Source organism: Mesorhizobium sp. 113-3-3 (assembly GCF_016756495.1).
Taxonomy (GTDB): domain Bacteria; phylum Pseudomonadota; class Alphaproteobacteria; order Rhizobiales; family Rhizobiaceae; genus Mesorhizobium.
Map to the genome: position 1 here is coordinate 169743 of NZ_AP023243.1, position 57671 is coordinate 227413.

The 57671-nt window shown below is 64.1% G+C and carries 49 protein-coding genes (1 of these 49 only partly in view); 25 read left to right on the plus strand and 24 right to left on the minus strand.

The window, feature by feature from the left end:
• The first annotated feature begins 251 nt into the window (after positions 1-251).
• Both JG746_RS00800 and JG746_RS00805 read left to right on the plus strand, forming a co-directional pair.
• Positions 252-1139 carry a phosphotransferase family protein gene (locus JG746_RS00800; RefSeq protein WP_202356453.1) on the plus strand — a complete coding sequence of 296 codons (888 nt, stop codon included), beginning with the start codon at positions 252-254 and terminating at the stop codon, positions 1137-1139.
• Positions 1136-3589 (plus strand): GcvT family protein, encoded by a 2454-nt coding sequence (locus tag JG746_RS00805; protein WP_202356454.1) that lies wholly within the window; start codon positions 1136-1138, stop codon positions 3587-3589. Before JG746_RS00800 ends, JG746_RS00805 begins: the two co-directional genes overlap by 4 nt.
• Here JG746_RS00805 and JG746_RS00810 read toward each other — a convergent pair.
• Positions 3586-4218 (minus strand): class I SAM-dependent DNA methyltransferase, encoded by a 633-nt coding sequence (locus tag JG746_RS00810; RefSeq protein ID WP_202356455.1) that lies wholly within the window; start codon positions 4216-4218, stop codon positions 3586-3588. The two genes, JG746_RS00805 and JG746_RS00810, sit on opposite strands and share 4 nt — an antisense overlap.
• A 102-nt stretch (positions 4219-4320) precedes the next feature.
• Between JG746_RS00810 and JG746_RS00815 the strand changes: the two genes are divergently transcribed.
• Entirely contained in the window at positions 4321-5217 is an 897-nt protein-coding gene (locus JG746_RS00815; RefSeq protein WP_202356456.1) for a phosphotransferase family protein, read from the plus strand.
• Positions 5218-5243: 26 nt separating this feature from the next.
• On the opposite strand, the gene JG746_RS00820 is transcribed toward JG746_RS00815, so the two are convergent.
• The 3 genes from JG746_RS00820 to JG746_RS00830 form a co-directional block, all read right to left on the minus strand.
• A complete protein-coding gene (locus tag JG746_RS00820) occupies positions 5244-5717 on the minus strand; it encodes a DUF805 domain-containing protein (RefSeq protein WP_202359220.1) in 474 nt (157 codons plus the stop codon).
• A 266-nt stretch (positions 5718-5983) separates the two neighbouring features.
• Positions 5984-6907, minus strand: coding sequence for a DMT family transporter (locus tag JG746_RS00825; RefSeq protein WP_202356457.1), 924 nt, complete (start codon positions 6905-6907; stop codon positions 5984-5986).
• A gap of 107 nt (positions 6908-7014) precedes the next feature.
• On the minus strand, positions 7015-8295 hold the full coding sequence (locus tag JG746_RS00830; RefSeq protein ID WP_202356458.1) for an amidohydrolase family protein: 1281 nt from the start codon (positions 8293-8295) through the stop codon (positions 7015-7017).
• A gap of 149 nt (positions 8296-8444) precedes the next feature.
• Between JG746_RS00830 and JG746_RS00835 the strand changes: the two genes are divergently transcribed.
• On the plus strand, positions 8445-10199 hold the full coding sequence (locus tag JG746_RS00835) for an ABC transporter ATP-binding protein (protein WP_202356459.1): 1755 nt from the start codon (positions 8445-8447) through the stop codon (positions 10197-10199).
• Positions 10200-10325: 126 nt separating this feature from the next.
• On the opposite strand, the gene ilvD is transcribed toward JG746_RS00835, so the two are convergent.
• The gene (ilvD, locus tag JG746_RS00840) at positions 10326-12170 is read right to left on the minus strand and encodes a dihydroxy-acid dehydratase (protein ID WP_202356460.1); all 1845 of its coding nucleotides are present in this window, start codon (positions 12168-12170) and stop codon (positions 10326-10328) included.
• A gap of 195 nt (positions 12171-12365) precedes the next feature.
• Between ilvD and JG746_RS00845 the strand changes: the two genes are divergently transcribed.
• The 3 genes from JG746_RS00845 (at position 12366) to JG746_RS00855 (ending at position 13828) form a co-directional block, all read left to right on the plus strand.
• Positions 12366-12710, plus strand: coding sequence for an ArsR/SmtB family transcription factor (locus tag JG746_RS00845; protein ID WP_202356461.1), 345 nt, complete (start codon positions 12366-12368; stop codon positions 12708-12710).
• Between the two features lie 74 nt (positions 12711-12784).
• Positions 12785-13312 carry an SRPBCC family protein gene (locus JG746_RS00850; RefSeq protein ID WP_051726897.1) on the plus strand — a complete coding sequence of 176 codons (528 nt, stop codon included), beginning with the start codon at positions 12785-12787 and terminating at the stop codon, positions 13310-13312.
• Between the two features lie 45 nt (positions 13313-13357).
• Complete coding sequence (locus JG746_RS00855) at positions 13358-13828, plus strand: VOC family protein (protein WP_202356463.1); 471 nt, start codon at positions 13358-13360, stop codon at positions 13826-13828.
• 166 nt (positions 13829-13994) lie between these two features.
• On the opposite strand, the gene JG746_RS00860 is transcribed toward JG746_RS00855, so the two are convergent.
• The 3 genes from JG746_RS00860 to JG746_RS00870 form a co-directional block, all read right to left on the minus strand.
• A complete protein-coding gene (locus tag JG746_RS00860) occupies positions 13995-15587 on the minus strand; it encodes a peptide chain release factor 3 (protein WP_202356464.1) in 1593 nt (530 codons plus the stop codon).
• A gap of 100 nt (positions 15588-15687) precedes the next feature.
• Positions 15688-16617: a haloalkane dehalogenase gene (locus tag JG746_RS00865; RefSeq protein ID WP_202356465.1), complete on the minus strand. Its 930-nt coding sequence runs from the start codon at positions 16615-16617 to the stop codon at positions 15688-15690.
• Positions 16614-17210: a TetR/AcrR family transcriptional regulator gene (locus JG746_RS00870; RefSeq protein ID WP_202356466.1), complete on the minus strand. Its 597-nt coding sequence runs from the start codon at positions 17208-17210 to the stop codon at positions 16614-16616. The genes JG746_RS00865 and JG746_RS00870 overlap by 4 nt, the downstream gene beginning before the upstream one ends.
• A 127-nt stretch (positions 17211-17337) precedes the next feature.
• Between JG746_RS00870 and JG746_RS00875 the strand changes: the two genes are divergently transcribed.
• A complete protein-coding gene (locus JG746_RS00875; RefSeq protein WP_202356467.1) occupies positions 17338-18411 on the plus strand; it encodes an NAD(P)/FAD-dependent oxidoreductase in 1074 nt (357 codons plus the stop codon).
• Here the strand turns inward: JG746_RS00875 and JG746_RS37045 are convergent.
• From JG746_RS37045 to JG746_RS00890, 4 genes are all read right to left on the minus strand, one after another.
• Positions 18405-18815, minus strand: a complete 411-nt coding sequence (locus JG746_RS37045; RefSeq protein ID WP_244730626.1) for an amidase family protein — start codon at positions 18813-18815, stop codon at positions 18405-18407. The genes JG746_RS00875 and JG746_RS37045 overlap by 7 nt on opposite strands.
• Positions 18816-18836: 21 nt before the next feature.
• Positions 18837-19778: an amidase gene (locus JG746_RS00880; RefSeq protein ID WP_244730627.1), complete on the minus strand. Its 942-nt coding sequence runs from the start codon at positions 19776-19778 to the stop codon at positions 18837-18839.
• Positions 19779-20104: 326 nt separating this feature from the next.
• Positions 20105-20905, minus strand: a complete 801-nt coding sequence (locus tag JG746_RS00885; protein WP_202356468.1) for a class II glutamine amidotransferase — start codon at positions 20903-20905, stop codon at positions 20105-20107.
• Positions 20906-20920: 15 nt separating this feature from the next.
• On the minus strand, positions 20921-21169 hold the full coding sequence (locus JG746_RS00890) for a DUF6356 family protein (RefSeq protein ID WP_202356469.1): 249 nt from the start codon (positions 21167-21169) through the stop codon (positions 20921-20923).
• A 114-nt stretch (positions 21170-21283) separates the two neighbouring features.
• Between JG746_RS00890 and JG746_RS00895 the strand changes: the two genes are divergently transcribed.
• The 5 genes from JG746_RS00895 to JG746_RS00915 all read left to right on the plus strand — a co-directional run bounded on the left by JG746_RS00895 (position 21284) and on the right by JG746_RS00915 (position 24799).
• Positions 21284-21754 carry an Lrp/AsnC family transcriptional regulator gene (locus JG746_RS00895; protein ID WP_202356470.1) on the plus strand — a complete coding sequence of 157 codons (471 nt, stop codon included), beginning with the start codon at positions 21284-21286 and terminating at the stop codon, positions 21752-21754.
• 96 nt (positions 21755-21850) lie between these two features.
• Entirely contained in the window at positions 21851-22336 is a 486-nt protein-coding gene (dut, locus tag JG746_RS00900) for a dUTP diphosphatase (protein WP_202356471.1), read from the plus strand.
• Positions 22336-22995, plus strand: a complete 660-nt coding sequence (locus JG746_RS00905) for an HAD family hydrolase (RefSeq protein WP_202356472.1) — start codon at positions 22336-22338, stop codon at positions 22993-22995. Before dut ends, JG746_RS00905 begins: the two co-directional genes overlap by 1 nt.
• 71 nt (positions 22996-23066) lie before the next feature.
• Positions 23067-23921: a hypothetical protein gene (locus JG746_RS00910; protein ID WP_202356473.1), complete on the plus strand. Its 855-nt coding sequence runs from the start codon at positions 23067-23069 to the stop codon at positions 23919-23921.
• 74 nt (positions 23922-23995) lie between these two features.
• A complete protein-coding gene (locus JG746_RS00915; protein WP_202356474.1) occupies positions 23996-24799 on the plus strand; it encodes an isocitrate lyase/PEP mutase family protein in 804 nt (267 codons plus the stop codon).
• Positions 24800-24824: 25 nt separating this feature from the next.
• On the opposite strand, the gene JG746_RS00920 is transcribed toward JG746_RS00915, so the two are convergent.
• Together JG746_RS00920 and JG746_RS00925 are read right to left on the minus strand one after the other, a co-directional pair.
• A complete protein-coding gene (locus JG746_RS00920; RefSeq protein WP_202356475.1) occupies positions 24825-25523 on the minus strand; it encodes a sulfate transporter family protein in 699 nt (232 codons plus the stop codon).
• A gap of 193 nt (positions 25524-25716) precedes the next feature.
• A complete protein-coding gene (locus JG746_RS00925) occupies positions 25717-26619 on the minus strand; it encodes a DMT family transporter (protein ID WP_202356476.1) in 903 nt (300 codons plus the stop codon).
• Positions 26620-26924: 305 nt separating this feature from the next.
• Between JG746_RS00925 and JG746_RS00930 the strand changes: the two genes are divergently transcribed.
• Positions 26925-27917, plus strand: a complete 993-nt coding sequence (locus JG746_RS00930) for an adenosine kinase (RefSeq protein ID WP_202356477.1) — start codon at positions 26925-26927, stop codon at positions 27915-27917.
• Between the two features lie 389 nt (positions 27918-28306).
• Positions 28307-28999 carry an antitoxin Xre/MbcA/ParS-like domain-containing protein gene (locus JG746_RS00935; protein ID WP_202356478.1) on the plus strand — a complete coding sequence of 231 codons (693 nt, stop codon included), beginning with the start codon at positions 28307-28309 and terminating at the stop codon, positions 28997-28999.
• Between the two features lie 39 nt (positions 29000-29038).
• On the opposite strand, the gene JG746_RS00940 is transcribed toward JG746_RS00935, so the two are convergent.
• Positions 29039-30124 (minus strand): GGDEF domain-containing protein, encoded by a 1086-nt coding sequence (locus JG746_RS00940; protein ID WP_202356479.1) that lies wholly within the window; start codon positions 30122-30124, stop codon positions 29039-29041.
• A 166-nt stretch (positions 30125-30290) separates the two neighbouring features.
• Positions 30291-32570 carry an NADP-dependent malic enzyme gene (locus JG746_RS00945; protein WP_202356480.1) on the minus strand — a complete coding sequence of 760 codons (2280 nt, stop codon included), beginning with the start codon at positions 32568-32570 and terminating at the stop codon, positions 30291-30293.
• A 214-nt stretch (positions 32571-32784) separates the two neighbouring features.
• Here JG746_RS00945 and mutS point away from each other — a divergent pair, with 214 nt between their 5' ends.
• Positions 32785-35514 carry a DNA mismatch repair protein MutS gene (mutS, locus tag JG746_RS00950; protein ID WP_202356481.1) on the plus strand — a complete coding sequence of 910 codons (2730 nt, stop codon included), beginning with the start codon at positions 32785-32787 and terminating at the stop codon, positions 35512-35514.
• Between the two features lie 543 nt (positions 35515-36057).
• On the opposite strand, the gene JG746_RS00955 is transcribed toward mutS, so the two are convergent.
• The 3 genes from JG746_RS00955 to JG746_RS00965 all read right to left on the minus strand — a co-directional run bounded on the left by JG746_RS00955 (position 36058) and on the right by JG746_RS00965 (position 39936).
• Positions 36058-36903, minus strand: a complete 846-nt coding sequence (locus JG746_RS00955) for an aldo/keto reductase (RefSeq protein WP_202356482.1) — start codon at positions 36901-36903, stop codon at positions 36058-36060.
• 77 nt (positions 36904-36980) lie between these two features.
• Positions 36981-37373, minus strand: a complete 393-nt coding sequence (copM, locus tag JG746_RS00960) for a CopM family metallochaperone (protein ID WP_202356483.1) — start codon at positions 37371-37373, stop codon at positions 36981-36983.
• Positions 37374-37416: 43 nt separating this feature from the next.
• Positions 37417-39936, minus strand: coding sequence for a heavy metal translocating P-type ATPase (locus JG746_RS00965; RefSeq protein WP_202356484.1), 2520 nt, complete (start codon positions 39934-39936; stop codon positions 37417-37419).
• A gap of 332 nt (positions 39937-40268) precedes the next feature.
• Here JG746_RS00965 and JG746_RS00970 point away from each other — a divergent pair, with 332 nt between their 5' ends.
• The 6 genes from JG746_RS00970 to JG746_RS00995 all read left to right on the plus strand — a co-directional run bounded on the left by JG746_RS00970 (position 40269) and on the right by JG746_RS00995 (position 48451).
• On the plus strand, positions 40269-41066 hold the full coding sequence (locus tag JG746_RS00970; protein ID WP_202356485.1) for a glycosyltransferase family 25 protein: 798 nt from the start codon (positions 40269-40271) through the stop codon (positions 41064-41066).
• A 90-nt stretch (positions 41067-41156) separates the two neighbouring features.
• Positions 41157-43958: a [protein-PII] uridylyltransferase gene (locus JG746_RS00975; protein WP_202356486.1), complete on the plus strand. Its 2802-nt coding sequence runs from the start codon at positions 41157-41159 to the stop codon at positions 43956-43958.
• Between the two features lie 46 nt (positions 43959-44004).
• Positions 44005-45612 carry a murein biosynthesis integral membrane protein MurJ gene (murJ, locus tag JG746_RS00980; protein ID WP_202356487.1) on the plus strand — a complete coding sequence of 536 codons (1608 nt, stop codon included), beginning with the start codon at positions 44005-44007 and terminating at the stop codon, positions 45610-45612.
• A gap of 117 nt (positions 45613-45729) precedes the next feature.
• On the plus strand, positions 45730-46797 hold the full coding sequence (gene trpS / locus JG746_RS00985) for a tryptophan--tRNA ligase (RefSeq protein ID WP_202356488.1): 1068 nt from the start codon (positions 45730-45732) through the stop codon (positions 46795-46797).
• A gap of 315 nt (positions 46798-47112) precedes the next feature.
• Positions 47113-47604: a universal stress protein gene (locus JG746_RS00990; RefSeq protein ID WP_140744643.1), complete on the plus strand. Its 492-nt coding sequence runs from the start codon at positions 47113-47115 to the stop codon at positions 47602-47604.
• A gap of 277 nt (positions 47605-47881) precedes the next feature.
• Positions 47882-48451: a NifU family protein gene (locus tag JG746_RS00995; protein WP_202356489.1), complete on the plus strand. Its 570-nt coding sequence runs from the start codon at positions 47882-47884 to the stop codon at positions 48449-48451.
• A gap of 154 nt (positions 48452-48605) precedes the next feature.
• On the opposite strand, the gene JG746_RS01000 is transcribed toward JG746_RS00995, so the two are convergent.
• Positions 48606-49223, minus strand: a complete 618-nt coding sequence (locus JG746_RS01000) for a L,D-transpeptidase (protein ID WP_202356490.1) — start codon at positions 49221-49223, stop codon at positions 48606-48608.
• A 227-nt stretch (positions 49224-49450) separates the two neighbouring features.
• Here JG746_RS01000 and cueR point away from each other — a divergent pair, with 227 nt between their 5' ends.
• From cueR to JG746_RS01015, 3 genes are all read left to right on the plus strand, one after another.
• On the plus strand, positions 49451-49873 hold the full coding sequence (gene cueR, locus JG746_RS01005; RefSeq protein ID WP_202356491.1) for a Cu(I)-responsive transcriptional regulator: 423 nt from the start codon (positions 49451-49453) through the stop codon (positions 49871-49873).
• 92 nt (positions 49874-49965) lie between these two features.
• A complete protein-coding gene (locus tag JG746_RS01010) occupies positions 49966-50298 on the plus strand; it encodes an SMR family transporter (RefSeq protein WP_202356492.1) in 333 nt (110 codons plus the stop codon).
• 1581 nt (positions 50299-51879) lie between these two features.
• Positions 51880-52380, plus strand: a complete 501-nt coding sequence (locus JG746_RS01015; RefSeq protein ID WP_167514825.1) for an MmcB family DNA repair protein — start codon at positions 51880-51882, stop codon at positions 52378-52380.
• 29 nt (positions 52381-52409) lie between these two features.
• On the opposite strand, the gene nhaA is transcribed toward JG746_RS01015, so the two are convergent.
• The 4 genes from nhaA to hrpB all read right to left on the minus strand — a co-directional run.
• Positions 52410-53606, minus strand: a complete 1197-nt coding sequence (nhaA, locus tag JG746_RS01020) for a Na+/H+ antiporter NhaA (RefSeq protein ID WP_202356493.1) — start codon at positions 53604-53606, stop codon at positions 52410-52412.
• 304 nt (positions 53607-53910) lie between these two features.
• Positions 53911-54474 carry an ActR/PrrA/RegA family redox response regulator transcription factor gene (locus JG746_RS01025; protein WP_010913121.1) on the minus strand — a complete coding sequence of 188 codons (564 nt, stop codon included), beginning with the start codon at positions 54472-54474 and terminating at the stop codon, positions 53911-53913.
• Between the two features lie 64 nt (positions 54475-54538).
• Complete coding sequence (locus JG746_RS01030; RefSeq protein WP_202359221.1) at positions 54539-55864, minus strand: ActS/PrrB/RegB family redox-sensitive histidine kinase; 1326 nt, start codon at positions 55862-55864, stop codon at positions 54539-54541.
• 32 nt (positions 55865-55896) lie between these two features.
• Positions 55897-57671, minus strand: partial view of an ATP-dependent helicase HrpB gene (gene hrpB / locus JG746_RS01035; RefSeq protein WP_202356494.1) — the 3' portion only. It continues 820 nt past the right edge of the window; only the last 1775 of its 2595 coding nucleotides appear in the window; its start codon lies off the right edge, out of view; it ends in the stop codon at positions 55897-55899.

A 57671-nucleotide genomic window follows, 5' to 3' on the forward strand; every position in this document is an offset into this window, starting at 1 on the left:
GGATCAAAATCCTGGCCAAGGGGCTCGTCGGTGCGGTGCGGGATACCGATCCTGGCGTCCCGCACCGACGAGATTATTTGCGTTTCTCCCCGCTCTCGTCGCGCTGTCCATGGCGCCTGGTGCATGTCGCCCAAAAGTGACCTCGGTTTGAGAGAACGACATGCATAAAAACAAGGACCTAAAGCGCGTCGCATGGATCCGTTTCAACGCGACGCGCTTTAGTCGAAGCCCAGCAAACCAGGGATGATTCCGTGATTGCCGAAGATCGCATCCGCGCCCTGCCCTGCTGGACCGGCGCCATCGAGATCGCCCCCCTGCCCGGCGGCCTGAGCAACGCCAACTATGTGGTCAGCGACGGTGCCGGACGGCATGTTGTGCGCTTCGGCCAGGACTACCCCTTCCACCATGTCTTCCGCGAGCGCGAGGTGATGACCGCGCGGGCGGCCCATGCCGCCGGCTTTGCGCCTGCCGTGCACTATTCCGAACCCGGCATACTGGTGACGCAGTTTCTCGGCGCCAGGACCTTCCTCGCCGAAGACGTGCGCGCCAATCTCGGCCGGGTCGCAGCCCTTATGCGCGGCTTCCACCGGGAGATGCCCAACCATATCTCCGGTGCCGGCTTTATGTTCTGGGTGTTCCACGTCATTCGCGACTATGCGCGTACGCTCGAGGAAGGCAACAGCCGCAAGCGCAGCGACCTGCCGCGCCTGCTGACGCTGGCCGACGAACTGGAGCGGGCACAGAAATTGCTGCCGATCGTCTTCGGCCACAACGATCTTTTGCCGGCCAACATTCTCGACGACGGCAGCAGGCTGTGGCTGATCGATTTCGAATATGCCGGCTTCAACACGGCGATGTTCGATCTTGCCGGCGTCGCCTCGAACGCCGGCATGAGCGACGAGGAATCCTTCGCCTTCCTGACCGCCTATTTCATGAAGGAGCCGGACGCGGCAATCCGCCGCTCGCACGCCGCCATGCAATGCGCCTCGCTGCTGCGCGAGGCGATGTGGAGCATGGTGTCGGAACTCTATCTCGACGCGCCCGGCATCGATTACGTCGCCTACACCGAGGAAAATCTCGTGCGGCTCGACGCGGCGCTGGAAAACTACCGGACAAAATACGGGATCCTGAAATCATGACCTTGCCTGGCCATGCCGCGATCGTCGTCATCGGCGGCGGCATCATCGGCTGCTCGACGGCCTATCATCTGGCGCGCGACCACAAGGCCGACGTCGTGCTGCTCGAACAGGGCAAGCTGACCTCGGGCTCGACCTGGCATGCCGCCGGCCTGGTCGGCCAATTGCGCTCGTCCGCCTCGATCACCCGCGTGCTCAAATATTCGGTCGACCTCTACAGGGGGCTGGAGGCCGAAACTGGCCTTGCCACCGGCTGGAAGATGACCGGCTGCCTGCGGCTCGCCACCAATGCCGACCGCTGGACCGAGTACAAAAGGCTGGCGACCACGGCGAAGAGTTTCGGCATGGACATGCACCTTTTATCCCCGGCCGAAGTCAAGGCGATGTGGCCTTTGATGGAAACCGGCGATCTCGTCGGCGCCTCCTGGCTGCCGACCGACGGCCAGGCCAGCCCCTCCGACATCACGCAGTCGCTGGCCAAGGGCGCGCGGATGCACGGCGCCAAGCTCTATGAGAATGTCCGCGTCACCGGCTTCGAGATGAAGGGCGGCCGCATCACGGCGGTGAAGACCGATCAAGGCGATATCGCCTGCGACAAGGTGGTGAACTGCGCCGGACAATGGGCGCGGCAGGTCGGCGCCATGGCCGGCATCAACGTGCCGCTGCAGCCGGTGAAGCACCAGTACATCATCACCGAGAAGATCGATGGCCTGGCGACCGACGCGCCGACGCTGCGCGACCCTGACCGGCGCACCTACTTCAAGGAAGAGGTCGGCGGGCTGGTGATGGGCGGCTATGAGCCGAACCCGCAGGCATGGACGACCGACCTGCCCGGGGGCGACGTGCCCAACGATTGGGAATTCCGGCTGTTCGACGACGACTACGACCATTTCGAGCAGCATATGACACAGGCGATCGCGCGTGTGCCGGCGCTGGAAACCGTCGGCGTCAAGCAGATGATCAACGGGCCGGAAAGCTTCACGCCGGACGGCAATTTTATTCTCGGCACGGCACCCGAATGCGCCAACATGTTCGTCGGCGCCGGCTTCAACGCCTTCGGCATCGCCTCTGGCGGCGGCGCCGGCTGGGTGCTGGCGCAGTGGGTGGTCGATGGCGAAGCGCCGCTCGACCTGTGGGTGGTCGACATCAGGCGCTTTTCCAACCTGCACCGCGACCGGCAGTGGGTGTGCGAGCGCACGCTGGAGGCCTATGGCAAGCACTACACGATCGGCTTCCCGCACGAGGAATATGCCAGCGGCCGGCCGCGCATCGTCTCGCCGCTATACGACAGGCTGAAGCTGCAGCGCGCCGTGTTCGGCTCCAAGCTCGGCTGGGAGCGGCCGAACTGGTTCGCGCCGCAAGGCGTCGAGCCGCAGGACATCTATTCCATGGGCCGGCAGAACTGGTTTTCGGCGGTCGGCGACGAGCACCGGCATGTGCGCGAGCATGTCGGCATCTTCGACCAGTCGTCCTTCGCCAAATACGAATTTAGCGGCCCTGACGCAGCCAAGGCGCTGGACTGGATCTGCGCCAACGACGTCAGCAAGCCGGTCGGCCGGCTGACCTACACGCAGCTCCTCAACACGCGCGGCGGCATCGAGGCCGACCTGACCGTGGCGAGGCTGGCGGAGGAGAAATTCTACATCGTCATCGGCACCGGTTTCCGCACGCATGATGCCTCGTGGATCAGCGACCATATAGGCGGGGGCCTCGATGCCGGGTTGACCGATGTCACCGAGGATTTCGGCACGCTGTCGCTGATGGGCCCCCGGGCCCGCGACGTGCTCAGCGCGGTGACCGATGCCGATGTGTCGAATGCCGGCTTCCCATTCGGACATGTGCGCGAGATCGCCATCGCCGGCCACCCGGTTCGGGCGCTGCGTGTCACCTATGTCGGCGAGCTCGGCTGGGAACTGCATGTGCCGATCGCGGCGACAGGCGAAGTCTTCGACGCGCTGATGGCCGCCGGCAAGACGCACGGCATCCGCCCGGTCGGCTACCGGGCGCTGGAATCGCTGCGGCTGGAAAAGGGCTACCGCGCCTGGGGTTCCGACATCACACCCAACGACACGCCGCAGGAAGCCGGGCTCGGCTGGGCGGTCAAGCTCCGGAAGAACACCGATTTCGTCGGACGGCGCGCGCTGGAGAAGCTTGCCGGCGCGCCGTTGAAGAAGCGCTTTGCCGGCTTCACGGTCGACAGTCCCGAAATCGTGCTGCTCGGCCGCGAGACCATCCTGCGCAATGGCGAGCCGGTCGGCTATCTGACCAGCGGCGGCTACGGCTACACGATCGGCAGGAACATCGGCTACGGCTACGTGCGCAACGCCGAGGGGGTGAGCGACGATTTCCTCGCCTCGGGCGACTACGAGCTGGTCGTCGCAATGGAGCGGACGCCGGCCCAAATCCATCTCGAGCCGATGTACGATCCGGCAGCGGAGAAGGTAAAGGCCTAGCTCACACGCAATGCAAGGCCGCGGCTGGGCACGGTATCAGCCTCGCCCGGCATCGAGACATAGGGGCGCGTTTCTTCGGCACGGGTGACGACGCCTTGCGCTTCGAGCTCGGCGATGCGTGCGGCAAAACCCTGATCCCACAGCGTGTTCTTGACCGTCAGCACGATCACCCCGCCGGGCCGGCAGATGCGGATCAACTCGTCCAGCCCTTCGACGCCGACATGGCCTGAGGTGAAGACCCCGGCCGAGACGATCCCGGCATAGGCATTGTCGGCAAAGGGCAGCGTGCCGCCGAGCGCGAGACAATGCAGCGCGGAATAGACGCCCTTGCGGGCGGCCTGGTCGAGCATGCCCTGCGAGATGTCCAGCGCCTCGACTTGCGGATAGCCTGATATATCGAGCCATTCGCCGATGAGCCCGGTGCCCGCGCCGGCATCGAGCAACGGCGCCGCGCCACGCGGCAAATGGCGGGCGATCAGAGCAAGGCAGATCGTCGGATGACGATAACCGGCGGCCGACATGTCGGCATCATAGGTCTGCGACCAGCGGTCATACAGCGCCGCCACTTCCTCTGGCCGCGTCGCCGCATAGGCCGCGCTGAGCGCACCCAAATGTTTACCGTCCGTCATTGCTGCTCTGTCGCCTGATCGAGTTACGTTCGATCCAATGATAGCCAAACGGTGAAAATTGTGGAACCGTCGCGGTGAGAAATAACAGCGTGGGGGCGCGACATGGCGACGGACGAGGCGCGGGCGAAACTGGCTGCCATTCCGGTGCTGGCCGGCTATACCGGGCCGCTGGAGCGTCTTGGCGGCCTCACCAACCTCGTCTTCAGGGCCGGCGATCTCTGCCTGCGCATTCCAGGCAAAGGCACCGAGGAGTACATCAACCGCGCCAACGAAGCGGTGGCCGCGCGTGAAGCGGCAAAGGCGGGAGTCAGTCCCGAAGTGCTGCATGCCGATGCCGGCGTGATGGTGACACGCTTCATCGCCGGCGCCGTGACGATGTCGCCGGAGAAATTCCGGGAGCGGCCGGGCAGTCCGGCCCGGGCTGGCGAAGCCTTCCGCAAGCTGCACGCGTCGGGTGCGGTGTTCCCCTTCCGCTTCGAACTGTTTTCGATGATCGACGATTATCTCAAGGTGCTTTCGACCAAGGACGTCGCCCTGCCCGCCGGATACCATGAGGTGGTGCGCGAGGCCGGCAGCGTGCGCTCGGCGCTGGCCGCCCATCCGCTCCCCCTCGTCGCCTGCCATTGCGATCCACTCTGCGAGAATTTTCTCGATACGGGCGAGCGGATGTGGATCGTCGACTGGGAATATTCGGGGATGAACGACCCGCTCTGGGACCTTGGCGACCTCAGTGTCGAAGGTAAATTCGACGCCGCGCAGGACGAAGAGCTGATGCGCGCCTATTTCGGCGGCGAGGCGAGGCCGGCGGAGCGCGGCCGCGTCGTCATCTACAAGGCCATGTGCGATCTGCTCTGGACACTGTGGGGGCTGATCCAGCTGGCCAATAACAATCCCGTCGACGATTTCCGCGCCTATGCCGACGGCCGTTTCGCCCGCTGCACGGCGCTGATGGAGACGCCGGAGTTTTCACGGCATCTGGCGGCCGTGCGTATGGGTTAAAGCAATTCCATATGACGGGCTCCGGTCTACCTGAAAACCCGCTCTATCTCACCCAACGTCACTGTATCGTCAGACTTTTTGCAATACCAAATGATCAGCGCGATGGTGCCGATGGGGAACAATGCCGCAAGGAGTTGATGCCAACCGCTTCTGTTGATGTCATGCAGCCGGCGAGCGGTCATGGCGAGTGTCGGAAGAAGGACGGCAAGATTCCAAATCGATGAGACAATTTCATTGTTCAGGACGGCGTCAACTATCACCAGAATGACGGAGACAATGAAAATGAAGAAATAAGAATACCAGAATTCCGAGCGGCTCGCCCTGCCTGAGAAACCCACATAGTTTCGAAAAAAGCTGGAAACAGCTTCGCCAAAATTCATCGAAGGCGGCATTTCTCCGAACCGATTGGCGCCAGCTGGCGCTGCTCTTAGAACAAATACCAGCGGCAAGCCGATCAGGATCAAAACGATCAGCCAATGCCATATAGAGAAACTACCCATTGCCGCCCCCTCTATCGCAGTTTTGTTGAGATATTGACCTTGCCCCTTCCGGGCAAGAATCAATCCCGTATTGCGCCCGGAAGGCAACGTACACAGCAAAATATCGATGTAAATACCGGACTTTCCGACCTGAAACTCCAACAACTCCGGATGATAGCCTTCAGTCGCCAAACACGTCGCTTCGAAACGACGCCGTGTGACGCGCTCTATGCTTCGTCTCGATGCAATTGCGGACGGAAAGCCGGCTCACACTTCCTGGAGTCGCTTTAATTCACGCCTTTCGGCACGTTTTCGGGCGGCACCGTGGTGTCGACCACCTTCTGGCGGTGGAAGATGAACAGGCCGGCCAGAACGACGATGCCGGAGCCGATCAGGATGCGTGTACTGGGAACGTCGCCAAAGAACACCAGCCCGAACACCACGGCCCATAGCAGCAGCGTGTAGTGCAGCGGCGCCAGCGTCGAGGCCGGCGCCAGCTTGAGCGCCCGCGTGATCATCAGATGCGCGCCGCAGGAAACAATACCGAGCAGCAGCATGGCGCCGAAATCGAGCGCCGAGGGCGTCTGCCAGGCGCCGATGGTCAGCACGCCACCGACCAGCAGCGTGCCGATCGTCTGCCATGTCACCAGATTGGTGTCGCTGGTGCCGCGCAGCCGCCGATTGAGGATGATGGCGAAGGCGAAGGCAACGCTGCCGGCGAGCGCGAAGCTCGATGACAGCGAGAACGCCGCCGAGGAAGGCTTCAGCATGATCACCACGCCGCAGAAGCCGAGCAGGATCGCCACCCAGCGGCGCCAGCCGACCTTTTCGCCAAGCAGCAGATGCGACAGCGCCGCGACATAGATCGGCCCCGCCATGTAGAAACTCATGACGTCGGCAAGCGGCAGATAGACGACCGCGGCATAGAAGAGCGCGGTGTCGAGCGTGGTCATGACGACACGCAAGATCTGCAGCTCGAGCCTTTCCATGCGAAACAGCTTGGCGGTGCCTTGATGCGCGATCATCGGCCCGAGCACGAAGAAGGCGCCGATGGAGCGGATCAGCACCACCTGGCCGACGGAGAAGCTGGCGACCAGCCATTTGCCCATCGCATCGTTCAGCGCAAACAGGAAGTCGCCGGCCAGCATCAGCAGAATGCCGGCCAGAAGCACGTTCCTGATGGTGGAATTCTGCGCCACGGGCTGCGTCATGCCGATCCCGATTCCTCCCTCACTTAAGTCGCGTCGTAGACGGAAGCCGCGGCTTTGACGAGAAGAATCCGGAGAATCGCAAGACCAGGACCGGGAATCGGCTGGGCCTACATGGCTTTGTGCCTGCGGTTGACCAATGCCGGCCTGCCCGGGATGGAAAGCCTTGTATCCTGCCTCGTCCGTTCCGCCACCACCTTGCCCCTGGCGATGACGCAGATGCGCTCGGCGCGCAGGCGCAGGGCCTCGATCGGATTGCCGGCGTCGAGGACCACGAGGCTGGCGCGCTTGCCGACCGCCAGGCCGAGATGGTCGAGACCCATGATGGCGGCGTTGACGTTGGTGACCATGTCGAAGCAGCGCGCCATGTCGGCCGGGCTCGACATTTGCGCGACATGCAGGCCCATGAAGGCGACGTCCAGCATGTCGGCGGTGCCCAGCGAATACCAGGGATCGAGCACGCAATCCTGACCCCAGCCGACACGGATGCCGAGCGCCTGCATCTCCTTGACCCGGGTCAGGCCGCGCCGCTTCGGGAAGGTATCGTGACGGCCCTGAAGCATGATGTTGATCAGCGGGTTGGGGATGGCGGAAACGCCGGCCTCGGCAATCAACGGCAGCAGCTTCGAGACATAGTAATTGTCCATCGAATGCATGGAGGTGAGGTGCGAGCCGGCCACCTTGCCCTGCAGGCCGAGGCGCTGCGTTTCATAGGCCAGCTGCTCGATATGGCGCGACAGCGGGTCGTCGGTCTCGTCGCAATGCAGGTCGACCATCAGGCCGCGTTTGGCCGCGATCTCGCAGAGCTCGGTCACCGAGCGCGTGCCATCGGCCATGGTGCGCTCGAAATGCGGAATGCCGCCGACGATGTCGACGCCCATGTCCAGCGCACGAAGGGTGTTTTCACGTGCCTTCGGCGAGCGGTAAAAGCCGTCCTGCGGGAAAGCCACCAGTTGCAGGTCGATATAGGGCGCGATCGCTTTCTTGACGTCGAGCAGGGCCTCGACCGCCAGCAGCCTGTCGTCGCAGACGTCGACATGGGTGCGGATGGCGAGCAGGCCCATCGACACCGCCCAGTCGCAATAGGCGAGCGCCCGGTCGCGCACCGCCTCATGCGTCAAAAGCGGCTTCAACTCACCCCATAGCGCAATGCCTTCCAACAGCGTGCCCGAGGCGTTGATGCGCGGAATGCCATAGGACAGCGTTGCATCCATATGGAAATGCGGGTCGACAAAAGGCGGCGAGACCAGATTGCCGCTGGCATCGACCTCGGCCCGGGCGGAACCCTGCAATTTGAGCTCGATCGCGGCGATCGTCTCGCCGCTGATGCCGATATCGGCAATCCTGCCATCCGGCAGCGTGCCGCCACGAACGATAAGGTCGAAATCCATCTGTCGTCTCGCTTGAAGAATCACTTTGCCATCGTGTCCCAAAAGACAGCATGACGCAGCGGTTTCTTTCCAGAAGCCGCCAACGGTTCCATCCGGCCACAACTCCCTCTATAAGCCGCCTTCGTCATTCCGCTATCAAGGATCAGCCTTTGTTTCGTTTCTTCCGCTCGACGGAAAACCAGCGCCTCGTCGCAAGGCTGGTCAGGGAATCGTTCCGGGAGCATATGTTCGGATATGGCGCGGCCATTCTATCGATGCTGGTGGTGGCCGGCATGACCGCGGCCAGCGCCTGGATCCTGCGCGAAATCACCAATGAATTCGTGATCGACAAGCGGGTCGACCGCGTCAACATGATTGCCGCGGCGGTCGCCGGGATCTTCGTCCTCAAGGGCCTCGCCAATTTCGTCCAGGCCTATTTCATGAGCCGGGTCGGCAATGCCATCATCGCCGACCGACAGCGCAAGATCTACGACCGTATCCTGGCGCAAGGCATCGAATTCTACCATTCGACCTCGTCATCCGACCTGATCACCCGCATGACCAACAATGCCCAGGCGGCACGCAACGTGCTCGACCTGATCGTCACCTCCTATGTGCGCGATCTGGTGACCCTGCTTGCCTTGATTGGTGTCATGGTCTGGCAGCAGCCGGTGCTGTCACTGATCTGCTTCGTCGCCGGGCCCGTGGCCATCTATGGCGTCAACCGCATCCTGAAGCGCGTGCGCAAGTTCGCGGCCATGGAGTTCCGCTCGGTTGGCCAGATCATTCAGGTGATGCAGGAAACCGCTATCGGCGTGCGCGTGGTCAAATCCTTCAACCTCGAAGGCTTGATGCGCAAGCGCATGTACAAGGCGGTGGCGGACGTCGAGGATCGGGCCAACAACATTGCCGCGCTGGAAGCGGTGACCAGCCCGGTGATGGAGACGCTGGCCGGGCTGGCGATCGCCGGCGCCGTCATGGTCAGCGGTCTCCTGGTTCTGCAGGGCGGCCAGATGCCGGGTAACATCATGGCATTCATCGCGGCGCTGCTGCTCGCCTATGAACCGGCAAAGCGCCTCGCGCGCGTGCGCATCTCGCTGGAAAGCGGCATCGTCGGCGTGCGCATGATGTTCCAGCTCGCCGACGCGCCGCTGACACTGGCCGAGAGGCCCGATGCAAAGCCACTTCTGGCGGGACCGGGCGAGATCCGGTTCGATACCGTCAGCTTCGCCTATCAGAACGGCCCGCCGGTGCTCGATGGTTTCGACCTCACCCTTGCGCCCGGCAAGATGACGGCGCTGGTCGGGCCCTCCGGCGGCGGCAAGTCGACGATCCTGAACCTGATCATGCGCATGTACGACCCCAACAGCGGCAGGGTGCTGCTCGACGGTCAGGACATTTCCCACGCGACGCTCGCCTCACTGCGGGAAAAGATCGCCTATGTCAGCCAGGACACGTTCCTGTTCGCCGGCACCATCATGCACAACATCCGGCTTGGGCGGCAGGACGCGACCGACAACGAGGTGATTGCCGCGGCCAAGGCCGCCAACGCGCATGACTTCATCATGGCGCAGGCGAAGGGCTATGAGACCGACGTCGGCGAGAATGGCGGGCTCTTGTCGGGCGGCCAGCGCCAACGCATCTCGATCGCGCGCGCCATGCTGCGCAACGCCGAAATCCTGCTCTTGGACGAGGCGACCAGCGCGCTCGACGCCGAATCCGAAGCGCTGTTCCGCGACGCGCTGCAGCAGCTGACCGAGGGCCGCACGACGATCGTCATCGCGCACCGCCTGTCGACCGTGCACCAGGCCGACACGATCGTGGTGCTGGAAGGCGGCAAGGTGGTGGAGAGCGGGCCACATCGAGAGCTGCTCACGCAGGGCGGGCTCTACCAGAAGCTTTATGAGTACCAGTTGATGCCGTGAGCCCTACCCTCCCCCTTGTGGGGAGGGTCGCTGCGCAGCAGCGGGGCGGGGGGTACGGCGCCGCCCCCACCCGGACCTTCGGTCCGACCTCCCCACAAGGGGGAGGCAGGGGGTCGCGGCCTTAGTTCACTCCGGCACGTGCCGCACCGCGCCCTTGTCGGCGCTGGTGGCGAAGGCGGCGTAGGCGCGCAGCGCGGTCGTCACCTTGCGCTTGCGCTTTTCCTCGGGCTTCCAGGCCAGGGCGCCCTTGGCTTCCATCGCCGCCCGGCGTGCTTCAAGCTCTTCATCGCTGACGGCAAGGCGGATGGTGCGGTTGGGGATGTCGATCTCGATCGTGTCGCCCTCCTGCACCAGCCCGATCGTGCCGCCTTCGGCGGCTTCCGGCGACGCATGACCGATCGACAGACCAGACGTACCGCCGGAGAAGCGGCCGTCGGTGACCAGCGCGCAGGCCTTGCCCAGGCCCTTCGACTTCAGATAGCTGGTCGGATAGAGCATTTCCTGCATGCCGGGGCCGCCGCGCGGGCCCTCATAGCGGATGACGACAACATCGCCGGCCTTGATCTCGTTGGAGAGGATGGCCTTGACCGAGGCGTCCTGGCTTTCGAACACCCGCGCCGGGCCGGTGAACTTCAGGATCGACTCATCGACGCCGGCCGTCTTCACGATACAGCCGTCGAGCGCCAGATTGCCCTTGAGCACGGCAAGGCCGCCGTCTTTCGAGAACGGCGTTTCCGCCGAACGGATGACGCCCTTCTCGCGGTCGAGATCGAGATCGTCCCAGCGGCGGTCCTGGCTGAAGGCGACCTGCGTCGGCACGCCGCCGGGGGCGGCAAGGAAGAAGTCGCGGACGTTCTGGCTGGAGGTGCGGGAAATATCCCAGTGATCGAGCGCCTCGCCGAGGCTCGCGGTGTGCACGGTCGGCAGGTCGCGGTTGAGCAGCCCGGCATTGTCGAGCTGGCCCAGGATGGCCATGATGCCGCCGGCGCGGTGGACGTCTTCCATGTGGACGTCGGACTTGGCCGGCGCCACCTTGCAGAGCACCGGAACCCGCCGCGACAACCGGTCGATGTCTTCCATGGTGAAGTCGACCTCGCCCTCATGGGCGGCGGCCAGGATGTGCAGCACGGTGTTGGTCGAGCCGCCCATGGCGATGTCGAGCGTCATGGCGTTCTCGAAGGCGCCCTTGGAAGCGATGCTACGCGGCAGTGCGCTCTCGTCGTCCTGCTCGTAATAGCGCTGCGCGAGATCGACGATGAGATGGCCGGCCTCGACGAAAAGGCGCTTGCGGTCGGCGTGGGTGGCCAGCGTGGAGCCGTTGCCGGGCAACGACAGGCCGAGCGCCTCGGTCAGGCAGTTCATGGAATTGGCGGTGAACATGCCCGAGCAGGAGCCGCAGGTCGGGCAGGCCGAGCGCTCGATGACCTTGACGTCCTCGTCGGAGATCTTGTCGTCGGCCGCCGCGACCATCGCGTCGACCAGGTCGAGCGCCTGCGTCTTGCCGGCCAGCACCACCTTGCCGGCTTCCATCGGCCCGCCGGAGACGAAGACGGTCGGGATGTTGAGCCGCAGCGAGGCCATCAGCATGCCGGGGGTGATCTTGTCGCAATTGGAGATGCAGACCATGGCGTCGGCGCAGTGGGCGTTGACCATGTATTCGACGGAATCGGCGATCAGCTCGCGCGACGGCAGCGAATAGAGCATGCCGTCATGGCCCATGGCGATGCCGTCGTCGACGGCGATGGTGTTGAACTCCTTGGCGACGCCGCCGGCCTTCTCGATCTCGCGCGCCACCAACTGGCCGAGGTCCTTCAAATGCACATGGCCCGGCACGAACTGCGTGAAGGAATTGACCACCGCGATGATCGGCTTGCCGAAATCCGAGTCCTTCATGCCGGTGGCGCGCCACAGGCCGCGGGCGCCGGCCATGTTGCGGCCATGGGTGGTGGTGCGGGAGCGATAGGCAGGCATGTTTTTTCCTTGGTGGCTGGCCGCGGCCGGGGAATGGCGCGGCGGAGCTGAATTTGGATCGCAGGCGTTATAGACGCCATAGCTTGGTCTGGCCACATTTTTGCGATGCGCCACGAAATCCGGATGGACGTTGACGATCGGATCTCGGTTGTATATAGCCAATTGGGTATATACCTTATTGGCTATGGAAATCCGATGGACCAGCTGGACGCCACTTTTGCCGCACTCGCCGATCCGACACGCCGAGCCATCCTGGCCCGGCTCATCCAGGGCGAAGCATCCGTGATGGAACTCGCAGAGCCCTTCGCGATGAGCCAGCCCTCGATCTCCAAGCACCTCAAGGTGCTGGAAAACGCCGGGCTGATTTCGCGTGGCCGCGACGCGCAGCGCCGGCCCTGCCGGTTGGAGGCAAAACCGCTGGCCGACGCCAATGACTGGCTGGAGCGTTATCGCAAGATCTGGGAAGGCAACTTCCAGCGCCTCGACGCGCTGCTTGGCGCGATGAAGGCCGAGAAAGCCCCCGACAGTACCGACCAATAGCCGAAAAAAGATCGCGGCCTGTGTCGGATCACCGGCCTGCCGCACGTCCTTTGGCAAACATGAGGAGGACCAAGATGAGCACCACAACCTTGCCCGGTTCGACCGTCGCCACGCTGACGGTGACCACGCCCAGCGACCGCGAGGTCCAGATCACCCGCATCTTCGATGCGTCGCGGCCAATGGTCTTCGATTGCTGGACGATACCGGAGCTTTTGAAGGGCTGGCTGCATGGCCCGGACGGTTGGCGGCTGGCGATCTGCGAAATCGACCTCAGGGTTGGCGGCGCCACGCGCTACGTCTGGCAGCATCGCGATGGCCGAAGCATGGGCATGAGCGGCGCCTATCGCGAAATCGTGCGTCCGGCCAGGATCGTCGCCACCGAACTGTTCGACGAGGATTGGACTGGTGGCGAAACCATAGGGACCGTGGTCTTCACCGAACAGGCCGGAAAGACGCTGTTGACCCAGACGGTGCTTTACGCCTCGCAAGCGGCCCGTGACGGCGCGCTCGGCACCGGCATGACCCGCGGCATGGGCGAGAGCTATGCCCAGCTCGACGCTTATCTCGCTTCACTTCAGGACGCTGCCAAAGGCGCCGCCTGACCCTTCCTTCACCCAAGCAGCCAAAGAGAAAACAAGGAGCACGACATGCAAAAGATCACCACCTGCCTGTGGTTCAACGACCAGGCCGAAGAGGCGACGAATTTCTACGTCTCCATCTTCAAGAATTCGAAGGTGCTGAGCATGATGCGTTGGCCGAAGGGCCACGCCGATGAAGGCAAGGTGCTGGTGACGACGTTCGAGCTCGACGGCGTGCGGTTCCAGGCGCTCAACGGGGGACCGCAATTCAAGTTCAACGAGGCGATGTCACAGTCGATCGACTGCAAGACGCAGGAAGAGGTGGATTATTTCTGGGACAGGCTCCTCGAAGGTGGCGGCGAACCATCGCAATGCAGCTGGCTGAAGGACAGGTTCGGTGTTTCCTGGCAGGTCGTGCCGGAGCAGTTGCCGCGCCTGCTTCAGGATCCGGATAGGGCCAAGGCCAGCCGGGTGATGGATGCGATGATGCAGATGAGCAAGATCGACATTGCCAAGCTCGAAGCGGCAGCGAAGGGTTGAGAAGCGGTCCGCGTAGCGGACGAAAAGCCAATTGCTTGGCTTTTCGAGCTTCGAACGCCCGGAGCCTGCGAAGGCCGGGGGCACATGATCCTTGAGGTCGGCGCCGCCCCTCATCCGCCCTTCGGACACCTTCTCCCCGTGAACGGGGAGAAGGTAAAACTGGCACCTAAGCCGCCTTGTCGCGGACCTGGTAATCCTTGATCGTGGCGAAGCGGATCGCTTTCCAGCGTTCCGCTTCGTAGTTCAGCGAGAAGGCGTGCTGGGCCAAGAACACTGGGTCGTTGTCGAGGTCCCTGGCGATGTCGCCTCGATGCGCCTCGATGAAGCGAAGCGTCTCGGACTTGTCGTCGGCCGATATCCAGCGGCAGACGGAAAAGCGCGACATCTCGAATTCGACAGGGAGCGTGTATTCGAAGTTCAGCCGCTCCTTCAACACGTCGAGCTGCAGCGCGCCGACGACGCCGACGATGGCCGGTGAGCCGTCCTCGGGCGAGAACAGCTGCACGACGCCTTCCTCGGCCATCTGGTGCAGCGCTTCCTTGAGTTTTTTCGCCTTCATCGCGTCGCCGAGGCGCACGCGCCGCAGGATTTCCGGCGCGAAGTTCGGCACGCCCCTGAAAAGAATCTCCTCGCCCTCGGTCAGCGTGTCGCCGATGCGCAGCGTGCCGTGGTTGGGAATGCCGACGACATCGCCGGCAAAGGCTTCATCCGCGGTGACGCGGGTGCGGGCGAAGAAGAATTGCGGCGCCGACAGGCTCATCGGCTTGCCGGTGCGCACCAGCTTGGCCTTCATGCCGCGCTCGAGCTTGCCCGAGCAGACGCGCACGAAAGCGATGCGGTCGCGGTGGTTGGGGTCCATGTTGGCCTGGATCTTGAAGACGAAGGAGGTCATCTTGTCCTCGGTCGCCTCGACCTTGCGGGTATCGGCCTCCTGCGCGCGCGGCGGCGGGCCGAAGGCGCCGAGCGCCTCGATCAGGTCGCGCACGCCGTAATTGCGCAGCGCCGAGCCGAAATAGACCGGCGTCAGATGGCCCTCGCGGAACGCGTCGATGTCGAGGGGTCTGCACGCTTCTCGCGCCAATTCCAGTTCCTCGATGAAGGCCTCGCGCTCGTTTTCCGGCAGCAGCCCGGCGACGCGGTTGGAATCGGGGCCGTTGACCGGCGTGCGCTCCTTCTCGTCGTCGCCCCTGCGCACCGCGTTCAGCGCCAGGTGGTAGGTGCCCGAGAATGTCTTGCCGCGGCCGATCGGCCAGGTGATGGGGGCAGTGTCCAGCGCCAGCTTCTGCTCGATCTCGTCGAGGATTTCGAACGGGTCGCGGCTTTCGCGGTCCATCTTGTTGACGAAGGTGATGATCGGGATGTCGCGCAGCCGGCAGACCTCGAAGAGTTTCAGCGTGCGCGGCTCGATGCCCTTGGCGGCGTCGATGACCATGACGGCGCTATCGACCGCCGACAGGGTGCGGTAGGTGTCGTCGGCGAAATCCTCGTGGCCGGGCGTGTCGAGCAGGTTGAAGACATTGTCCTCATACTCGAAGGTCATCACCGAGGTGACGACGGAGATGCCACGCTCGCGCTCGATCTTCATCCAGTCGGAGCGCGTCTGGATCTTGTCCTTCTTGGCCTTGACCTCACCGGCAAGCTGGATGGCGCCGCCGAACAGCAGCAGCTTTTCGGTGAGCGTCGTCTTGCCGGCGTCCGGGTGCGCGATGATCGCGAAGGTGCGGCGGCGCGCCACTTCCTCTGGTATTGTTTCGGGCATTCTCTGGGATTTCCGTGTGACAGGCCGGGCTTCTAGCAGCGTAGTGCCGGGCTGTCGACCGGTCCGGCGGCGCGGACGCCGCCGGATGCCATGGCTTGCCTCAGGCCAGTTCGCCCGTCCGGTTCGCCAAAACGACCTCCGGAAGCCAGCCGGCGATGGCGCTGCCGATCGCGTCGGCATGATCCTCCTGCAGATAGTGCGCACCGGGCCCGAGATTGATGAACCGGCAGTTCTTCAGCCCGGCCGCGAATTCTTGCGCGGCCTGCGGCCCGATCAGCGCACCGGGATCACCCGCGAACAGCAGTTTCGGATAGGTGGACAGAAGCAGCGCGCGATGGTCGTGCGCGCTGATGGCGGCAACGTCGGCGGGCTGGCCCTCGATCGGCATTTCCCGGGGCAGGCGCAGTACCGGCTTGCGCGATTGCGGCGTCGGGAACGGCGCCCGGTACGCGTCCATTTCCTCGTTGCTCATCGTGCGCAGCACCGAGGCCGGCAGCACTTTCTCGACGAAGACATTGTCTTCCAGAACCAGCTTTTCGCCGACACCGGGCGCGCGCAGCGCCTTGAACATTTCGCGGGCTTGCGGGCGCTGGTGGAAATCCTCCCAGCGCGCGAACGGCCGGATGAATTCCATGAAGGCGAGGCCGAGGATGCACCGCGGCAGCCGTGCCGCGAGATGGAAGGCAAGGGCCGTGCCCCAATCCTGCGCGACCAGCACCACATCGCTAATATCGAGCGCGTCGAGGAAGGCATCGAGATAGCGGATCTGGTCGAAGAAGCGATAGTCGATGTCGGGCTTGCCGGACTGGCCATAGCCGATCAGGTCAGGCGCGACGCAGCGGCCAAAAGGCGCGACATGCGGAATGATGTTGCGCCAGATATAGGACGAGGTCGGGTTGCCGTGCAGGAACAGCACGGTCGGACCGGACGCGCCGGCCTCGACATAGGACATGGTCGAATCGAGCACGGGAACCTGCGAACGTCTCGGCGTGGTGGCGACGGGCTGAGACGGGTTGGCTTTCGAACTCATGGGGTCGTCTCCTTTGCGAACACAGTGCTGAAGATGATTTTCTTGAACCGCTCGAGCGGTTCAGGGCTGCGCTCGATCTTCATGCGCAGCATGGCGCCTTGCCACGACGACAGCAGGAAGTCGGCGAGGTCCTCGGCCTCGAAGGTCTTGGCGATGTCGCCGGCCGCCTGGCCTTCGGCGATGCAGGCGGCGAATGGCTGGCGCCAGCGCTCGAAAATGGCGACGAGTTGCAAGCGCAACGGCTCGCTGTGCACGGCGGTCTCGAGGCTGAGATTGCCGATCATGCAGCCGCGCGCCCAGTCATGCGCCTCGAGCTTCGAGGTGATGACGTCGAGATAGCGGCGCAGCCTGCCGATGGGCGGTGTGCCGTCTTTCGCCAGCGCCGCCTCGACCAGCCCACTGACATAGGTGAAGTAACGGTCCAGCACTTCGCCGGCGAACGCCTCCTTGGAGGCGAAATGGTTGGTGAAGGATCCCGGCCGGGCATCGGCGGCGGCAACGATGTCGCGCACGCCGGCGGCGGCATAGCCTGAGTTCCAAAGGGTCTGGAAACCAGCGTCGAGAAGTTTTTCGCGGAGTGATTGTCTAGCCATGCCGAAATAATACGTACGTACGTATTGATGTCAAGCGCATATTTTTGCCGTGTCCGATGTTGGCAAGCGACGAACGCGGTGGCACTGCAAGAGCGTCCTCGGCGGACCACCGGATAAAGGAGCGAACATGGCAGATGCGAAACAAGTGATCGTCATCGGCGCCGGCATCATCGGCGCCTCCATCGCCTGGCATCTGACCAAAGCAGGCGCTGAGGTGACGGTCGTTTCCGAAAGCGGCGCGGGCGGCGTCGCGACGCCCAATTCCTTTGCCTGGATCAACGCCAGCTGGGGCAACCCCAAGGTCTATTTCCGGCTGCGCACCCGCGCCATGGCCGAATGGAAAAGGCTGGCGAACGAGCTGCCCGGGCTGCCGCTCGCCTGGTGCGGCGGGCTGTGCTGGGACCTGCCGGCCGGCCGGCTCGAGGCCTATGCGGCCGAACATTCTTCATGGGGCTACGGCATCGAACGCGTTGACGCCAAGCGGGCGGCGCAAATCGAACCAAACCTCGTCGAGCCTCCTGAATTCGCCGTTTATGTCGCGGAGGAAGGCGTCGCCGAGCCGGTTGCGACGGCCAGGGCCCTGCTGGCGGATGCCGAGCGGCATGGCGCTCGGGTCGTTGCCAGCACGGTCTCGGCATTGACGCAGACCCACGGCAGAGTCACGGGCGTGGACACACCGCATGGGCTGATTGCCGCCGACGAAGTGGTGATCGCGGCTGGCGCCGGCTCGCCCGACATTGCCGCGACGGCTGGCATCAGGCTGCCTATCGAGACGCCACCTGGGCTGATCGTCCATTCGCGGCCGTACAAAAAGCTGCTCAACGGCCTCGCGCACGCCGAGAGGCTGCATATGCGCCAGACGGCCGAGGGCCGCATCATCGCCGGCTCGGATTTCGCCGGCGGCGATCCCGGCCATGACCCCGAAGCCACGGCGCGCGATCTGTTCGCGGTCACAAAGGCATCATTGCGCGGCGGCGAGGGGCTGGAACTCGATTTCCACACGATCGGCTACCGCCCCAATCCGATCGACGGCTTCCCGATCATCGGCCGCGCCGAGGGCATGGGCGGCCTCTATATCGCGGTCATGCATTCCGGCATCACTCTGGCGCCGGCCATCGGCCTGTTCGCCACAAGGGAAATCCTTGACGGCGAGCGTGATCCGCTGCTGGCGCCGTACGGGCTGTCGCGCTTTGCTCAGTAAGCCGGTGGGCGGCGAAAGCCGCCGGTGAGCGGCTCGACGGCCGCCGCGACAGCCAGCAGGTGCGCCTCAGACCAGCGTTTGCCGACCAATTGCAGGCCGATCGGCAAGCCGTCGCGATCCTGTCCGCACGGCATGGAAAGTGCTGGATGGCCGCTGTAGTTGAAGACGGCGCCACAGGCCGGCAGCATCCAGTAGTTTTGCTCCTTGCCGTCGACCTTGATCGGCGTCCCCGGCGCGCAATGCGGGAAGGCCGTGGTCATGGCGACCGGGCAAAGCAGCGCGTCCCATTCGTCGAAGAACCGGTCCCAGGCCAGAATGGATCGGTCGCGACGGGCGAGCGCTTGGAACCAGCACGAGACCGGTGTCGGCCGCTCCGGCGGCTGGGGTTGGGCGGCCTCCATCATCATGCCGATCAGCGCGCCGCCCTAGGCGAGATCGTCGCACAGGTCGAGCCTGGGCAGTTTCGCCGGCTCCACGATGGCCCCAGCCGATTGCAGCTGCCTCGCGAGGTTTTCCACCGCGACGCTGATATCACCGGCCACCGGGACGCCGGGGAAGGACGGCGCGAAGGCAATGCGCAGGGTCTTCAGATCGAGCTTCGGCGTGGTCTCGACCGGCACCGGCGGCAGATCGGTGTCGCGCCCGTCAGGCCCGGCGATGATCCGATAGATCAGGGATAGATCGTCCACGCCGCGCGCCAGCGGCCCGAGGCAGGACATCAGCCGCACGCTGCGCGCGGCATCGCCAGGATTTGGGAAGGCGCCGGCCAGCGAGACGCGGTGTTCGGTCGGCTTCAGGCCGTAGACGCCGCAGAAGGCGGCCGGCAGCCGGATCGAATCCTGCATGTCGGTGCCGACATCGAACGGCGTCATGCCACCCGCGACCGCCGCCGCGGCACCGCCGCTGGACCCACCGGCGGTGCGCTCAAGATTCCGGGGATTGCTGGTGCGGCCGAACAGCGGGTTGTTCGACTGCCAGTCCGACAACATGGTGGCGACATTGGTCTTGGCCATCAGCACACCGCCGGCCGCCTTCAGCCTGGCGACGACCGGGCTGTCCTGCTGTGCGACATAATCGGCGAAGGGCGGGAAACCGACCGTGGTTTTCATGCCGGCGGTTTCGTGCGTGTCCTTCAGCGTGAAGGGAACGCCGTGCAGCGGTCCGGCCGCCTCACCGCGCTCGAGTGCCGCGTCGGCTTTTTTGGCGCGTTCGTAGGCGCCCTCCCTGTCGAGCGAGATGACGGCGTTGATCGCGTCGTTGTGGCTGTCGATCTGCGCCAGATGAGCGTCGAGTGCTTCGACGGCGGAGATTTTGCGGTTGCGAATCGCGGCAGCGAGTTCGGTTGTCGAGGAGAAAGCGATGTCCATGATCAAAGGCTCCCGACTTGGCCGCACTTGCCTGGAAAATGGTGGGCAGCGGCGCGACTTCAAGCGGAGTTGAGCATTTGAAGCTCAGTGGTACTTGATCGAAATTGCGCCGACCGTCTGTTGAAGTCGGCGCTCTACGGCGCCCCCCTCTGTCCTGCCGGACATCTCCCCCACAAGTGGGGAGATCGGCAGCTTCGGCGCCTCGCTCAATCCTGCAGCGTTGGAGGTTGGGCGAAAGCGATCGTGACATCCAATCTCCCCCCTCGTGGGGGAGATGTCCGGCAGGACAGATGGGGGCGCTGGCCCGCGGCATTTCAAGAGAAAGATTACCCGACCAGCGCCAGTTTCGCCGGAGCCGGAGCAAATGACCTGATAGCGATCCCGTCCCCTGTCATGGTGACGAAGCTCGAGGGCGGGATCGCCTGCCAGTCGCCGCCTTCGCGGTCGAACGGCTCGGAAACGATGCAGCGGCCGCCGCCTTTACGCAGGATAGAGGTGTAGAGCGTCGGCGCATGCGCGTCGGTGGCGTAGCGCACCGCGTGCAGCGCCTGCCCGTCCGAGAAGGCGGCGGTGAGCTTCAGTACCGGTTCGAGGCCGGCGCGGCGCGAGGCTTCGAGCACGCGGCTGGTGGCGCGCGAGACGGCGCCTTGCGGGTCACCAGCCAAGCCTTCGTCGATCATCAGCAGAAAAAACAGTTCGGAATCGGTGGTGCCCTCGCGCTGGTCGAAGACGGCGTCGGACAGCGAATTCTCCAGCACGCGGCGGATCTTCTCGAAGCCGCCGATCTGGCCATTGTGCATGAACGACCAGCGGCCGGAGATGAAGGGATGGCAGTTCATTCGGCTGGTGGCGCCGCCGGTCGAGGCCCGCACATGGGCGAGGAACAGGCCGGATTTGATCTGCCGGCACAGGCTCTTCAGATTGGGATCGGACCAGGCCGGCAGGATGTCGCGGTAGAGGCCAGGCTCCTGCCGGTCGCCATACCAGGCGAGGCCGAAACCGTCGCCATTGGTCGGCGACTTGGCTTCCTGGGCGCAATGGCTCTGGGCGATCAGCGAGTGGCAGGGCGCCGTCAGAATGTCTTCGAGAAAGACCGCTTCACCGAGATAGGCCGCCCACCGGCACATCGCTTCTGTCGTCCTCTAGGCGCGATCCAGAAGAGCCGCCGGCTCCTTGGTCGCGTGTGTGCCTCTGTTGTGCGTCCGCTCGTAAAGCTCGCGAACGATTCGGCTGGCGGTAGTCTCGAAGAGAAATGGCAAGAAAGCGTGAACGAGGGCGGCGCCGGCCGCCATCAGCAGGCGCGAGGAGAACCAGGCGGCAAAGGCCATATGGCTGAAATAGGTTTCGCCGACCTTGGCGGGATGAGAAGTGAAGATGCTTGCGACCGACATTGAGGTCCCCCTTCAGCGCTTGCGTTCCGATATGAGTATCCTGGCACGCTTCGCCGGTTCATCGGTCTCAAAATGTCCTTGTGTTTTGCCATTTCATGAGACAAACATCCCAATATGGCACTGGATATTGATGAAATAGACCGAAAACTGCTTGCCGAATTGCAACGCGACGGCACGCTGTCGGTCGACCAGCTGTCGGAACGGGTGGCCCTGTCGCGCAATGCCTGCTGGCGGCGCGTCAAACGACTGGAGGAGGACGGCGTCATCACCGGCCGCGTGGCGCTGGTCGATGCCGACAAGCTCGGGCTTGGCCTTTCTGTGTTCATCCTGATCCGTACGTCCAACCATGATCCCGACTGGCTGCAAAAATTCCGCGCCGCGGTGACCGGCCTTCCCGAGATCACCGGCGTTTACCGCATGTCCGGCGACCTCGACTATGTCCTGCGCGCCCGCGTCGCCGACGTGAAAGCCTACGACCGGCTCTACCAGCGGCTGATCGCCAAAGTGGCGCTGTCCGACGTGTCGGCCTCCTTCGTCATGGAGGAGATCAAGGAGACCACGGTTGTCCCGATGGAAGTGCGCTAAAGCGTGCCCAGGCCATAGTGATGCCTGAAAGAAAGACGTTGATAGGCTTGCGGGCGAATTGACCGAATCGGCAATCGCGCCGATAGGATCGATTTTATGCGCGCAGCCCTCCAAAACTCCTCCGTCATCGGCCCGACTGTCGGCTTCGTCAGATTGCCGCACGCCGAAGGTCTACCCCTCCCCGCCTACGAAAGCGCCGGCGCCGCCGGCATGGATCTTCGCGCGGCGGTGCCCGACGACCGGCCGCTGCTGATCCTGCCGGGCAAACGCGCCTTGGTGCCGACCGGGCTGATCCTGGAAATCCCCGAAGGTATGGAAGGCCAGGTGCGGCCGCGCTCCGGCCTGGCTTTCAAGCATGGCCTTACCGTCCTCAATTCCCCTGGAACGGTCGACAGCGACTATCGCGGCGAGGTGAAGGTGCTGCTGGTCAATCTTGGCGACGAGGATTTTGCGGTGACGCGGGGCATGCGCATCGCCCAGATCGTTTTCGCTGCCGTGACGCAGGTGACCGTCGAAGAGCGTTCGCTGGCCGGCGGCACGGCGCGTGGCTCGGGCGGGTTCGGATCGACCGGCACAGCCTGATGCCCATACCCAACCTTGTGATCTTCGACTGCGACGGGATCCTTGTCGACACCGAAAATCTCGCCAACCGACGCCTTGCCGAATGGCTGAGCGCTGCCGGCTATCCGACGAACTTCGAATATTGCCGCAAGAACTTCTCCGGCCGCAGCATGGCGTCGGTGCAGAAGGAGATCGAGGAGACGACCGAGGTTCGACTCGGCGCCGATTTCGTCGAACGCTGGAACGCCGGCCTGCCGGACCTGTTTTCCCATGGCGTCGAGGCAATCCCCTATGTGCGGGAGTTCATCGAGGCGGTTCGGGCGGCCGGCATCCCCTATTGCGTCGCCACCTCGGCCAGGATTTCGAAGATGCACATCACGCTTGGCCAGACCGGGCTGTTGCCGCTGTTCGAACATGCCATGTTTTCCTCGACCATGGTCGGGCGCGGCAAGCCGTTCCCGGACCTGTTCCTGCATGCGGCCAAGACCATGGGCTTCGCGCCCGCCGACTGCATCGTCATCGAGGACAGCGTCGCCGGCACACAGGCCGGGGTCGCCGCCGGCATGCGGGTGTTTTCCTATCACGGCGACCCCTATTCCGACCGCGACGGCCTGATCCAGGCCGGCGGCATCCTGTTCGACGACATGCGCGAACTGGCCGGGCTGGTTCCGATCCACTGATCCGGTTCCGGCACGGCTGCACGATGCTTGGACCCGTGCTAGCGTGAGTGGCTTGATCCCTGGGGGCGCTCATGCCAACGAACTTTTTACGCATCATCCTTGCCGTGATGCTGCTGCCGTTCCTGTGGAACGCGGCCGGCGCCCAAGCCGTCAGCTTTCCGGATCTGGGCAGCGCCCTGCCCGGCCGCAGCGATGTGACCTATCTTGACCTGGCCAAGATGGTCATCCCGAGCCTCGCCGCGAACGGGGACGGCTTCTACAAGGGCGGATTGCCGATCGAGATGCGCCACATCGAGGGACCGGATAGCGGCGGTTCACCGCCCGAGACGACAAGCCTGCCCAATGCCGCGGTGCTTCCCATCAGGGCCGGCGGCAAGGACCGGCTGGCCATTCTTTTCGACCTTGGCGATTCTCCCGACAGCGCCGAGGGCTATGCGGTGCTGGCGCTCTACGACGTCACGGCCAAGCCGAAACTGCTCGATGCGGCCAATGTCGCGGTCGACCGCAGCACCTATTTCCGCGAACCGAACAAGCTATCGATCGGCGCCGGCGACGACATGCTCATCACCATGAGCACGCATTTCAATTCGAGCCAGGGCTACGTGATCACGCCGCTGATCATGGTCCGTGACGACAAATTCGAGCTGATCGACATGATCTACACGTTCGACGAAAGGCTCTGCGCCTACAGCCGCAAGCAGGACATGGCTTTCCAGACCATCGCCGACGGCCAGCCCTATGCCGCCGTCAAGGTGACGGTGACCGACAGCACGGTGCCGAGCGATGAGAGCTGCGACGACGCGCCACCCGATGCGGCGTCACACGACATTTCCGTCACCTATCACTGGCACAAGAAGACATCGCGCTACGTGAAGGATTCCGATGCGTTCGAGAAATTGGCAGGAGAGAACGAGAAACGCTTCTGAACCAACCGCATTCGTTTGCCCGGCCGCAGACAGCGCGATAGCATCCGCCCCTACACTCGTGATGGGGAGCATTCATGGACAAGGGCAAGATCTTTCGCGACCTGCATGCCTCGACCTTCGTCATGCCCAATCCCTGGGATCCGGGCACGACCAAGCTGCTCGGATCCTTCGGCTTCAAGGCGCTGGCGACGACCAGCGCCGGCTTTGCCTTTTCGCGCGGCCTGCCGGACGGCGCCGTGACCTTCGAGCAGATGATCCACCATTGCCGCGAGGTGACGGCGGCGACCGACCTGCCGGTCTCGGCCGATCTCGAGAAAGGCAAGGGCGACAGCGCCGAGCGGGCGGCCGAAACCATCTTCGCGGCGGAAGCGGCCGGCCTTGCCGGCTGCTCGATCGAGGACCACACCGGTGACCCGGACAGACCGATCTACGATTTCTCCCATGCGGTCGAGCGCGTCGCGGCGGCGGTGGAGGCCGCGCGAGCCCTCAAACGCGATTTCGTCTTCACGGCGCGGGCCGAGAATTTCCTGTGGGGCAAGTCCGATCTGGACGACACCATCAAGCGGCTGCAAGCCTTCGAGAAGGCCGGCGCCGACGTGCTCTACGCGCCCGGTATCGGCGATATCGAGATGGTGCGCACGCTCTGCTCGGCTGTCAGCAAGCCGGTCAACGTCATGGCGAAACCGGGCTTCACCATCGCCGATCTCTCAATGGCTGGCGTCAAGCGCATTTCGCTCGGGCCGTGGCTGACCAACTTCGCCTACGGCATGCTGGAGACGGCGGCCCGCGAAATCCAGCAGGACGGCACGTTCGGCTTCACCCGCGCCGCCATGCCGTTCGGCAAATTGCAAGCGCTGTACGGCAAATCCTCAGCCTAAAGGGCCGACTGCATGACACTTGCGGTCACCGGCGGCTTTCCCGCGCGCTGATCGCCTTGTGCAGATGGACCATCATGGCGGCGGCGAAGAGCGGCGTCAGCAGATTGAGCAGCGGCACGGCCAGGAAGGCCGCGATGACCAGCCCGGCGAGAAACACCGTGCCGGCATACTGCCGGCGCAGGGCTCTGGCTTGGTCCTCCGGGCGAAAGCGCATGGCGGCGAATTCGAAGAATTCACGCCCGAGCAGATAGCCGTTGACGATGAAGAAGGCGGCGATGTTGATGCCCGGCACCAGCAGCAGCAGAAGCGCCACGATGTTGCCTGCTATAACGACGCCGAAGAATTTGATCGCCAGCACCAGCGAGCGCAACGCCGGCATGGGGCGCCCGACCGGGTCGCGGGGATAGTCGGTGCGCTCGACCACTTCGGCGACATCGTCGAGGAACAGGCCGGCGATGACAGCCGTGACCGGCGCGATGAGCAGCGCCATGCCGAAGGCCAGCGCGATTGCCGCGATGATGCCCCCCAGCCAGCCGGCCCATGACGGTATGCCGGGCAACAAGGCCTGGAGCCACGGCAGGGCCAGCCACTCGACAAGGCTGGTCAGGCCGAACCACAAGGCGACCAGCGCCAGCACGGTCAGGCCCAGCGTCTTGAGGAACACGGCACGAAACGGCGGCGAGAGCAGTTCGAGGACCGCAATGCGGGCAGCGTCGAAAATCACCGTGTTTCAACCCCAGGTCAGCGGACGCCGCCGGAAGGCGGACGCTCCCGAGATAGGCAGCGCGGGTCGCAAACACAAGTAAATCGGGGCGGCTAGAGCAATTCCAGGAAATGTGTGAGCGGTTTTCCGTCCGGAATTGCGTCAAAACAAAGAGTTAGAGTGGTTCGCCGTTTCCATGAAACGGTGAACCGCTCTAACGAGCGAACGCCGGCTTGCGGACCGGAATGGTCATGGCCGCGACACCGGCAACGACAAAGGCCATCCCAAGCCATGCCGTCGGCCCCAGGCTTTCGCCGAGGAAGACGGCGCCGATGCCGACGCCGATCGGCACGCGCAGATAGGCCTGCGAGGTCGTACCGACCGATCCCAGCGTGTGGATGAGGCGGAAATAGATGACGAAGGCGAGCGCGGTCGAGAACACCGACAAGCCAAGCAGGGCGAGGATCGACGCCGTCGACGGCGCGAGCGTCCAGGGCTGGTCGACCACCAGGCTGAGCGGCACCAAAATGACGGCGCCACAGAGCATCGAGCCTGCCGCCGGCAGCATCGGATCGAGACCCTTGAAGCCACGGCCGAAAATGGCGGCGCCGGCATAGCAGATCGTCGCCGCGACGATGGCGACCTGCGCCCACAATTCGTGGCCGATGCCACCCAGCGCCTCGGTGCCGACGATGAGGCAGATGCCGGCTATGCCGGCGCCGACACCGATGAGTTTGCGCACCGTGACCGGCTCGTGGCGGGTGATGAGCGCGGTGAGCAGGAAGGTGAAGATCGGTGAGGTCGCGTTGAGGATGGTGGCGAGCCCCGCATCGACCGAGCGTTCGGCCGCGGCGATCAGCGTGAAAGGTATGACGCTGTTGAGGCAGGCCTGGAAGGCAAAGCGGCGCCAGGTGGCGGCATCGCGCGGCATGGCGAGCCCGCGCCAGCGGATGATGGCGAACAGGATACCGCCGGCGATCAAGGTGCGGGCGGCGATGAAGGTGACCGGCGGGATCGTCTCGACGCCGATCTTGATGAAGGTGTAGGAGGCGCCCCACAGCACAGCCAGCACGCCGAGCAAGGCCAGGTCGGTGGTCGTGTCGTTCTTTGTAGACATGGGAACTGGCTCGCCCTTGATAGGTGATCGGCAGAGCCAGCTTGTAAGCGACAGCCAGACGAAATGCTTCGTCCACGGTCGAATTGTCGTAGCGCCTGGCGTGTCGCGCTCCGATGTGTGTTGCAATTCAGGTCCGACCGGCATCACCTCAATATCAACATGCCCTAGGCAAAGCCGCCGCGAATCGCTAAACCCGCGCCCGGCCAGCGTGGCAAGAAGCCGGCTCTCTCTTTGTACGCAATTCCTGTGGGAAAACCGCTACGCACTTTTCCTGGAATTGCTTTTGGTTTTTGATGGAGACATTGATGCCGGATTATGACGTGCTTTGCATCGGCAATGCCATTGTCGACATCATCGCCCAGTGCGAGGAGGAATTCCTCGAAACCAACGGCATCATCAAAGGCGCGATGAACCTCATCGACACGCACCGCGCCGAACTGCTCTACAGCCGCATGGGCCCGGCAATCGAAGCCTCCGGCGGCAGCGCCGGCAACACGGCGGCCGGCGTCGCCTCCTTCGGCGGACGCGCCGCCTTCTTCGGCAAGGTCTCCAACGATGCGCTGGGCGAAATCTACGCGCACGACATCCATGCGCAGGGCGTCGCCTTCGACACCAAGCCGCTCCAGGGCGAGCCACCGACCGCACGCTCGATGATCTTCGTCACGCCCGACGGCGAACGCTCGATGAACACCTATCTCGGCGCCTGCGTCGAGCTCGGGCCGGAAGATGTCGAGGCCGACAAGGCATCGGGCGCCAAGGTCACCTATTTCGAGGGCTATCTTTGGGACCCGCCGCGCGCCAAGGAAGCGATCCGGCAGACGGCCAGGCTGGCGCACGCCGCAGGCCGCGAAGTGTCGATGACGCTGTCGGACTCGTTCTGCGTCGACCGCTACCGCGACGAATTCCTCGACCTGATGCGTTCGGGCACGGTCGACATCGTCTTTGCCAACAGCCACGAGATCAAGTCGCTCTACCAGACTTCATCCTTCGACGAGGCGCTGGCCAAGATCCGCAAGGACTGCAGAATAGCCGCCGTCACGCGCTCGGAAAGAGGCTCGGTCATCGTGCGTGGCGACGAGACCGTGGTCATCCAGGCCACCGCCATCCGGGAGCTGGTCGACACGACGGGCGCCGGCGATCTCTACGCCGCCGGTTTCCTGCACGGCTACACGCAAGGCCGCGACCTCAAGACCTGCGGCGACCTCGGCTCACTGGCCGCCGGCCTGGTGATCCAGCAGCTCGGCCCAAGGCCGAGGCAGAATTTGCGCCGCGAGGCGGAACTGGCCGGATTGCTGTAGCGCTTTTCCGCCGCCGTTGCGGCAACTGCTGCGAGGCTCCCCCTCATCCGGCCGCTTCGCGGCCACCTTCTCCCCGTTGGGGGAGAAGAGGAAAGCGCCGGCGCCGGCAGTCTCCTCTCCCCTTGGGGAGAGGTCGCCCGAAGCGAAGCGGAGGGCGGGTGAGGGTGACTCACCGTCGCGCAGTTGTCACATATCGCTCCTACATGAAATCGAGCGCCTCCCGTGACTGACATTTCGGGATGCCCGCAGCCAGATGGGGTGTTGAAAGATGCAAGACAGCAAGCTGTCGGGCGGCGCGACGCGTTGCCGCCATGATTTCCGTTTTCCGCAGTAGACATTCAGCAATCGGCCGCGGCTGAGGGAGGAGCGCGCAGCCGGAAGACAGATGCATGAGCAGATTTCAGACAACCGGTCTTGGACAGGACGACTTCGCGGAGATGGTCGCGGAGGATGTCGAGCGCGCGCTTGCCCATTATGACGAAGCCATAAACCAGTCCACCGTGGTCTCGGTCGGCAAGATCGCCGGCAGCATAGCATCCGCCGTCACCTTGCTGTCGCCAAAGCACCAACGCGCCATCGACGCCATTCATGCCGACCTTCCCGGTCTTGCCTCGAAATTCGTGCGCGCGCTGGCGGCGGAAGCCGCGCGCCGCAGCGAAGCCGGCGCCACGGATATGCCGACGGGCTTGCAGCCCGATGAAGCGCTTTCCGCGCCGCCACGGTCCGAGGATCTCGAATCAATGCTGATCGAGGACTGGGCCGGTCGGGTCGCCGGCTCGACCTATCTGGAAGAAAACCTGCAGATTGCCCGCTCGACCCTGCACCGCTGGCAAAGGCGCGGCGATGTCATCGCCTTGCGCAAGGGCGGCCGCAAACATGTCTTTCCGCTGGCGCAATTCGTCGACGGCAGGCCGGTCGCCGGCATAAGCGACGTGCAGTCGCTGATCGGCAATCCGAGGCTCGCCTGGCTGTGGCTGACGCGCCCGACGGCGCAACTCGACGGCCGCATTCCGATCGATCTGCTGCGGCAGGACCAGATCAAGGACGTGGTCGAAGCGGCACGGGCGTTCGCACCGGGCTGAAGCCGGCGCGGTCAACCCTCAGGTTTCGGAGTCGGCGCTCTACGCCGTCTTGCGGAGGCGAGGCCTGGACGAAGGCTGTTGCGGCGCCATTTCCGTGGCAGTGACCAGCCGGTTGCGGCCGCTCTTCTTGCCGATGTACATCAGCCGGTCGGCGAGCGCGATCAGCGCTTCGGAGTCGGCGGCCTCCGCCGGGTACATGGCCACGCCGACGGTGCAGCCGACCTGGATGGCGCCGTTGGGCGTGGGAACCTTGATCCGCAACCTTTCCAGGATGCGTTCGGCGACGCGCACGGCCTTCTGCCGCGCCAGTTCGGTGTCGGCCGAGAACAGGAAGGCGAATTCGTCGCCCCCGAGCCGGGCAACGAAATCGGCGCTGCGCAGGATCGAGCGAAGCTGGCTCGACACGCGCTGCAGCAGCGCATCGCCTGCCTCGTGGCCGAGCGTGTCGTTGACTTCCTTGAACCGGTCGAGATCGATGAACAAAAGCCCTGCCGCCTCGCCGGTGGCGCCGCAGCGGGCGACGACCGATTTGAGCTCGTTGTGGAAGGCACGCCGGTTGGGCAGGTCGGTCAAGGCATCGTGGTTGGCCGAATGGTCGCTCTGCTGCTTGGCCTCCTCGATCTCGCGCTTTTGCGCGGACAATTCCTCGTTGGCGGTCTTCAGATCCAGAAGCAGCTGGGCGTTGAGGTCCTCGACGACCTTGCGGTCGCTGATGTCGACGACGAAACCTTCCAGGAATTCGAGCTCGCCGGCCTCGTCCCAGACACCGCCACCGATCTCGCGGACCCAGAGGGGCTCGCCGGCCCTCGGCACGATGCGGTAGTCGACGTTCCAGTTGCAGCGCGCCTCGAGCGCGGCGTCGACGGCGGCATAGACCGATGGCAGGTCATCCGGATGGATGGCCGAGACATAGTCGCGCACCGCGTTGTGAATGAAATCGCTCGGCCGGTAGCCGCTGACGGTGAAGATGCCGTCGCTGATATAGAGCATGGTGTAGGACGCGTCGTTGCGGCAGCGGTAGAGATAGCCGTCCATGCGGCCGGTGATGCTGAGCAAGGCGTCCAGCCGCTCATCGTGGTAGACCGCCGGGCCGACCGCGGACACGGAAACTCCGTCATGCTTCATGGCCGCACCCCCATTTAGCGGTCTGAGCGCGCCGTGGATGCCGTTACGGCATGTCGGCAAGAGCTTCCCTATATCAGCCGAATCTTATCAATGTCTTATGGGGTGGGGCGGCGGCGTTTGAGCGCCGCCGTGTTGGAACAGCCGGATCGTTGGCTTGCGCCTTCCCTCAAGTCCCCGCCGTATAGGCCGCAATCGCCGCCATGTTGACGATGTCGCTATCCTTCGCGTTCAGCGACACGATCTGCACCGGCTTGTTCAGCCCGACCAGCAGCGGGCCGATCACCGTCGAGCCGCCGAGTTCCTGCAGCATCTTGGTCGAGATCGAAGCCGAGTGGAAGGCCGGCATGATCAGCACATTGGCCGGACCGGTGAGGCGGATGAACGGGTACTGCGCCATGGCCCGCGCATTGAGCGCGACGTCGGCGGCCATTTCGCCGTCATACTCGAAATCGACGCGGCGCTTGTCGAGGATACGCACGGCCTCCTGGACGCGCTCGGAGCGCTCGCCTTGCGGGTGGCCGAAGGTGGAATAGGCGAGCATGGCGAGCCTGGGCTCATAGCCCATGCGGCGGGCAAAGCCTGCCGCCTCCTCGGCGATGTCGGCGATCTGCTCGGCGTTCGGCATGTCGTGCACGGCGGTGTCGGCCACGAGCACCGTCTTGCCCCGCGCCAGCACGATCGAGACGCCGATGACGCGATGGCCGGGCTTGGCGTCGATGACGCGGCGGATATCGTCGAGCGCGGTGGAATAGTTGCGCGTCACGCCGGTGACGATGCCATCGGCATCGCCCAGCGCCACCATGCAGGCGGCAAAGTGGTTGCGGTCGTTGTTGATCAGCCGCTGGCAATCGCGGAACAGGAAGCCTTTGCGCTGCATGCGCTCGTAGAGATAGTCAGTGTAGATGCCGTTGCGGCGCGACAGCCTTGCATTGATGATCTCGATGCCTTGCTTGTTGAGGTCGATGCCGGCGTGCTTGGCGTTTTCCTTGATGATGTCGTCGCGGCCGAGCAGGATGGCGGTGCCGAGCTTCTGGTTCACATAGGAGACGGCGGCGCGCATCACCTGCTCTTCCTCGCCCTCGGCGAAGACGATACGCTTGGGCTGGCGGCGCACACGGTCGTAGATGCGCTGCAAGGTGGAGGCGATCGGGTCGCGGCGCGCCGACAGTTCCTGCGCATAGCGGTCGAGGTCGAGGATCGGCTTGCGGGCGACGCCGGACTCCATCGCCGCCTTGGCCACCGCCAGCGGAATGGCCGAGATCAGGCGCGGGTCGAACGGCACCGGGATGATGTAATTGGGGCCGAATTTCGGGCGGTTGCCCTGGTAGGCGGCGGCGACGTCGTCGGGCACGTCCTGGCGCGCCAGTTCGGCAAGCGCTTTGGCCGCGGCGATCTTCATGTCGTCATTGATGGTGGTGGCACGCACATCAAGCGCGCCGCGGAAGATGTAGGGGAAGCCCAGCACATTGTTGACCTGGTTCGGATAGTCCGAACGGCCGGTCGCCATGATGGCGTCGGTGCGTATTTCGGCGACTTCCTCCGGCGTGATTTCCGGATCGGGATTGGCCATGGCGAAGATGATCGGGTTCTTGGCCATCGACTGCACCATGGCGGTGGTCAGCGCACCCTTGGCCGAGAGGCCGAGGAAGACATCGGCGCCGTCGAGCGCCTCGGCAAGGCTGCGCGTGTCGGTCTTGACCGCATGCGCCGACTTCCACTGGTTCATGCCTTCGGTGCGGCCCTGATAGACCACGCCCTTGGTGTCGCACAGGATGATGTTTTCCGGCGCGAAGCCCATCGCTTTCATCAGCTCGATACAGGCGATGCCGGCGGCACCGGCGCCGTTGCAGACCATTTTCGTCGTCTTCATGTCGCGGCCGGTGATTTCCAGCGCATTGATCAGGCCGGCGGCCGAGATGATGGCGGTGCCGTGCTGGTCATCATGGAAGACCGGGATGTCCATCAGTTCGCGCAGGCGCTGCTCGATGATGAAGCATTCCGGCGCCTTGATGTCTTCCAGGTTGATGCCGCCGAAGGACGGCCCGAGGAAGCGCACGCAGTTGATGAATTCGTCGGCGTCCTCGGTGTCGACCTCGAGATCGATGGAATCGACGTCGGCGAAGCGCTTGAACAGCACCGCCTTGCCTTCCATCACGGGCTTGGAGGCCAGCGCGCCGAGATTGCCGAGGCCGAGGATGGCGGTGCCGTTTGAGATGACGGCCACCATGTTGCCGCGCGTCGTATAGTCGAAGGCGCGGCTCGGGTCCTCGGCGATGGCGCGCACCGGCACGGCGACACCTGGCGAATAGGCGAGGCTCAGGTCGCGCTGCGTCGTCATCGGCTTGGTGGCGACGATCTCCAGCTTGCCGGGCCGGCCCATCGCGTGGAATTCGAGCGCTTCCTGCGCGCTGACGGAGGGACCGTTGTTCTCGGTTTTCCTGGCCATGATGCTTTTGATTTCCTCGCCGATGCAGCACCTCCTTGAGGCGGGGTGCTTTGTTTCGGTCCGAATTAAGACCACGCGCCGCCGCGTGTAAACCGCCAGCGCGCGGGAATCGCAGGCCGATGGCAATTGCATGCAAACGATCGCCTCGGTCTTCCCCTGCTTTTCGAAGCCCCGGCATTAAATCCGGCCGCCACATCTGCTAGCGTGCCGCGCCATGAACATGCACATAGCCAACGAGCCCGACGCCCCAGAGGTGATGACGGCGCCGCAGCCCGGCGCTGCTGTGACGCCGATGATGGAGCAGTTCATCGAGATCAAGGCGGCGAACCCGGATTCGCTGCTGTTCTACCGCATGGGTGATTTCTACGAGCTGTTCTTCGACGACGCCGAAAAGGCGAGCCGGGCGCTGGGCATCGTGCTCACCAAGCGTGGCAAGCACCAGGGTCACGACATTCCAATGTGCGGCGTGCCGGTGCACGCGGCCGACGACTATCTGCAGAAGCTGATCGGCCAGGGATTCCGCGTCGCCGTCTGCGAGCAGATCGAGGATCCGGCCGAAGCCAAGAAGCGCGGCTCCAAATCGGTGGTGCGCCGCGACGTGGTGCGGCTGGTGACGCCAGGCACCATCACCGAGGACAAATTGCTGGCGCCGTCGGAATCGAGCTTCCTGATGGCGCTCGGGCGGGTGAAGGGCGGCAGCGACCACAGCTTCGCGATTGCCTGGATCGACATCTCGACCGGCGCCTTCCGCGTCGCCGAGACCACCGCCGACCGGCTGCTCGCCGACATCTTCCGTGTCGATCCGCGCGAGCTGATCGTCGCCGAGCCGGTGTTCCACGATCCCGAACTGAGGCCGGTGTTCGACGTGCTCGGCCGCGTCGCCAACCCGCAGCCGCCGTCGCTGTTCGATTCGGCGTCGGCCACCGGGCGCATCGCCCGGTTCTTCGAGGTGGCGACGCCGGACAGCTTCGGTACGTTTTCGCGCGCCGAACTGTCGGCGATCTCGGGCGCCATCGCCTATGTCGAGAAGACGCAAAAGGCCGAGCGGCCGCCTTTGTCGCGGCCCGAGCGCGAGGAGCAGGGCTCGACCCTGTTCATCGATCCGGCGACGCGCGGCAATCTCGAACTTTTACGCACGCTGTCCGGCAGCCGCGAGGGTTCGCTGTTCAAGGCGATCGACCGCACGGTGACCGGCGGTGGCGCCAGGCTGCTTGCCGACCGGCTGATGGCGCCGCTGACCGACCCGGCGGCGATCGGCGCGCGGCTGGACTCGGTGTCCTTCTTCCGCTCCGAAACCCGGCTGTGCCAGGCGGTGCGGACGAGCCTGAAGAGCGTCGCCGACATGCCGCGTGCGCTGTCGCGGCTGGCGCTCAACCGCGGCGGCCCGCGCGACCTCGGCGCACTGCGCGCCGGCTTCGAGGCGGCCAGCGCCATCGTTGAAATCTTCGCCGCAACCGCCCTGCCCCAGGAATTGGCGGAAGCAATGGCCGCCATCCAGGCGCTGCCACAGGCGCTTGCCCGGCATCTGATGCAGGCGCTCGGCGAGGAACTGCCGCTTTTGAAGCGCGACGGCGGTTTCGTCCGCGGCGGATACCACCCGGAACTCGACGAGATGCGGGCGTTGCGCGACGAATCGCGAAAAGTGATCGCCGGGCTGGAGCGCTCGCTGATCGAGGAGACCGGCATCCGCTCGCTGAAAATCCGGCACAACAATGTGCTGGGTTACTACATCGAGGTGACCGCCAACCACCACGCGGTCATGACCGGCAGCGATGGCGCCAAGGCGCGCTTCATCCACCGCCAGACCATGGCCAACGCCATGCGCTTCACCACGACCGAGCTTGCCGAGCTCGAGACCAAGATCGCCAATGCCGCCGACCGGGCGCTCAGCATCGAACTCGCCGCCTTCGATGCGCTGACGGCGGAAGCGGTCGGCGAGGCGGAAAAGATCCGTGCCGGCGCCGACGCGCTCGCAGCGATCGATGTCTCGGCGGCGCTGGCGCTGCTTTCGGAAAGCGAAGCCTGGTGCCGGCCGGTGGTGGATTCCAGCCTTGCCTTCGAGATATCAGGCGGCCGGCATCCGGTGGTCGAGCAGGCGTTGCGCCGCTCCGGCGAAGGGCCGTTCGTCGCCAATGATTGCGACCTGTCGCCGGAAGGAAGCGCCAAGAACGGCGCGATCTGGCTGCTGACCGGCCCGAACATGGGCGGTAAATCGACGTTTCTTAGGCAAAACGCGCTGATCGCCATCCTGGCACAGACCGGCTCCTTCGTGCCGGCGGCATCGGCCCATATCGGCGTCGTCGACCGGCTGTTCTCGCGCGTCGGCGCCTCGGACGATCTGGCGCGCGGCCGATCGACCTTCATGGTCGAGATGGTCGAGACGGCGGCGATCCTCAACCAGGCCGGCGAACGGGCGCTGGTGATCCTCGACGAGATCGGCCGCGGCACCGCCACCTTCGACGGCCTGTCGATCGCCTGGGCGGCGGTCGAATATCTGCATGAGAAGAACCGCTGCCGGGCGATCTTCGCCACCCATTTCCACGAAATGACCTCGCTCGCCGGCAAGCTGGCACGGCTCCACAATGTCACCATGCGGGTCAAGGAATGGGAAAGCGACGTCGTCTTCCTGCACGAGGTCGGCAAGGGTGCCGCCGACCGCTCCTATGGCGTCCAGGTGGCGCGGCTGGCCGGCCTGCCGGAAGCAGTGGTCGACCGCGCCAAGCAGGTGCTGCACCAGCTGGAGGAAGGCGAGGTTTCCGGCAAGACCAACCGGCTGGTCGACGACCTGCCGCTGTTTTCCGTTGCGGTGAAGCGGGAGGCTGCGAAGCCGGTGAAGAGCGACGCGCTGGGCGCCGCCCTTGGCGACATCAACCCGGACGAGATGACGCCACGGGAAGCGCTGGAAGCGCTCTACCGGCTGAAGGGGCTAATCGGCAGCCAATGAGAAAAAGTCTCAGACCAAAGGGATTTAAGGCGCCGTCAGTCTTGATAGTTTAGTATTTCTTCACAAGAGATCATAATCTCTTTCACGTTCTTTACCGACAAAATGTGAGTCCTGCTTACTTCATCTGCCATATACATGAAAAGGATGCGACCCTCTCCATCCATTTCGTTTACGACACTTATCGATGCATAATTCGTGTTTCCTATGTCGTATAGGTTTTCTGTTTTTAAAAAATTGTACCCGTATTTTTTGAAGACAGACCTGATAATGCGTTTCAGCACAGCAGCGCTCCTGACAGATAGGCAGGCAGATTTAGCCTTCAGCCGAGCAGTGGACAAGAACCCTCGACGAGAGGCGACAAAATCATATCACGCTATTCGACTTGACGCAGAAGCGAGGTCGCCGGCTTCCTTAAGCGCAAATGGGCGCGAGTTCGACTACCGGCTGAAGGGGTTGGTCGGGAAATAATTTTTAACATCCGCGCGCCGGCGCCGAAACCGCCAATCCCCCCCCTCGTGGGGGAGATTGGCAGCTTCATCGCTGTCAGATCATCTCCAGGCCGCGCTTGCGTGTCGGCGGCGGAAAGGCGTGGTCGAGGTCGGCGACGTCCTGCGGCGTAAGCTCGATGTCGAGTGCGGCGACATTCTGACGGACGTGTTCCTGGCTGCTGGCCTTTGGGATGGCGATGATGCCGTCCTGGTGCATCACCCAGGCCAAGGCGATTTGCGCAGGGGTGGCATTGTGGCGGGCGGCGACGGCATTGAGCCTGGCATTGCGCGCCAGCGCGCCCTGCTCGACCGGCGAATAGGCCATCAGCGGGATGCCGCGCTTGCGGCTCCAGGGCGCCAGATCGAATTCGAGGCCGCGCCTGACCAGATTGTAGAGCACCTGATTGGTCTGGACGTTGCCGCCATCTGGCAAGCCGGCCAGGTCTTCCATCTCGTCGGTGTCGAAATTGCTGACGCCCCAATGGCGGATCTTGCCGGCCTTCTTCAAGGCTTCGAAGGCTTCGACCGTCTCCACCAGAGGCACGCTGCCGGGCCAATGCAAGAGATAGAGGTCGATGCGGTCGGTGCGCAGGCGCTTGAGGCTGTTCTCGCAGGCGCGTTGCACACCCGCGCGCGACGCGTTCGATGGCAGCACTTTCGAGACCAAGAAGGTCTCGGCGCGGCGGCCGGCAATGGCTTGCGCCACCACCTCCTCGGCGCCGCCGCTGGCATACATTTCAGCGGTGTCGATCAACGTGATGCCAAGGTCGAGGCCGAGCTTCAGGGCGTTGACCTCATCGGCACGGCGGCGCGAATCCTCGCCCATCTTCCAGGTGCCCTGACCGAGCACCTGAACGGCTTCGCCGGAGGGCAGTCTGGTGGTTCTTATCGTTGATGGCATGAGACAATCCCGGCGCGGTCAAGACGCATCGCAACACAATCGCCGGGAGAAATCCAGATCGAAGCCGCCAGGGGCGATCACTTCACCGGATGCGCGGCGAGCCAGTCCTGCATCTGTTTGATTTCGGCTTCCTGCGCGGCGATGACGCCTTCGGCGAGCTTGCGGATTTCCGGGTCCTTGCCGTTGGCAAGCTCGACCTTGGCCATGTCGATGGCGCCCTGATGGTGCGGGATCATGCCCCTGACAAAATCGACATCGGCATTGCCGGTGTATTGCGACGCCATCATGTCGGCATGCATCTTGTCCATCGCCGCCTTGTAGCCCTCGGTCGAGGGGCTGGTCGCATCCATCGACATGCCAGACATGTCGTGTTTCATCTCTTCGCTCTGCGCCGGAACGCTTTCGAGGAAGACGGCGAGCAGCATTCCGGCCGCCATCAGCAAAAGCACGAGTTTCTTGGCCAAGGTCATTCATGGTCTCCTGTTGGTTGGGTTTCGTATTTGGGGGTTTGGATCAGAGTTTCAACGTCCGCAGCCGCAATGCATTGGCGATGACCGAGACGGAGGACAGGCTCATCGCCGCCGCCGCCAGCATCGGCGACAAGAGCATGCCGGTGATCGGATAGAGCACGCCTGCCGCGACCGGCACGCCAAGCACATTGTAGAGGAAGGCGAAGAACAGGTTCTGGCGGATGTTGCCGATCGTCGCCTGGGCAAGCGTACGGGCTCGGACGATGCCATTGAGGTCACCCTTGACCAAGGTGATGCCGGCACTTTCGACCGCGACATCGGCGCCGGTGCCCATGGCGATGCCGACATCGGCGATGGCCAAAGCCGGCGCATCGTTGACGCCGTCGCCGGCCATGGCGACACCGGCGCCCCTGCCGCGCAGTTCCTCGACCAGCGCTGCCTTCTGTTCCGGCAACAAGCCGGCGCGAACCTCGTCTATGCCGAGGCTTTTGGCGATCGCGTTGGCCGTGCGCTCATTGTCGCCGGTCGCCATGATGATCCTGAGGCCGCTGTCATGCAGCGCCCTGATCGCCTCGGCGGTGGTCGCCTTGACCGGATCGGCGACGGCGACGATGCCGGCCAGTCGGCCGCCGACAGCGACAAACATCGCCGTCTTGCCGTCGCCCTGCAGCGCTTCCGCGCTGGCCGAAACGGCGGAAATGTCGACGCCGAGATCGTCCATCATCGCGGCATTGCCGAGCGCGACGGCCTTGCCCGACACCGTGCCGGAAACGCCCTTCCCGGTAACCGCCTCGAAATCGCCGGCGTCCGTGACGGTTGCGCCGCGCGCCGCGGCGCCCTCGACGATGGCCTCGGCCAGCGGATGCTCCGAGCCCTTCTCCAGGCTCGCGGCGTGACCCAGCAATTCGTCTTCGGAAAAGCCGTTCGCCGCGACGACATCCGTCAGTTTCGGCCGGCCTTCGGTCAGCGTGCCGGTCTTGTCGACGATCAGCGTGTCAACGGAGGCGAAGCGTTCGAGCGCGGCAGCTTCCTTGATCAGCACGCCGGCATGCGCGCCGCGCCCGGTGGCGGTCATGATCGACATCGGCGTGGCGAGGCCGAGCGCACAGGGACAGGCGATGATGAGCACCGAGACCGCCGAGACGATGGCGAAGACCAGGCTGGGCTCGGGGCCGAAGACGGCCCAGGCGATGAAGGCCACGACGGCGACGAGGACGACGGCCGGGACAAAGTAGAAGGAAACGCGGTCGGCCAAGCCCTGGATCGGCGCACGCGAGCGCTGCGCCTTGGCGACGAGTTCGACGATGCGGGCCAGCGTGGTCTCGGCACCGATCCGTTCGGCGCGCATGATCAGCGAACCTTGTCTGTTGAGCGTACCGCCGGTCAGCGCATCGCCCTCGGCCTTTTCGACCGGCAACGGTTCGCCGGTGATCATGGATTCGTCGATGGAGGAGCGGCCTTCGAGCACGGTGCCGTCGACCGGCACGGCGTCGCCGGGCCGGATGCGCAGGCGATCGCCGGCCGTGACGCTGTCCAGCGGCACGTCGGTCTCGGAACCGTCTTCGGCAATACGCCGCGCGGTCTTGGGCGCCAGATCGAGCAAGGCGCGGATTGCCGATCCGGTCTTTTCGCGGGCGCGCAATTCCAGCACCTGGCCGAGGAAGACCAGCGCGACAATGACGGCGGCGGCCTCGAAATAGACCGGCACCGCACCGCCATGGCCGCGGAACTGATGCGGGAAGATGTCGGGGAAGAGCGTGGCGACGACGCTGTAGAGGTAGGCCGCGCCGACGCCCAGCGAAATCAGTGTCCACATGTTGGGGCTGCGGTTGAGGACCGACTCCCAGCCACGATGAAAGAAGGGAAAGGCGGCCCAGAGCACCACCGGGCTCGCCAACACCAACTCCGCCCAAGTTTTTGTCCGGTCGCTGACCAGGTTTTCGAAGCTAAGGCCGAGCATCGGCGCCATGGCGATGACCAGAAGCGGGATCGACAGAACCGCGCTGACCCAGAACCGCCTGGTGAAGTCGACCAGTTCGGGGTTTGGTCCTTCATCTCCCGATGGCACGCCCATCGGCTCAAGCGCCATGCCGCAGATCGGGCAGGAGCCGGGCTTGTCGCGGACGATCTCCGGATGCATCGGGCAGGTGTATTGCGTGCCCTTGGGCGCTTGCGGCGGCGCCGGCTTGTCACCTAGGTAGGCCTGCGGCGCCGCTTCGAATTTAGCCTTGCAGCCGGCGGAGCAGAAGTAGAAGCCCTGGCCTTCATGGCGGATGAAGTGCTTCGCCGTCGAGCGGTCGACGCTCATGCCACAGACGGGGTCGGTGGCCGTCAGATACTGTTCCGGCCCGGCCTGGAATTTCGAACGGCAGCCTTTACTGCAGAAATGATAGAGGCGGCCGCCATGCTCCGATGTCGGCTTGCCGGCGGCTGGATCCACGGTCATGCCGCAGACCGGATCGCGCAGAACGGCCGCAGCATCGGCGCCCTTCGACGCGCAACAGCTGCCGTGCGCGCCATGTGCGTGGTGATCGCCGCGATGGTCATGGTCTGGATGCGTCATGTCAAAAATGCCTTTATGCCTCTGCCTGGTTGCGGAGGTAGTGCTTCCAGTAACTGGAAGGTCAAGGGCTGTTCCGATTTTTTCGTTTTCAGCCCGCAACTGGCAGTTCGCCCGCACAACTGGCGGCCACATCGGGCGTAATGTCACGGCAATCCCGGGAAGTCAGGCCGGTTTTAAAAGCCTGGCTCTCTGTTGGCTCTCCCAGCGCGGCATGATATCCACGCCGGAAAGATCAACAAACCATAGCATCACCTGTGCTAGAGGGCTCCCGCAGTGCTTGGCGGCTCCCGCCGGTTCCGTGGAAGCAAGGTTTCGAACAAATAGCTCGCGAAATGAAGCGTCTGGTCATCAACCTCGATCGATCTCCCGATCGGCTTGCCCACATGTCGAAGGAATTCGCCCGGATGGGCATCGGGTTCGAGCGGGTCGCGGGGATCGATGGCAAGGAACATCCCGAGTTGATGCTGCAGCCGCAGCACGCGATACATGCCAACCGGCCGCTCGCCGGCAGCGAAATCGCCTGCCTGCACAGTCATCGAGCCTGCTGGACGATCATTGCGCAGGACGAGGCCCCATACGGCGCTGTGTTTGAGGACGACATGGTCTTCTCCAGCAAGGCCGGGGCATTGCTGAGCGATACGAGCTGGGTGCCGGCGGACGCCGATGTCGTGAAGCTCGAGACGTTCTTCTCCTCAACCGTGATCCAGAGGAGAAGGACCTCTGCCGGACATGGCTTTTCCATGGTCCGCCTCCGCAAGGGCCATCCGGGGGCCGGCGGTTATCTGCTCTCGCGGCAAACGGCGCGCGACTTTCTGGAGGCAACGGCGCAGGTCAACATTGCCACCGATGATCTCATCTTCAATCCCGTCCTGTCGGCCGGCAAGACCATCTACCAACTTGTTCCGGCGCTTTGCGCACAGGATCAGTTCGTCGGCGGAAAGCTGCCAAGCCTGCTTGACCAAGAACGCGATGCGGCGCGGACCGCGAGCGGGCTTATGGGAAGGCAGAGGAAGCCGATGGCCGTGAGAATCAGCAGAGAGGCCGGGCGAACCGTACGGTGGATCGCCGATTTCTGCAGATTCCGGCAACGGATCGTCGTTCCCCTCGATCCGATCGAGGCAACGGACTAGCCCGCCTGCCGCGCCACCAGCGAGCCCCATACCCAGCGCCGCGAAAACACGCTATAGACGCCGCCCAAATGGCAAGGCCGACTGGTACCTATGGCGAAAATCTCCCTGAAGCTCGATGAACTGATCGACGGCGAAGCCTTGCGCCGCGAGATGACCGCGCTGACGGCGGCCACGGCGGGCGACGGTTCGGGAGCAGCAGCCCGCACCGGCGTGCTGCAGCTTCTCAAGGCCCGGCTCGCCGAAGGCCGGAAGATTGCCGAGGCCATGCTGAAGGAGGATGGCGGCGGCAATGCCTGCGCCGAGCGGCTGTCGCATCTGATGGATGAGCTGATCCGGGCGCTTTACGATTTCGCGGCGACTCATGTCTACCGGGTGAAGAACCGTTCGTCGGCCGAACGCATGGCGGTCGTGGCGGTCGGCGGCTATGGCCGCGGGACGCTGGCGCCGGGATCCGACATCGATCTTCTGTTCCTGCTGCCCTACAAGCAGACGCCATGGGGCGAACAGACCGTCGAATACATGCTCTACATGCTGTGGGATCTGGGCCTGAAGGTCGGCCACGCCACCCGCAACATCGATGAGTGCCTGCGGCTGTCGCGCACCGACATCACCATCCGCACCTCGATCCTGGAAGCGCGCTTCCTGTGGGGCGAACGCAAGCTCTATGACGAGCTGATGCTGCGCTTCGACCACGAGGTGGTGCGCACGACCGGCCCGGAATATGTCCAGGCCAAGCTCGCCGAGCGCGACGAGCGCCACGCCAAGGCCGGCGAGAGCCGCTATCTGGTCGAACCCAACGTCAAGGACGGCAAGGGCGGCCTGCGCGACCTGCAGACGCTGTTCTGGATCGGCAAATATTTCTACCGGGTGCGCACCGGCGAGGAACTGGTCGAAAAAGGCGTCTTCACCGAGGCCGAGTACCGCGAGTTCCAGAAGGCCGAGGACTTCCTGTGGGCGGTGCGCTGCCACATGCATTTCCTCACCGGCAAGGCCGAGGAGCGCCTGCATTTCGACATCCAGCGCGAGATCGCCGAGCGGCTCGGCTACACCACCCATCCCGGCCTGTCGGCGGTCGAGCGCTTCATGAAGCACTACTTCCTCGTCGCCAAGGATGTCGGCGACCTGACCCGCATCTTCTGCGCGGCGCTCGAGGAGGAGCAAGCCAAGCACGTACCCGGCTTCAACCGCATCTTCCTCACCTTCCAGCGCCGCAAGCGCAAGCTTGCCGGCACGTCCGATTTCATCGTCGACAACCACCGCATCAACATCGCCGACGACCAGGTATTCGAGCGCGATCCGGTCAATCTGCTCAGGCTGTTCTGGTTCGCCGACAAGCACGGGCTGGAATTCCACCCCGATGCGCTGAAGCTGCTCACCCGCTCGCTTGGCCTGGTCAACAAATCGCTGCGGCGCGACGAGGAGGCCAACCGGCTGTTCCTCGACATCTTGACCTCGGACCGCAATGCCGAACTCAATCTGCGGCGCATGAACGAGGCCGGGCTGCTCGGGCGGCTGATACCCGACTTCGGCAAGATCGTCGCCATGATGCAGTTCTCGATGTATCACCACTATACGGTCGACGAGCACCTGATCCGCTGCATCGGCGTGCTGGCCGAGATCGAGCGCGGCGATGGCGAGAAGGTGCATCCCCTGTCGCATTCGCTGATGCCCGGCCTGAAGAAGAGCCGCGAGGCGCTCTATGTCGCCGTCTTGCTGCACGACATCGCCAAGGGCAGGCCGGAAGACCATTCCGAGGCCGGCGCCCGCATCGCACGGCGCATCTGCCCGCATATGGGACTGTCGGCGGCCGACACGGAAACCGTCGCCTGGCTGGTCGAGAACCACCTCGTCATGTCGATGACGGCGCAGACCCGCGACCTCAACGACCGCAAGACCATCGAGGATTTCGCCTCGATCGTGCAGTCGGTCGAGCGGCTGAAGCTGCTGTTGATCCTCACCGTCTGCGACATCAGGGGCGTCGGACCGGGTGTGTGGAACGGCTGGAAGGGCCAGTTGCTGCGCACGCTCTATTACGAGACCGAACTGCTCTTGACCGGCGGTTTCTCGGAGGTGTCGCGCGCCCAGCGCACGGCGGCGGCGCGCGAACGTCTGGCCGAGGCGCTCGCCGGCTGGCCCGACAAGGAGCGCAAGCGGTATGTCGGGCTGCATTACGAGAACTATTTGCTGACCGTCGACCTGCCGGATCAGTTGCGCCACGCCGAATTCGTCCGCGAGGCCGACGCGGCCGGCAAGAAGCTCGCCACCATGGTCAAGACCCACCAATTCGAGGCGGTGACCGAAATAACCGTTCTGGCGCAGGACCATCCCCGTCTTCTCTCCGTCATTGCCGGGGCATGCGTCGGTGCCGGCGGCAATATCGTCGACGCGCAGATCTTCACCACCGCCGACGGCCGCGCGCTCGACACCATCCTGATTTCGCGGGAGTTCGACCGTGACGAGGACGAACGCCGGCGCGCCGAGCGCGTCGGCCGGCTGATCGAGGACGTGCTGTCGGGCAAGAGCTGGCTGCCGGAGATGATTGAGAAGCGCACCAAGCCGCGACGCGGCGCCAAGGTGTTCAAGATCCCGCCGCGCGCCGAAATCCGCAACACGCTGTCGAACCGGTTCTCGGTCATCGAGGTCGAAGGGCTCGACCGCCCGGGCCTGCTGTCGGAGATCACCGGCACGCTGTCCGACCTGTCGCTCGACATCGCTTCGGCGCACATCACCACTTTCGGCGAGAAGGTCATCGACACCTTCTATGTCACGGACCTCACCGGCCAGAAGATCGACAACCCGGCCCGCGTCGCCACCATCCGCAACCGGCTGATGGCAACGCTCGAAGGCATCGCGCCCGAACGCGGCGGCAAGGCCAAGGCGGCCGCCGAGTGACTGCCATCCTCACCTTGTCCCAATCCCACAGGCAGTCCTCGAACGCATGAGCCTCGTCAAGAAATTCGCCACCGTCGCTTCCGGCACGCTGATGAGCCGCGCGCTCGGATTCGGCCGCGAGATGCTGATGGCTGCAGCGCTCGGCACCGGACCGGTGGCCGACGCCTTCAACGCCGCTTTCCAGTTCCCCAACACCTTTCGCCGGCTGTTCGCCGAAGGCGCCTTCAACGCCGCCTTCGTGCCGCTGTTCGCCAAGGAGATCGAGACGCACGGCACCGACGGCGCCAAGCGCTTTTCCGAGGAAGTGTTCGGCGTGCTGTTCTCGGCGCTGCTGGCGCTGACCATCGTCATGGAACTGGCGATGCCGCTGATCGTGCGCTACCTGGTGGCGCCGGGCTTTGCCGACACGCCGGGCAAGTTCGAGACGACCGTCCTGCTGGCGACGATCATGTTCCCCTATCTCATCTGCATGTCGCTCGCGGCCATGATGGCGGGCATGCTGAATTCGCTGCGCCGCTATTTCGCGGCGGCGATCGCACCCGCCTTCCTCAACATCATCCTGATCAGCGTGCTTGGCTATGCCTGGTATCACGGGCTGGATGCGCATGCCGTCGGCTTCAGCCTGTCCTGGGGCGTGCTGGCGGCGGGGCTCGTGCAACTCGCCATCGTCTGGGTGGCGGTGCGCAATGCCGGCATTTCGATCGGCTTTCGCAGGCCGAAAATGACGCCGAACGTCAAGCGCCTGCTGATCCTGGCCCTGCCGGCGGCGATCACCGGCGGCATCACCCAGATCAACCAGCTGATCGGCACCGCGATCGCGTCGGCGCAGGACAGCGCGGTGTCCTCGCTCGCCTATGCCGACCGCGTCTATCAGCTGCCGCTCGGCGTCGTCGGCGTGGCGGTGGCGATCGTGCTGTTGCCGGAACTGTCGCGGGCGCTGAAGTCGGGCAACCTCATCGAGGCCGCCAATCTGCAGAACCGCTCCGTCGAGTTCACCTTGTTCATGACCTTGCCGGCGGCGGCGGCACTCTGGGTCATGTCGGAGCCGATCGTGCGGCTGGTCTATGAGCGCGGCGCATTCGCCGCCAACCATTCGACCCCGACGGTGGCGGCGATCCTGGCGATCTTCGGCCTTGGCCTGCCGGCCTTCGTGCTGATCAAGGCTTTCACCCCGGGCTATTTCGCGCGCGAGGACACGCGCACGCCGATGATCTTCGCCGCCATCTCGGTGGCGGTGAACGTCGCCACCGCGCTGACGCTGTTTCCCAGGATGGGCGCGCCCGGCATTGCCGTCGCCTCGGCCGTGGCCGGCTGGGTCAACGCGCTGATGCTGCTGGCCGTGCTGATCCGGCGCGGCCATTGGGGCCGCGACGTGCCGCTCCTGAAGCGCATTCCCCGGCTTGTTCTGTCGGCCGCGGTGATGGCGGTGGCGCTGTATTTCGCCGAGCATTGGCTGGCCGTCCGGCTCGGTCCGGGCTCGCCGCTGGTGGTCAAGGCGACGACGCTGCTGGCGCTGGTGGCCGGCGGAGCGCTGCTCTATTTCGTCACCGCCTTTGCCACCGGCGGCGCCGATTTCGGCATGATCCGGCGCAATGTCAAACGCGGATCGGGCAAGGCAGGACCACCGGCGGCAAAGACCGGCCTGGACGAATAGCCGGGGCAAGCCGACCGCAACAGCGGTCTTGATCGTAAAGCCGTGTTCGTTCATAAGCGCGCCGTCGAAAGACTTTCGCCGCGCGCGAAACGGCCCTCCACAAGCCATGAGGAAACCATGTCCGCCTTCAAGCCACTCGTCTTCTCCGGCGTCCAGCCGACCGGCAATCTGCATCTCGGCAACTATCTCGGCGCCATCAAGAAATTTGTTGCCCTGCAGGACACGTCCGACTGCATCTATTGCGTCGTCGACCTGCATTCGCTGACCGCGCAGCTCGTTTATGACGACCTGGCCGACCAGACGCGTTCGATCACCGCCGCCTTCCTTGCCTCCGGCATCGACCCGAAGAAGCATATCGTCTTCAACCAGTCGCGGGTGATGCAGCATGCAGAGCTCGCCTGGATCTTCAATTGCGTCGCGCGCATCGGCTGGATGAACAAGATGACGCAATTCAAGGACAAGGCCGGCAAGGACCGCGAGAATGCTTCTCTGGGCCTGCTCGCCTATCCCTCCTTGATGGCGGCCGACATCCTGCTCTACCGCGCCACGCATGTGCCCGTGGGTGAGGACCAGAAGCAGCATCTGGAGCTGACCCGCGACATCGCCCAGAAATTCAACAATGATTTTTCCGACCGCATCGCCAGGCTTGGCGTCGGCGTCGAGATGCAGGTCGGCGAGGAGACGGTGAACGGCTTCTTCCCGATCACGGAACCGGTGATCGGCGGCCCGGCGGCGCGCATCATGAGCCTGCGCGACGGTTCGAAGAAGATGTCGAAATCGGACCCGTCGGACCTGTCGCGCATCAACCTGACCGACGATGCCGACACCATCTCGAAGAAGATCCGCAAGGCCAAAACCGATCCGGAGGCCTTGCCGGGCGAAGTCGACGGGCTGGAAGGCCGGCCCGAGGCGGAAAACCTGGTCGGCATCTATGCCGGGCTGGCCGAGATGTCGAAGGCCGACGTGTTGAAGGAATTCGGCGGCCAGCAGTTTTCGGTGTTCAAGCCGGCGCTGGCCGACCTTGCGGTGGAGAAACTGGCGCCGATCGCCGGCGAGATGCGCCGCATCGAGGGCGACCGCGCCTATGTCGACGCGGTGCTCAGGGACGGCGGCGAACGCGCCGGCGTGCTCGCCGAAAAGACGATGAAGACGGTGCGCGATATTATCGGGCTGCTGCAGGGCTGATCCCTGTCGTCAGTGCACCGCAGCACCGTACTGGCTTCAATGCATCTGGCCCGAGGATATCTTGCCCAAGAGATACCGGCCCAGGGACCGGCGGCTTGCCGCCGGTCCGCTGCGGTGGCAGATTGCGGCCGCAATAGCACTCGTGTCTCTGATTTTGAAATTCGCTAGAGTTGGATATCAAGGGTAATGCGAATTTCAAAATCAGGGACACGAGCAAACTATTGATTTCTAGTGTCGCTTTTGATTTCGAAGTTCGCTCGGAGCGAGATATCGAAAGCAGGCGAACTTCGAAATCACGACACTAGGTAGATTGACATGGTCTCCAAACGCCTTAGCCGCGAAGCCGGTCATCGCAGGAAATTCCTGACGATCATCGACGATACGCCGGAGTGCGAACGCGCCGTCGCCTACGCCTCTAAGCGGGCGCAAAGCACCAGCGGCACGCTGGTGCTGCTCTATGTCATCGTACCGGACGATTTCCAGCATTGGCTGGGCGTCGAGAAGATCATGCGCGAGGAGGCGACCGCCACGGCGCGCGCGGCTCTCGATGGCTACGCCAACAAGGTGCGCCAGAAGCTCGGCATCGAGCCGGAGATGGTGGTGCGCGAAGGCAAGCCGACGGAAGAGATCCACAAGCTGATCGAGGAAGACCAGGACATCGCCATCCTGGTGCTGGCGGCCGGCGCCGGCAAGGAAGGTCCTGGGCCGCTGGTCGGCGCCGTGGCCGGCAAGGGCGCCGCCTTCCCCATTCCGGTCACGGTGGTGCCACAGAATCTGTCCGACGAGGAGATCGACAGCCTCGCTTGAGATGTGTTGATATTCAGGTGATGCCGGTCTGCAAATGGCTGACACCTGCGCTTCCAGTGCTCACGTACTTCAAGTACGCTCCGCTCCGGTTCTCGGCATCAGCCATTTTCGACTCGGCCTGACCTGAATCTCAGCACATCTCCACCTGAGTGCAGGGTCTGCAAAAACATTCCGCCAGCCAGCCGTTCGGGCGATGCGTTTCGCTTGAATGTCCAGCCGATAAAGCCTATTTAGAACTATTCCAAACTATCTGCCCAAAACGGGCACGGAGACGGCCATGTTCATCCAGACCGAATCGACGCCCAATCCGGCGACGCTGAAATTCCTGCCCGGCAAGGAAGTGCTGCTGGAAGGCACCGCCGATTTCCGTGATGCCGACAGCGCGGCGACGGCCTCGCCGCTGGCCGGCCGGCTGTTCGAAATCCCCGGCGTCACTGGCGTCTTCTTCGGCTACGATTTCATCACCGTGACCAAGGACGGGCCCGACTGGCAGCACCTGAAGCCGGCGATCCTCGGCGCCATCATGGAGCATTTCATGTCCGGCGCGCCTGTCATGGCGAAAAGCGGCCCGGCCGCGGAGACCAGCCAGACCGGCGAATTCTACGACAAGGCGGACGAGGAACTCGTCATCACCATCAAGGAACTGCTCGACACCAGGGTGCGCCCGGCGGTGGCCCAGGACGGCGGCGACATCACCTTCCGCGGCTTCGAGAACGGCACGGTGTTCCTGCACATGAAGGGCGCCTGCGCCGGCTGTCCGTCATCGACGGCTACGCTGAAGCACGGCATCCAGAACCTGCTTCGGCATTTCGTGCCGGAAGTGCAGCAGGTCGAACAGGTCTCCTGACCACTGCCGCTGCCGGCACGATCTCAATTGCAAACAACAAAAAACCGGGCCGAATTGCCCGGTTTTCTGTTTGGGACGTCCGTTGTTGCCTAGACGGTCCGCGTACGAAACTTGTCTTCTCGTTTGACCATGATCCCGCGAGGGATCCTGGTCCTTACATCACGATGACCTTTGCGCCGACCGAGGCGCGGTCATAAAGATCGATGATGTCCTGGTTCATCAGCCGGATGCAGCCGGACGACATCGCCTTGCCGATCGAATTCCATTCCGGGCTGCCATGCAGGCGGTAGCCCATGTCGCCGCCCTTGTTGAATAGATACATGGCTCGCGCGCCGAGCGGGTTCTTCAGGCCCGGCTCCATGCCATCGGCGAACTTCGCCAGTTCCGGCTGGCGCCTGATCATTTCGCGGGGCGGCGTCCAGGTCGGCCATTCGCGCTTCAGCGCGATGTGGGCGGTACCGTGCCACTCGAAGCCTTCGCGACCAACGCCGATGCCGTAGCGGATCGCGCGGCCGTCGCCCTCGACGAAGTAGAGGAACTTGTTCTGCGTGTCGACGATGATGGTGCCCGGCTTTTCCTTGGTATCGTAGTTCACTTCCTGCCGGTGATACTGCCTCGGCACCTTTTCGATCGGGATGCGCGGCAGTTGGTAGCCAGCATCGGTCACTGCGCCGTAGTCGTTGGAGAAGATCTGCCCGCCGATGGTGCTGCAGCCGGCGATGGCCGTGGACAGCGCCAATGCGGCAATTATTGCAAGCGACTTCATGCGCATGTGGTGATCCGGAGCCCCGCCCAAATGTCAGCGGCACGAGTCGGCCGCTTTGTTACCATCATTCATGCTGGCAATTGCTTTGCTTGCCAAGCGCACGATGCCTATATGCGTGGCCATACATGCTGGTAAGCGTATCACTATGGCATTTCAGCAACAGCCCTCACCGGATTGTGGAGGAAATTCAATGGGGGCGACATCAAACGGTTACCTGGAATCGAGGATCAGTCATGAATGTCGGTGATGCAGCCCAGCGGTCCGGTCTGCCGGCCAAGACCATCCGCTACTACGAGGAGATCGGTCTGATCGCGCCTGCGCGCGCCGCCAACGGCTACCGCGACTATTCCGGTGACGACATCCACCGGCTGACCTTCCTGCGCCGCGCGCGCAACCTCGGCTTTTCAATCGACGATTGCCGCCAGCTGATGGCGCTCTACCAGGATCGCGGCCGCGCCAGCGCCGACGTGCGCGAGATCGCCGCCGCCCATGTCACGGCGATCGAGGAGAAGGTGCGCGAGCTGCAGTCGATGCGCTCGACCCTGCAGAAACTGATCCACGCCTGCCATGGCGATGAGCGGCCCGATTGCCCGATCCTGGATGACATGGCAGGGGCTGCGGCGCCTGGCGACAGGACTGTTTCGCAGTCCGCTTGACTGCGAGGCGCAGGCGCCGATCACGGGAACGTGAACGTGACGACGCCATCGGCTTCTGATCATTAGATGCCTCCCATCGATGGAGGTTCGCCGTGCCTGCTTATGCCATTCTTGCCCTGGCCATCATCGCCGAAGTCATCGCAACGAGCGCGATGAAGGCCTCGGAAGGTTTCACCAGGTTGGGTCCCTCGGCAGTGGTGCTGCTCGGTTACGGGGCGGCGTTCTTCTTCCTCGCGCAGGTGTTGGACCGGATACCGATCGGCATCGCCTACGCTGTATGGGCCGGCGGTGGCATCGTCCTTGTCGCGCTGGTCGCCTGGATTGTCCATGGGCAAAAGCCGGATGCCGCGGGCCTCATTGGCATGGGCCTGATCCTGGCTGGTGTGCTGGTCCTAAACCTGTTGTCCAGGACCAGCGCCCATTGATCTAGACCATCTGTCAAACATAGGTCGCCTCGACCATCCGGGATGCGGGCAATCGGCCTGTCGAACCGCAGGCCCGATGCGGCAAGCTCCGATCGAACCAGGGACTTCAGTCTTATTTGCGCGATTGCTAATATACATATAGGTTGATCAACGCGGGACAATCACACCCAAAAGCCCAAACCCGCAATGGCCGGTGCAGTCCCCCTATAGACCCAAGGCCAAACTGCGCCGGCCATTCCGCAAGGCATATTCCCTAGCGTCATCCTTTATATGCCGACTAACTAAAGTAATGGAACGTCCAATGGACATTTGTGGAACCTAAAAGGTCCCTCAGACCTTCGCACACCGGCACGCAAGACTTTAGTCCTGCCGCTCTCTAGTGAAGAACCGAAGTTGATCGCCTCGACATAGAGCCGTTCCGCAGGGATGGATACCAGACCGCCCTCAGCCCGATATTGCGCGATCGCGGGAGGCTCGCTCGGGCCGGACCGGAGTTTGCCAACCCTGTAATCGGCCGGCATGAAGCGATTGTCTGTTAGACCGACCCGTTGCTCCGTAAGCAATCGCGCCTTGGATGCACCGCTTGCCACGCACCTGTAGAAACGACCCGGCACGCTCGCAGTCGGGGGGACATGGGGTCGTGCCGGGTCGTTGCGGGTCAGGCTTTGGGATCGTCTCCGCACTGCCTAAGCTATATGCATATTAGCTACAGCTCAATTGAGACTGAAGTCCCGTCCACGGACAGGCCGGGTGTTGAGGGTAGAACCTGTCCTGCTGTTTCCAGCGTATGCATATTTGACCGAGCAGATACACCCAAAAGAAGTCGGGATCGGTTCTTGAAGGCTTGATTTGAAGGGCATACCCTCGGCCCAATGGGGTTGGGTGATGCAATGTTGAACGATGGAAAAGACGAGCCGTTTTGGGTTTTGGACCTTGACGCTCTGCGCAGGGCTTTCGAAACGTATGTTCAAGAGCACAAGACAACGGCTGCGGAGTGGGGGGAACACGCCAAGCGGTTCCTCGAAAAACAGCGCGTTCGTCAGCGCGAATCGAACTGATTCAGAGCCGCACCAGTCCACTGGATCGACTCGACTTTCCTCCTGCCGAACTCCTGCGGGTCTGCATCGGTCATAGGTCTGCCCGAATATGCAATCGCCCCGCGCAAGGCGATTATCTGGTTTACAAACCTAGAAGTGAAATAGGTATTTGCCCTTGACGGGCCGGAAACCGGAGGCAGGCCGCCATCATTCTTTAATATATAACTCGAAAAAGGATACAACTATCCCAATAATGACGGCTACATGAAGCGTCAAATAAACGTACAGAAGGGACCTTCTCTCGGTTTTTCGCCAGTGAATTGCTTTTATATCAAAAATACTGAAATATATAAATATAACGACTGGCGTCACCGCGAGAAGAAACGCTGGAAGTGGCACAGGACGCCTCAAAGACCCTACGGAATTCGAAACGTACCGTGCGCAGCTTCCGAAAGCTACCACCCATGGGGAAGACGGGAATACTTCAGATCGCCCTCTGCAAAAAGGGTTCAAACCGTGAACAAAATCTGGCATGGTGCCTGCCATGCCGATCATTTCCCCTATCGCAATCAACCCGCTCATCGACGGTCGCCAGTCCGAACGCGCCATGCTGGTGCGGCGGGGCGTGCAGCGGCTGCTGATGGCAATGGGCGCGCATGTGCTGCCTGAGCTTTCGCTGGCGACCGGCCGCCGCGCCGACCTTGTGGCGCTGACCAGGCAGGGCGACATCTGGATCATCGAGATCAAATCCTCGATCGAGGATTTCCGGGTCGACCGCAAATGGCCTGATTACCGGCTGCATTCCGACCGCTTCTTCTTCGCCACCCATCCCGGCGTGCCGGCGGAAATCTTCCCCGAAGAGTGCGGCTTCATCCTCTCCGACGGCTACGGCGCCGAGATTCTGCGCGATGCGCCGGAGCACCGCATGGCGGCGGCGACGCGCAAGGCGCTGATGCTGCGGATCGCGCGCGCCGGTGCGGCGCGGCTGCTGGCGGCGGAGCTGGCCGGCGTCTCGGTGCCGGCGCTGGAGGGGGAGAGCGAGTAGCTCGCAGAACCCAGGTTCGTTGACCGCCCCTACTCCGTCTCCTCTTCAGTCCCACCTGCCGCCGGTGCCATCAGCAGAATGGCGGCGCCAAGAATGGCGGCGATGAAGGAGCCGGCGAGGATGCCGACCTTGACCGCATCCTGCAGGGCGACATCGCTGGCGAAGGCGAGCAGACCGATGAACAGGCTCATGGTGAAGCCGATGCCGCAGAGCAGCGAGATGCCGATCATGTGCGACCATCCGGCATGCGCGGGTAGGTCGGCGAGGCCAAGCCTGATGGCAAGCGCCGAGGAACCGAACACCCCGACCAGCTTGCCGACCACGAGGCCGGCGGCGACGCCCAGCGTCAGCGGCTCGATCAGCGCGCCGAAACTGAGGCCGGCGAGCGAAACGCCGGCATTGGCGAAGCCGAAGATCGGGATGACGAAAAAGGGTACGATCCTGTGCAAGCCATGCTCGAGCCGGTGCAGCGGCGAATGGTCAAGGTCGTGGCCGATCCCGGCGGAGCGTTCGAGCGGAATGGTCAGCGCCAGCGCAACGCCGGCAAGCGTGGCATGGACGCCCGATTTCAGCACCAGCACCCACAGGATTGCGCCGAGCACGAGATAGGGCACCAGCGTCATCACCCGCATGCGGTTGAGCACGACAAGCGCCGCAATGACGGCGAAGGCGGCACCGAGATAGGCGAGCGACAGGCCGCTCGTATAGAAGATGGCGATGATGATGACGGCGCCGAGGTCGTCGATGATGGCAAGCGCGGTCAGGAAGACCTTCAGCGAGGCCGGCACGCGGCTGCCGAGCAGCGACAAAACGCCGAGCGCGAAGGCGATGTCGGTGGCGGTCGGGATCGCCCAACCGGAGAGTGCCGCCGAATTGTCGCGGTTGACCAGGACATAGACCAGCGCCGGAACCACCATGCCGCCGGCCGCGGCAATGCCGGGCAGGACGCGACGCGGCCAGGTCGACAGCTGGCCGTCCAGCATCTCGCGCTTGATCTCCAGCCCGACGAGCAGGAAGAACACCGCCATCAGCCCGTCATTGACCCAGTGCGACACGCTGAGCGGGCCTAGATAGGCATGCAGAACGGAGAAATAGGTCTCGGCGAACGGCGAGTTGGCGACGATCAGCGCCAGGGCGGCCGCGATCATCAGGATGATGCCGCCGGCCGCCTCGCTGTCGAGGAATTCGCGGAAGACGGAAACCGGCCGCTGCTTCAAACCCTGCATGTCGCCTCCGTTATGCCGCCTGTTCGGCAGGCTTCATTGTCCAAATGCCGGTGCCGCCCCTCACCTGCCTGCCGGCATCCTCTCCCCGTATAGTGACGGGGAGAGGGGCGCTGTCATCGCCGGTTTCGCCAATCGCCAACGTTGCAAGAAGGGCGCCGACATCCGGGCCAGCCACTTCTCCCCGTCTCTATACGGGGAGAAGTGCCCGGCAGGGCGATGAGGGGCAGCGCTGACTTCGATAATGTATGGCCTCCACCGCGAATTCGAATCGGCCCAAGGCAATTGCCCTTGCGTGTCCTGGATTCTAGCGCGGCGCGCGCTTGGCCAGTATGCGCTGCAGCGTGCGGCGGTGCATGTTGAGCCGGCGCGCTGTCTCGGAAACGTTGCGCTCGCACATCTCGTAGACGCGCTGGATATGCTCCCAACGCACACGGTCGGCCGACATCGGGTTTTCCGGCGGCGCGGCGCGCTCGCCCGAGGTGCGGGTGAGCGCGGCGAAGATGTCGTCGGCGTCGGCGGGCTTCGACAGATAATCGACAGCGCCAAGCTTCACCGCGGTCACCGCGGTGGCGATGTTGCCGTAGCCGGTCAGGATGATGGTGCGGGAATCCTCGCGCTTCTCGCGGATGGCCGCGACGACGTCGAGGCCGTTGCCGTCGCCGAGCCGCATGTCGACCACGGCGTAGGCCGGCGGGTTGGCGCGAGCCTTGCCCACCGCCTCCTCGACGCTCTCGGCGGTCTCGACCACAAAACCCCTGGTTTCCATGGCGCGGGCGAGACGCGTGAGGAACGGCTTGTCGTCATCGACGATCAGAAGCGAGGTGTCCTCGCCTTCAACCATTGCGCCAATATTTTCATCGCCTGTCATCGTCGTGAGAATTCCTGCTGCCTTAATTTTACGCAGATATAGTTTTGCGCCGCTATTGTCCAATTTACGCAGTGTCAAACATGGTGGCCGGGGCCGTTTCCGGGTTCAGGAAGACTGTTCTCGGCCACGAAATCTGTACCACGGCGCCCTCGCCCAGGCCGCTCGAATTGCGGAAGTCGAGTGTGGCGCCCGAGCGTTCGAGCAGGGTCTTGGCGATGAACAGGCCGAGCCCCAGGCCGCCGCCGGCCTCGGTGCCCTGGCGCGTCGACATATAGGGCTCGCCGATACGGTCGATGATTTCGGGCGGGAAACCAGGCCCGTCGTCGATGATCGAGAAGGTGACGGCGGCCTCGTCCCAGCTCCAGCGCACGGTGACGCTCTTGCGGGCGAAATCGACGGCGTTCTCGACCAGATTGCCGAGGCCGTAGATGACGCCCGGATTACGGCGCCCGACCGGCTCCGGCCCGGTGCGTTCACCCGGGCGAAGCTTGATCGAGATACCGAAGTCGCGATGCGGCGCGGTGACCTCCTCGACCAGCGAGGTCAGCGGCAAGCGGGACAGATGCGCCTCGCCCTCCGACGACAGGCTGGTCAGGCGCTTGAGAATCTCGCGGCAGCGTTCGCTCTGCGAGCGCAGCAGCTTGACGTCTTCGCCGTACTTTGGATCGCTGCCGAGCGCCTTTTCCATCTCCTTGGCGACGAGCGTGATGGTGGCGAGCGGCGTGCCGAGCTCATGCGCGGCCGCCGCCGCCAGGCCGTCGAGCGCCGAAAGGTGCTGTTCGCGCTGCAGCACCAGTTCGGTGGCGGCGAGCGCATTGGCCAGAAGCCGCGCTTCGGCGGCCACCCGGAAGGCATAGATGGCGGTGAAGGCGATCGAGGACAGCACCGCCATCCACATGCCGGCGACATAGATGAAGGGCATGGCCAGCGGCGCGCCTTCATACCAGGGCAACGGCAGATGGATGAACACCAGCAAGGTTGCGGCCAGCATCACCAGCCCGCCGAGGATGGCGGTGAGGCGCAGGGGCAGCGACGTCGCCGAAATGACGACAGGCACGGTCATCAGCAGCGAGAACGGATTAGTCAGGCCGCCGGTCATATAGAGCAGGCCGGCAAGCTGCAGGCTGTCGAAGATCAGGATGCCGAAGGCGGCAAACGGGGTGAGCCGGTGCGCCGCCGGAAACCGGAAGGCCAGGAACAGGTTCATCCAGGCCGAACAGGCGATCAGGGCAAAACACAGGCTGACCGGGAGCGGGAATTTCAACCCATAGGCGACGACGAGCACCGCGACGCTCTGGCCGACAATGGCCAGCCAGCGCAGCCGGATCAGCGTGTTGAGGCGCAGCCGCTGGCTCTGCTGGAAATCGGGCGCGTTCAGGATGTTGATCATGGCCAAGGATTATAGCCGGGAAAGGAGGAGCGCTAGGTCCCGCGTGGCTTGGCACGGGCGGTAGCGGCGGCGAGCAGCGGATTTTCCGGCCAGACATGCTTGGGATAGCGGCCGCGCATGTCGGCGCGCACGTCGGCCCAGGAGCCGCGCCAGAAACCGGGCAGGTCGCGTGTCGTCTGGATCGGCCTATGTGCTGGCGACAGCAGCTCAAGTGTCAGCGGCACCGTGCCGTTGGCAATCGAGGGGTGGCGGTCGAGGCCGAACAGTTCCTGCACGCGTACCGCCAGCACCGGCCATTCGCCGTCATAGCGGATCGGCACATGGCTGCCGGACGGGGCGTCGAAATGCGTTGGCGCCAGCGCATCGACCTTGCGCTGCAGCTCATGCGGCACAAGCGAGGTCAGGCCGGCCGAGACGACGCCGGGATCGATGGCGGCAAAGGAGGCCGCCCCCGACAGGAAGGGCAGCAGCCAGTCGTCGAGGCGCTCGATCAGCGCTTCATCCGACATGTCGGGCCAGGGTGCGCCAAGGCCACGATGCAGCCAGGACAAGCGCTGGCGCAGCGTCTCGGCTTCCTTGCTCCAGCTCAACAGCGACAGGCCGTGTTCGCGCAAGGCGTCAAGGATCGCGCGGTCGGCATCGGCGCCTGAAGGCGCCGGCAGCATGCGCTCGGCGAGCGTGATGGCGCCGAGACGCACGGTTTCTCGCACGCGCACGGCGCGGCGCTCGCGGTCGAAGCTCGCTTGCCGGCGCGTTTCGATCCGGTCGCCAAGCGCGGCGCGGATGTCGTCCTCGCCGACCGCCGCCGCCGCCGTGATGCGCGCATTCTGCGCCTTGCCCTGCAGGTCGGCGACGACCAGAAACGGCTCGCCCGCCAGCGGGTCGGCCGCATCCAGCATGGCGCCGGAGCCATTGGCCAGCACGAAGCGCCCGCGCTCGCCACGCGCCTTGGCGACGCGATCCGGCCAGGCGTTGATGAGGAGGGAACCGACCTTACCCTCCCCCTCGAGGGGAGGGTCGATCCGCGCAGCGGATCGGGGTGGGGTCGCCGGTGGCGTGCTCGACGATGGCGTGCCCGAACCGACCCCACCCCGTCTCCCTCGCGTCGCTTCGCTCTGCTCACTCGCCGACCCTTCCCTCATGGGGGAGGGTAAGGCCTGCCTGGCCAGCCTTTCAGCCAGTTGCCGTGCGGCGGTGGCGCGGGGCGATCTTTCCCCACGAAAGCGCATCAGCCGCCGTTCGAGATCGGCGCCATCGCCGCCAAGGCCGCGTTCGGTGAGCAGCACCGCCAGAATGGCCGCCTCACCGGCATGGCCACTGCTGGCTGCCTCGGCGACCATATGCGCCAGCCGCACGGGCAGAGCGAGCTTGCGCATCGAAGCGCCCGCTTCCGTCAGGCGCCCCGCCTCGTCGATGGCATGGAGGGCGCGCAGCAGCACCCTTGCCTCGTTGAGCGCCGGCGCCGGCGGCGGATCGAGGAAGGCGAGGCCGGTCGGATCGGCGACGCCGAAGGCGGCGCAGTCGAGCAACAGGCCCGAAAGGTCGGCTTCCAGGATTTCCGGCGGCGTGAAGGCGGGAAGTGCCGCCGTCTGTTCGGCGCGCCACAGCCGGATGGCGACGCCGGCTTGTGTGCGTCCGGCTCGGCCGGCGCGCTGGTCGGCGGATGCCTTGCTGACGCGAACCGTCTCCAGCCGCGTCAGGCCGCTGGCCGGCTCATAGCGCGGCAGCCGCGACAGGCCGGAATCGATGACGACGCGCACACCGTCAATGGTGATGGAGGTCTCGGCAATCGACGTCGCCAGCACCA

Excerpts from the sequence above, each read along its gene's own strand:
- JG746_RS00805 (WP_202356454.1), top strand. The coding sequence starts at position 1,136 with ATGACCTTGCCTGGCCATGCCGCGATCGTCGTCATCGGCGGCGGCATC.
- JG746_RS00810 (WP_202356455.1), bottom strand. The coding sequence starts at position 4,218 with ATGACGGACGGTAAACATTTGGGTGCGCTCAGCGCGGCCTATGCGGCG.
- JG746_RS00815 (WP_202356456.1), top strand. The coding sequence starts at position 4,321 with ATGGCGACGGACGAGGCGCGGGCGAAACTGGCTGCCATTCCGGTGCTG.
- JG746_RS00820 (WP_202359220.1), bottom strand. The coding sequence starts at position 5,717 with ATGGGTAGTTTCTCTATATGGCATTGGCTGATCGTTTTGATCCTGATC.
- JG746_RS00825 (WP_202356457.1), bottom strand. The coding sequence starts at position 6,907 with ATGACGCAGCCCGTGGCGCAGAATTCCACCATCAGGAACGTGCTTCTG.
- JG746_RS00830 (WP_202356458.1), bottom strand. The coding sequence starts at position 8,295 with ATGGATTTCGACCTTATCGTTCGTGGCGGCACGCTGCCGGATGGCAGG.
- ilvD (WP_202356460.1), bottom strand. The coding sequence starts at position 12,170 with ATGCCTGCCTATCGCTCCCGCACCACCACCCATGGCCGCAACATGGCC.
- JG746_RS00845 (WP_202356461.1), top strand. The coding sequence starts at position 12,366 with ATGGACCAGCTGGACGCCACTTTTGCCGCACTCGCCGATCCGACACGC.
- JG746_RS00850 (WP_051726897.1), top strand. The coding sequence starts at position 12,785 with ATGAGCACCACAACCTTGCCCGGTTCGACCGTCGCCACGCTGACGGTG.
- JG746_RS00855 (WP_202356463.1), top strand. The coding sequence starts at position 13,358 with ATGCAAAAGATCACCACCTGCCTGTGGTTCAACGACCAGGCCGAAGAG.
- JG746_RS00860 (WP_202356464.1), bottom strand. The coding sequence starts at position 15,587 with ATGCCCGAAACAATACCAGAGGAAGTGGCGCGCCGCCGCACCTTCGCG.
- JG746_RS00865 (WP_202356465.1), bottom strand. The coding sequence starts at position 16,617 with ATGAGTTCGAAAGCCAACCCGTCTCAGCCCGTCGCCACCACGCCGAGA.
- JG746_RS00870 (WP_202356466.1), bottom strand. The coding sequence starts at position 17,210 with ATGGCTAGACAATCACTCCGCGAAAAACTTCTCGACGCTGGTTTCCAG.
- JG746_RS00875 (WP_202356467.1), top strand. The coding sequence starts at position 17,338 with ATGGCAGATGCGAAACAAGTGATCGTCATCGGCGCCGGCATCATCGGC.
- JG746_RS37045 (WP_244730626.1), bottom strand. The coding sequence starts at position 18,815 with ATGATGGAGGCCGCCCAACCCCAGCCGCCGGAGCGGCCGACACCGGTC.
- JG746_RS00880 (WP_244730627.1), bottom strand. The coding sequence starts at position 19,778 with ATGGACATCGCTTTCTCCTCGACAACCGAACTCGCTGCCGCGATTCGC.
- JG746_RS00885 (WP_202356468.1), bottom strand. The coding sequence starts at position 20,905 with ATGTGCCGGTGGGCGGCCTATCTCGGTGAAGCGGTCTTTCTCGAAGAC.
- JG746_RS00890 (WP_202356469.1), bottom strand. The coding sequence starts at position 21,169 with ATGTCGGTCGCAAGCATCTTCACTTCTCATCCCGCCAAGGTCGGCGAA.
- JG746_RS00895 (WP_202356470.1), top strand. The coding sequence starts at position 21,284 with ATGGCACTGGATATTGATGAAATAGACCGAAAACTGCTTGCCGAATTG.
- dut (WP_202356471.1), top strand. The coding sequence starts at position 21,851 with ATGCGCGCAGCCCTCCAAAACTCCTCCGTCATCGGCCCGACTGTCGGC.
- JG746_RS00905 (WP_202356472.1), top strand. The coding sequence starts at position 22,336 with ATGCCCATACCCAACCTTGTGATCTTCGACTGCGACGGGATCCTTGTC.
- JG746_RS00910 (WP_202356473.1), top strand. The coding sequence starts at position 23,067 with ATGCCAACGAACTTTTTACGCATCATCCTTGCCGTGATGCTGCTGCCG.
- JG746_RS00915 (WP_202356474.1), top strand. The coding sequence starts at position 23,996 with ATGGACAAGGGCAAGATCTTTCGCGACCTGCATGCCTCGACCTTCGTC.
- JG746_RS00925 (WP_202356476.1), bottom strand. The coding sequence starts at position 26,619 with ATGTCTACAAAGAACGACACGACCACCGACCTGGCCTTGCTCGGCGTG.
- JG746_RS00930 (WP_202356477.1), top strand. The coding sequence starts at position 26,925 with ATGCCGGATTATGACGTGCTTTGCATCGGCAATGCCATTGTCGACATC.
- JG746_RS00935 (WP_202356478.1), top strand. The coding sequence starts at position 28,307 with ATGAGCAGATTTCAGACAACCGGTCTTGGACAGGACGACTTCGCGGAG.
- JG746_RS00940 (WP_202356479.1), bottom strand. The coding sequence starts at position 30,124 with ATGAAGCATGACGGAGTTTCCGTGTCCGCGGTCGGCCCGGCGGTCTAC.
- JG746_RS00945 (WP_202356480.1), bottom strand. The coding sequence starts at position 32,570 with ATGGCCAGGAAAACCGAGAACAACGGTCCCTCCGTCAGCGCGCAGGAA.
- mutS (WP_202356481.1), top strand. The coding sequence starts at position 32,785 with ATGAACATGCACATAGCCAACGAGCCCGACGCCCCAGAGGTGATGACG.
- JG746_RS00955 (WP_202356482.1), bottom strand. The coding sequence starts at position 36,903 with ATGCCATCAACGATAAGAACCACCAGACTGCCCTCCGGCGAAGCCGTT.
- copM (WP_202356483.1), bottom strand. The coding sequence starts at position 37,373 with ATGACCTTGGCCAAGAAACTCGTGCTTTTGCTGATGGCGGCCGGAATG.
- JG746_RS00965 (WP_202356484.1), bottom strand. The coding sequence starts at position 39,936 with ATGACGCATCCAGACCATGACCATCGCGGCGATCACCACGCACATGGC.
- JG746_RS00970 (WP_202356485.1), top strand. The coding sequence starts at position 40,269 with ATGAAGCGTCTGGTCATCAACCTCGATCGATCTCCCGATCGGCTTGCC.
- JG746_RS00975 (WP_202356486.1), top strand. The coding sequence starts at position 41,157 with ATGGCGAAAATCTCCCTGAAGCTCGATGAACTGATCGACGGCGAAGCC.
- murJ (WP_202356487.1), top strand. The coding sequence starts at position 44,005 with ATGAGCCTCGTCAAGAAATTCGCCACCGTCGCTTCCGGCACGCTGATG.
- trpS (WP_202356488.1), top strand. The coding sequence starts at position 45,730 with ATGTCCGCCTTCAAGCCACTCGTCTTCTCCGGCGTCCAGCCGACCGGC.
- JG746_RS00990 (WP_140744643.1), top strand. The coding sequence starts at position 47,113 with ATGGTCTCCAAACGCCTTAGCCGCGAAGCCGGTCATCGCAGGAAATTC.
- JG746_RS00995 (WP_202356489.1), top strand. The coding sequence starts at position 47,882 with ATGTTCATCCAGACCGAATCGACGCCCAATCCGGCGACGCTGAAATTC.
- JG746_RS01000 (WP_202356490.1), bottom strand. The coding sequence starts at position 49,223 with ATGCGCATGAAGTCGCTTGCAATAATTGCCGCATTGGCGCTGTCCACG.
- cueR (WP_202356491.1), top strand. The coding sequence starts at position 49,451 with ATGAATGTCGGTGATGCAGCCCAGCGGTCCGGTCTGCCGGCCAAGACC.
- JG746_RS01015 (WP_167514825.1), top strand. The coding sequence starts at position 51,880 with ATGCCGATCATTTCCCCTATCGCAATCAACCCGCTCATCGACGGTCGC.
- nhaA (WP_202356493.1), bottom strand. The coding sequence starts at position 53,606 with ATGCAGGGTTTGAAGCAGCGGCCGGTTTCCGTCTTCCGCGAATTCCTC.
- JG746_RS01025 (WP_010913121.1), bottom strand. The coding sequence starts at position 54,474 with ATGACAGGCGATGAAAATATTGGCGCAATGGTTGAAGGCGAGGACACC.
- JG746_RS01030 (WP_202359221.1), bottom strand. The coding sequence starts at position 55,864 with ATGATCAACATCCTGAACGCGCCCGATTTCCAGCAGAGCCAGCGGCTG.